The organism is Neisseria mucosa (genome assembly GCF_013267835.1).
Classification (GTDB): Bacteria; Pseudomonadota; Gammaproteobacteria; order Burkholderiales; family Neisseriaceae; genus Neisseria.
The window spans coordinates 1,376,145-1,433,815 of sequence record NZ_CP053939.1; the positions used below are offsets into that span (position 1 = coordinate 1,376,145).

Sequence of the window (57,671 nt, forward strand, 5' to 3'; positions counted from 1 at the left end):
GAACCATCGCATCAATCGCACCTGCGTAAACCGGGTAAGATTTCATCAAACCGGCAGGGATGCTGATATTATTGACGATGTGCAACAGCGCAACGGCCAAGATAAAGCCGCCGTAGAACCAGTTGGCAACGTAAATATGTTTGATTTTACGTTTGGCAATCGTACCGAAGAATACGATGGCGTAGGCAACCCACACCAGCGTAATCAAAATGTCGATAGGCCATTCCAACTCGGCGTATTCTTTACCTTGGGTGTAACCCATAGGCAAGCTGATGGCCGCAGCCACGATAACGGCCTGCCAACCCCAGAAGGTAAATGCAGGCAGCCAACCGCCAAACAGACGGGTATTACATGTACGTTGAACAACGTAGTATGATGTACCGATCAAACCGCAACCGCCGAATGCAAAAATAACCGCATTGGTGTGCAGAGGACGCAGGCGGCCGAAGTGGAACCAAGGTCCGATATTGGATAAATCGAGGGCAGGAGCAAAAAGCTGGGCAGCGACGATAACGCCGACCAACATGCCCACAATACCCCAAACTACAGTCATGATGGCGAACTGGCGCACCACTTTGTAGTTATAAGTTTGTGTGTCCATGGAAGTCTCCATAAATTATGGGTATAAAAAATTTTTATCTCACCCCAACCCCTGCATTTACGAAAAGCGCAATACGGCCAAGGCTCAAATTTTTCTAAATTTAACATAGACACCACAACATGCCAAGCAAAATTACATTCCAAATTGCATAAAATATTTAGCAAGACATAAATTCATTTCTTTTATAATCAATAAATTATTAAAATATACGCATTAAATCGGACAGGGTATTTTTTCAAGCCCCCTTTTTCATACAGTTTTATTGATATAGATTAAGCCTACCCTTTAAAACCCCTTCTTCTTAATAAACTTTAGCAAATTAACCAATAGCTATGATTAATTACAAAATTACTCCCAACTTTCTGTCTCATGAATGGCACATCACCTTATCATTCACTCAAACCAATGATTCAGAAACAGAAATCAGCTTACCCAACTGGGTTCCCGGCAGCTACCTCATCCGTGACTTTGCCCGCCACATCACACACATCAGCGCGCGCTGCAACGGCAAAGCCCAACCGCTGACACAAACCAGCAAAAACCATTGGCAAACCCCTGCCCTCAGTGGAGCGTGGGAAATTTACTACACTGTTTACGCATTCGACTTATCCGTTCGCGGCTCGTTCCTCAGCACCGAGCGCGGCTTTTTCGACGGCGCGTGTCTATTCTTAAAAGTCCACGGACAAGAACACCGGCCACATCAAATCGAATTTTCCACCCTGCCGCACACATGGCAGATAGCCACCACCCTGCCCCAAACCTCGGCGACCACTTTTCAGACGGCCTCATACGCCGAGCTTATCGACCACCCGGTTGAAACAGGCATCATCGAGTTTCTCGAATTTGAAGCACAAGGCATTCCCCACCGTATTGCATTAAGCGGCATCTATCCCGATTTTGACCGCGCCCGTTTCCTCGCCGATATTCAAAAAATCTGCGAAACCGAGTTGGCGATGTTCCCCTCCCCTGCCCCGTTTTCCGAATACCTTTTCCTACTGCATCTAGGCGACAACCTCTACGGCGGACTGGAACACATCAGCAGCACCGCCCTACTCGCCGACCGCCACAGTCTGCCATCTTACGATATGGGTGAAGCCGACAAAGCCTATACCGAATTGCTCGGCCTCTTTTCCCATGAATACTTCCACGCATGGAACGTCAAATCCATCAAACCGGCCGTCTTCGCACCCTACAACCTCGACCAAGAAAACTACACCGAACAACTTTGGGCATTTGAAGGCATTACCTCCTACTACGACGACCTCTTTCTAGCCCGAAGCCAAACCATCAGCCCCGAAGCCTACCTCACCCTGCTTGCACAAGGCATAACACGCGTCCAGCAGACACAAGGCCGTCTGAAACAAACACTTGCCCAATCCAGTTTCAGCGCATGGGACAAGTTCTACAAACAAGACGAAAACAGCCCCAACGCCATCGTCAGCTATTATCAAAAAGGCGCACTGGCCGCACTTTGCCTCGACCTCATCATCCGTGAAAAAAGCCAAGGCAAATACACCCTCGACAACGTAATGCAGCAACACTATCGCGACTGGTGCAATACTCATCAAGGCATACCCGAAAAACACTGGCAATCCCGTTGCCAAGAAATGACCGGTTTAAATTTAGAAACCTTCTTTCAGACGGCCTTATACAGCACCGAAGACCTTCCGCTCGCAGAATGCCTGCAAAGCGTAGGTGTCAAACTCGACTTTATCCCCCTACCCCGCCAACACGGAGGAGCATTTGCAAGCGAACCCCAATCGGTTGCTCCAGCCAACGATTTGGGTGCACGTTTTAAACAAAACAGCGACCATGCCGTCCTGACTCATGTATTCAATGGCGGCAGCGCAGAAAATGCCGGACTCTGCCCGCAAGACAAAATCATCGCCTTAGGCGGCTACGCCTGCAACGACCTTGCAGCACAGTGGAGCAAACTGCCTATCGGCACACGCACCACCATCCATTTCTTCCGCCAAGGCTTATTGCGCGAGACCAGCATCACAGTCCAAGCAGCAGAAGCCAATACCGCCCTGCTGCACATTACCGATCGCCAAAAACTCGAAAACTGGTTGTACAATCATTAAATAAAACTTCAAACGGCCTGCCACTTCCTAGGCCGTCTGAAATCAACATATCCATTTAATATAAAGAAAGGAAAAACGATGCCCATCCGTAAACTGACCGACTCCCTCTATATCGCCCCCCAACTAACCGAAGCTGATGTCCAAGAAGCCGTACGTCTCGGCATCCAAACCGTCATCTGCAACCGCCCGGACGGCGAAGAAGAAAACCAACCGGCTTTTGCCGAAGTACAAAACTGGTTTAAAGAGACCGGCATCAACCAATTCTCACACCAGCCCGTTGTCGCGCCTCAAATCAATGCAGCCGATGTTGCAGCCTTCCAAAATCTGTTGCAACAATCTCCAACTCCTATTCTTGCCTTCTGCCGTACCGGCACCCGTTGCTCCCTGCTTTGGGGTTATCATCAAGTGCAACACGGCGCATCCGTAGCCGAAGTAGTTGCCGCAGCCGAACAGGCTGGCGTCAATCTCAGCAACTTTGAAGCCCGCCTGCAAGAAGCCAAAGATAAAGGTTTGGCTTAATACCTAATTTATATAGTAACTAGTAGCCCTTAAGGCCATCAGGCCGTCTGAAACCGATTATTCAGACGGCCTGATTGCCTTAGCTTATTTTTAATTTATTTCCACTATCTTGAAGATATATTTTCTAAATTAAAATAGAATTGACCTGTGTCAATACCCCAATCCTATTTTCATTTATAATGCCTTCCAATGATTCAGGGTCATGCCCGAATCCTCCAGTTTCCTCGATAAGAGCCAGCTCTCTTATTAAATGATTTTTCTTTCCTCTTGATGTGTGTGTGTTTGGGTGTGGCTGAGTGCCACCCCCTTTTTTTATACCTACCCTCTTGAAGGCCGTCTGAAACTTTCAGACGGCCTTTCCTTTCCCCTAGCAAAAATAGTATAAAATCTCCTTATCGTTCAAACCACAAACCCAAAACACCATGGTCAACAAACTCACTCCCCCTCCCAGCCTGCCCGATCCGCAAGACCTCCGCGCCGTTATCGCCTACAATATGCGCCTCTACCGCGTCAACCACGGCTGGTCGCAAGAAGAACTCGCACGCCAATGCGGACTCGACCGCACCTACGTCTCCGCCGTCGAGCGCAAACGCTGGAACATCGCCCTTTCCAACATCGAAAAAATCGCATCCGCACTCAAAATTGCCCCTTACAAACTTCTCCTTCCACCGCAAGAAATGCTCCGCCAAATGACCGAGCCTGCCGATACCCAAGCCTAATTCACAACCAGACACCATCATGACCGCCGCCCAACAAGCCATCCAAACCTACCGGCAGCAAAAAGCCGCAGCAGAAACCGCCTACCGCCAAAACAACCGCCCTACCGTTTACTTCCGCGACCATATCGCCGCTGCCGAAACCATGCTGCAAACCCTCTGGCAAATCCACTTTCCCGACAGCGACGACATCAGCCTCATTGCCATCGGCGGCTTTGGGCGTTGCGAACTCTATCCTCATTCTGACTGGGATTTAGCGATTATTTCCACCACACCATTTTCAGACGGCCTGCAACAGCAAACCGCCCAATTTATCCAAACCCTTTGGGACGCACGCCTCAATCCCGCCATCAAAAGCGGCAGCATAGAAGAAATCCTCCAAAGCACCCAAAACGACATTACCGGCGAAACCGCCTTTCTTGAAGCACGCCATCTCCAAGGCAATCCCAACCTTACCGCCCAACTTCTAAACAAACTCAACACACGCCGCGACACAGCCGCCTTCATCGAAGCCAAACTCCTCGAAATGGAGCAACGCCACACCAAATCCCAAGGCACAGGCGCACAACTCGAACCCAACATCAAAACCTGCCCCGGCGGCCTGCGCGATATCCATACCCTGATTTGGACAGCCAAAGCACAAGGCATAGACAGTAACCCCACCGCCCTCGTTACCGCCGGCTTCCTCACCCGCGCCGAAGCCGGCATGCTGGCCCACGGCTACCGCCGCCTCGCCAACATCCGCATTCACCTCCACCTTACCGCCGACCGTCCCGAAGACAGGCTGCTTTTCGACTACCAGTCCCAAGTCGCCGAAAGCTTAGGCTATACCCAACCCGACATCCGCGGCAGAAGCGAAGCCCTGATGCACACCTTCTACCGCGCCACCAAAGCCATCAAACAACTCAACGGCATCCTCATTCCGATTCTAAAAAACCATCAAACCCCCGGCCGCCTCCAGCACATTCACCCCATCGACAGCCACTACAAACGCATCGGCCACCAAATCGCCACCAACGACCTTGCCCTGTTCGAGCAAAACCCCGAACACATCTTCACCATCATCCAAACCATGCAGGAGCAAAACATCACCACCATCGAGCCGCAAACCCTGCGCGCATGGTGGGCGGCCACACGAAAAATCAACGCCCGTTTCACCCAAAATCCAGAAAACCGCCGCCGCTTCATCCAATTCTTCAAACACGGCACCGGCCTTACCCAAACCCTCCGTTTTCTCAACCTCTACGGCGTACTGGGCCGCTATCTCCCCGCATGGGAAAAAATCACCGGCCTGCTCCAACACGACCTCTTTCATATTTACCCCGTAGACGACCATATCCTGACCGTCGTCCGCAATATGCGCCGTCTCGCCATCGAAACCCACAGCCACGAAATGCCCGAGGCCAGCGCCATCATGCAGGCCTACCCACGACCGCACATCCTCTACACCGCCGCCCTGCTGCACGACATTGCCAAAGGCCGCGGCGGCGATCACGCCAAAGAAGGCATCAAAGACGCCCAACAATTCGCCGCCGACCACTACTACACCGAAGAAGAAAGCCACCTCCTCGCATGGCTGGTTGAAAACCACCTGCTCATGTCCACCGTTGCCCAAAAAGAAGACATCCAAGATCCCCATGTCCTCCAAGCCTTTTGCCGCCGTATTCCCACACGCGAATACCTCGACGCACTCTACCTGCTTACCATTGCCGACATCCGCGGCACCAACCCCAAACTTTGGAACACATGGCGCGCCAGCCTGCTCCAAACCCTCTACCACAGCACCGCCGCCGTTTTAAACAGCAAACACCACGATCCCGAACGCCTCCCCAACCGACGCGAACAAGCCTCGACCGATCAGCTCACGCGCGCGGCCGTTCCCCTCAAAAACCAACAAAAACTCCGCCGCATCCTCGGCAGCGCATACTACGTCCGCCATCAAACACGGGAAATCCTCTGGCACACCGCAAACCTCGCCTACGACACCCAAAGTCCGGCCGTCCGTAGCCGTATCCTTCCCCAAAGCAACAGCCTTCAAGTCATGGTGTTCATGCCCAATGGCGATCGTCTTTTCGCACGCCTCTGCCGCATCTTCAGCAGCCACCGCTTCGACATCCAAGCCGCCCGCGCCTTCATTACCGAACACGACTACATCCTTGACACCTTTATCCTCCAACTTCCCGACAATCTCCCACCCGAAGAATATCCCGACCGCCAAAGCGCACTCGAAGCCGAACTCAACAGCTTCATCCACGGCAACACCACCGTCCAAAAACAAAGCGGCCGCCCACACATCAGCCGCCGCATCCGCCACATCCCCATCCCTCCTACCGTAATCATCACCCCCGAAGAAGATTATCCCGGCTGGCACACCATAGACATCACCGCCGTCAACCGCCCCCACCTTCTCGCCGACATTGCCGAGACCTTCTTCGCACACAACATCAGCCTGCGCTACGCCAAAATCACCACCTTGGATCAGCGCATTGAGGACAGCTTCATCACCTACAGCCCATCCCTACAAGACCCGCAAACCCAAAACACCCTAAAACAAGCATTGATCGAAGTCTTGACCCCATAAAGGCCGTCTGAACATCTTAAAAACATAGGGTGAGCATTTTTTGCTCACCCTAATCACATCCAAATATATAAACATCCTAAATATACCCTTCTCAAACACTCAAGAAATCCAAAGCCTTAAAATTCAAAATCAGACCTTTACTATGACATAAAACTACATTCTAAAATCATAACCCATATGAATATAATTCTAATAACAAATTTTCATTCACCTATTACACCAAACCCTCTTTAAAAATCCTTCCTGCCAAATCTTTTCCCCATTTATATTCAAACAAAATACGTATGCAAAATAAAATCTATAAAAAACAAAATAATAAAATCAAAAAATATTAAACTCACCGATTAATCCAAAAAATCACCGCCCATCCAAACCAATTAACATATTATTAAATTAAACTAAATTCTGACAAAAAACGTCACACACCCAAACTCGCACACATCCCCTGTCACAAAAAACACAAAACTGACAAAAAACGTCAACCGCCCTATTTCCCTAAAATCCTGAAACTTTCAAACAAAACCTCATAAAACTTAAAAATTAAAAAATAAACCCAATAAAAACAATAAACAAAAAATAAAAAATAAAATTTTTAACCAGTTTTGCGCACTTGGCACACAGACTGCTAGTAACAACACGTCCGATAAGGCCCAAGCCTCAAAGCAGCAAGCCCGACGGAAGCTGTATATTCCTTCTTACTTTATGGTTTACTCATAATACATAGTGCCAAGCACATTACGGACTTTTTACTTAAACATAATTATTCACACTTTCAAACTGGAGTTTTAATCAATGAAAACAATCCAAAAAGGTTTTACCCTGATCGAATTGATGATCGTCATCGCCATCTTGGGCATCCTGGCCGTAATCGCTCTGCCTGCGTACCAAGACTACACCATCCGCGCCAAAGTATCTGAAGGTCTGAGCTTGGCTGAACCAGCAAAACTGGCTGTAGCAGAAACTGCTACTGCATTAAATGGTTTGGACTCAGTTAAAGGTATCAATGGCACTGACAAAGGTAATACAGGTTACTCATTCCCTGAAAACGGCAGTGAATATGTAAAAACTATTACTATTGCGGATGGTGGCAAAATTACAGTAGAAACGAGAAATACTGGTGTAGCAAAAAGCGACGATCCAGCAAAAAGCAAAGATCCTAAGTTTACATTAACTCCCGCTCAAAAAGACCCAGAGTCTCCAATTACTTGGACATGTAAATTTTCTGGTGGCGAACCTAAACATGTTCCTGCCAACTGCCGCTAATATTGGTATTGCAGTCTAAAATATAAGCAAATCCCATAACGCGGTTATGGGATTTGCTTTATAAAAATAAAAAACTTGAAAACGATACACTCAAATGAATACCCCACTTCAAGCCCAAAAAGGTTTTACCCTGATTGAGCTGATGATAGTTATTGCCATCCTCGGTATTCTGGTTGTTGTCGCCATACCCACTTACCAAAACTATATCGGTAGGGCGCAAGCCTCCGAAGCACTGTACCTTGCCGATGACCTGAAAACCGAAATCAGCATCGCTTCAGCAGTAAATAACCGCCTGCCCAATGCAGAGGATGTCAGCAAACAAGGCACAATCGGCGTTACCGCTCAACGCATCGGCGGCACATACATCCAAAACGGTGGCGTAACGGTAGAAGCAGATACAGGCAAAATCAGCATTCCTTTCGATAAAGGGCAAAACAAAGGAAAAGTCCTGACCCTGACCCCTTATCGAATTAACAATGACTCGACTTGGTTGTTTAACTGGCAATGCGGCGGAACACTGGATCCGATGATGATTCCCGCCATGTGCCGAGATAACTCACACGGATAAGAACCAAGCATATACCCTAAGAAAAACACACAAATACATTGCAAAGAAAACACCCCAAACAAAGCCAAATACAAACGCGGAAAGCGAACAAACCAAAAGAACAAAACTCTCCAAAACAAGGTCCTTAAGAGCCTGAATCATCACATTACGAGAATAAATGCCGTCTGAAATCCATTTTCAGACGGCCTCTTTATATTTAATCCGCATCCGACAAGAAAGTTTTAACCTGATTGGTTCAGACGGCCCTCGTCTTTTCACTACTACATAAAACAAATTCGCAACACTCCTGATAAGACAATTTGTCGCCCATCTGAACTCAATATATAATTTAACCATACAAGTCTTTATTTTTAAGCATTTTTCATTTTTAAAACATACATTGCCTACATTGGGAGAAACATCATGCCTCATCTGAATTTAGATAAAACAGATTTAAAGATTCTGCAGGTTTTGCAGGAAAATGGGCGATTGAGCAATGTAGAGCTTTCTGAAAAGGTGGCACTCTCCCCTTCTCCCTGCCTGCGCCGTCTCAAGCAGCTTGAAGATGCGGGCATTATTCAAAAATACGCGGCCCAGCTTTCCCCTGTCTCTTTGGGCCTGGGTTTGCAGGCTTTTATCCGTGTTTCAATTAGCAAGGCAAAAGATGCGCGTGAGGATTTTTCCGAATCTGTCCGCGCTTGGCCGGAAGTATTGAGCTGCTTTGCTTTAACGGGTGAAACCGACTATCTGCTCCATGCCTTTTTTACCGATATGAACGCGTTTTCCCATTTTGTTTTGGACACGCTGCTTTCACACCACGGCGTGCAAGATGCGCAATCGAGTTTTGTGTTGAAAGAAATTAAAAACACGACCGCTCTGCCTTTGGTTCATTTGGTTCAGGATTAATGATTTGAAACTGATAAAGGCCGTCTGTTGTTCAGACGGCCTTTTAAATTTCTATGGTTTGCGTTCACATCCATACACTTGTATACTTTTTAAGAATAATTCACATAAGCTTTTACCATGACTGACACCGCCCATCTCGATATCGATACTGTTTCAGAACATACCAAACAATGGCTGGAAAAAGCCGTTATCGGGCTGAATCTCTGCCCGTTTGCCAAAGCGCCGCACGTTAAAAACCTGGTTCGCATCGTTGTCAGCGAAGCCCGTCATTTGGACGGTTTCCTTGAAGACTTGGATCGTGAATTGCAGCTTCTGGGCAATACGCCCGCTTCGGAATTGGAAACCACTTTGCTGGTTCATCCGACGCTGTTCCCTGATTTTGAAACCTTCAACCAAATGTTGGAAATCGCCGATGATGCGGTTGTAGAAAACGAATTGGAAGGCATTGTCCAAATTGCGCCGTTCCATCCTGATTTTCAATTTGAAGGCACAGAAGCCGACGACATCAGCAACTACACCAACCGCTCGCCCTACCCGACTTTACACCTGATTCGTGAAGACAGTATCGCCAAAGCGGCTGAAGCGTTTCCCGATGCCTCGGCAATTTTTGACCGCAATATCGCGCTGCTGGAAAAAATGGGGCATGAGGGCTGGGATAAGTTGGACATTCCGCGTTGTCCATTTCCGCATCACAAGCCGTCTGAAAACAACTAATTGGTGATGGAAGATGATTCGTCATCTATTGATTTTTTGCGGCGCATTGTCGCTTATCTTGGGCGTTATCGGCATTTTCCTGCCATTTCTGCCGACTACGCCTTTCATTTTATTGACCGCTACTTGCTGGGCACAGGCTTCGCCGCGCTTTCACAATTGGCTCTATCATCACCGCTATTTCGGCCCCATCATACAAAATTGGGAAAACAACGGCGCCGTGCCGCGCAAGGCAAAATTCTTCGCTATCGGCATGATGACCTTTTCTTGCCTGTTGATGTTTTGGCGGTTTCCGGAACGCTGGTGGATCGGTGTCATATCGTCAATCTGTTGCAGCTGCGTGGCCGTGTGGATGTGGCTGCGGCCGGAAGCATAAAATAAAGCAGGTAGGCATTTTCGCCTACCTGTTTTTGTTTTTACACCCGATTTATCCATCAAAACAATCAATAAGGCCTAAAACACCCTATTCAACCCTCATTTTTCAGACGGCCTCCATTTATTCAATCAAATGTAAATTTTAGCTAAAATTAATCTAAATTGTTTTTCTGATAGGATTATTATTAAAAATTCAAACCCCTGTTTCAAAAACACTTTTCTACTACTTTCGACTACTTCTATCTCTTTTATTTCTTTATTTGTATCAACATTTCTTTTGATTCCAATATTCTAAACCGTCCCTTAACACTTGCTTTGCGTTATACTTTCCCCTGACACAACCGCGCAGTTCGTCTGGATATTTCAGACGGCCTGAATATTTCACCGCCGTACTTTCTCAACAAAGTTCCTAACGGCGCAACAGAATAAAAAGGAAATACTATGCGCTACCTCTCGTTTTTACTGCTGCTTGCCGCCTTCCCGGCAGCGGCATCCGATTTTGACGGCTCGTCCGCCAGCCTGCTTTGGGGTCTGCCGTTTGCACTGATTCTCTTATCTATTGCACTCGGGCCTCTGTTTTTCTCCCGTATTTGGCACCACCATTTCGGCAAAATTACCGCGTTTTGGACGCTGCTGTTTCTGACGCCGTTTATCGTAACCTTTGGTTTCGGAGCAGGCGTACATACCGTTGCCCATGCGTTGGTTGAAGAATACATTCCGTTTATCCTGCTGCTTTTGGCGCTCTATACCATTTCGGGCGGTATTTTTGTCAGCGGCGACTTGCACGGCTCGCCTAAATTGAACACAACCCTGTTGGCAGTCGGCACGGCTTTATCTTCCATCATGGGGACGACAGGCGCGGCGATGTTGATGATTCGTCCGCTTTTGAAAGCCAACCATAAACGCCATTACCGCGTTCACATCGTGATTTTCTTCATTTTCTTGGTGGCCAATATCGGCGGCGGTCTGACTCCTTTAGGCGATCCTCCTCTGTTCTTAGGATTCCTGAAAGGCGTAGATTTCATGTGGACTGTCAAACACATGCTGATGCCTGTATTGATCAGTTCTGTGGTTTTGCTGGCCGTTTTCTACATCATCGACAGCCGACACTTCAACCGTGAACAAAGCGAGCACCTTGCTCCTACTCCTTCCGATAAAGAAGAAAAAGTCAAAATTTACGGCAAATGGAATTTCCTGTTACTGGCCGGTGTAGTCGGCGCTGTTTTGCTGTCCGGTTTGTGGAAACCAAATCATCCGGGCTTTGAAATCTTGGGCAGCCATTACGCCTTGCAAAACCTGATGCGCGATGGCATTTTGCTGGCTTTGACCGCCGTATCTTGGATTATCACGCCCAAACAGGTACGCGCAGGCAATGAGTTCAACTTCGAGCCGATTGCCGAAGTGGGCAAACTGTTTTTGGGTATTTTCATTACCATTTCGCCCGTCTTGGCGATTTTGAAAGCCGGTGAAGCAGGCGCACTGGGCGCTGTCGTTTCTCTGGTTCACGACGCGGCAGGCAATCCGATTAATGTGATGTATTTCTGGATGAGCGGCATTTTGTCGGCATTCTTGGATAACGCGCCGACTTATTTGGTGTTCTTCAATATGGCAGGGGGCGATGCCCAAGCCTTGATGACAGGCCATCTGTTCCATTCGCTGCTGGCCGTATCCATGGGCTCCGTATTTATGGGCGCGCTCACTTATATCGGTAATGCGCCGAACTTCATGGTAAAAGCCATTGCCGAACAACGCGGCGTACCGATGCCTTCTTTCTTCGGCTACATGGCATGGTCGGTGATTGTATTGGTACCGCTGTTTGCCCTGCATACGATGATTTTCTTCGTTTGGCAGCTCTTTTAAACTTAAGGCCGTCTGAAATTCAGACGGCCTTTTATTTTCTAACAAACCAGCAAACATAATTCTTAAATATCAATCAGTTAAAATTTTTTCGCTTTAACATTTCATTACATATCCCTACTTTTTTCCCACTTTTCCCGTAAAAATAAGCGTAAAACTGACATAAAACGGCCCATACCTGATAGAATCTAAAGCTTTGTTGTTTGCGTTTATTCGTTGTTTTTATAGCAAACCTCTGCTTTTTTCAGACGGCCCGTCCTTTGTTTCAAAGCATTACATGCCGTCTGAAAAAATAATCCGACATCCGAATATCAACCCACCAAAAAGTAACGCATCCTTATGATTAAGATAAAAAAAGGCTTAGACCTGCCCATCGCGGGCAGACCGGAGCAAGTCATTTATGACGGTCCGGCCATCACCGAAGTCGCGTTGCTTGGCGAAGAATATGTCGGCATGCGCCCCTCGATGAAAATCAAGGAAGGCGAAGCCGTCAAAAAAGGCCAAGTGCTGTTTGAAGACAAAAAGAATCCGGGCGTAGTATTTACTGCTCCGGCTTCAGGCAAAATCGCCGCGATTCACCGTGGCGAAAAGCGCGTACTTCAGTCAGTCGTGATTGCCGTTGAAGGCAACGACGAAATCGAGTTCGAACGCTACGCACCTGAAGCGTTGGCAAAATTGAGCAACGAAGAAGTGCGCCGCAATCTGATTCAATCCGGTTTGTGGACTGCGCTGCGTACCCGTCCGTTCAGCAAAATTCCTGCTGTCGATGCCGAGCCGTTCGCCATCTTCGTCAATGCGATGGACACCAATCCGCTGGCCGCCGATCCTACGGTCATCATCAAAGAAGCCGCCGAAGACTTCAAACACGGCCTGTTGGTATTGAGCCGCCTGACTGAGTGTAAAATCCATGTGTGCAAAGCTGCCGGTGCGGATGTGCCGTCTGCAAACGCTGCCAACATCGAAACACATGAATTCGGCGGCCCTCATCCTGCCGGTTTGAGCGGTACGCACATTCATTTCATCGAGCCAGTCGGAGCGAATAAAACCGTTTGGACCATCAATTATCAAGACGTGATTGCCATCGGACGTTTGTTTACTACAGGCCGTCTGAACACCGAGCGCGTGATTGCCTTAGGTGGCTCTCAAGTCAACAAACCGCGCCTTTTGCGTACCGTTTTGGGTGCAAAAGTATCGCAAATTACCGCCGGCGAATTGGTTGACGCAGACAACCGCGTGATTTCCGGCTCGGTATTGAATGGCGCGATTGCGCAAGGCGCGCACGATTACCTCGGCCGCTACCACAATCAGATTTCCGTTATCGAAGAAGGCCGCAACAAAGAGCTGTTCGGCTGGGTTGCGCCGCAGCCGGACAAATACTCCATCACGCGCACAACCCTCGGTCATTTCCTGAAAAACAAACTCTTCAAGTTCAACACAGCCGTCAATGGCGGCGACCGCGCTATGGTACCGATCGGCACTTACGAGCGCGTGATGCCGCTGGATATCCTGCCCACCTTGCTTTTGCGCGATTTAATCGTCGGCGATACCGACAGCGCACAGGCTTTGGGTTGTTTGGAATTGGACGAAGAAGACCTCGCTTTGTGCAGCTTCGTCTGCCCGGGCAAATACGAATACGGCCCGCTGTTGCGCAAGGTGCTGGAAACCATTGAGAAGGAAGGCTGATTATGGGCTTGAAACATTTTCTGGAAAAAATCGAACCGCACTTCCTGCCGGGCGGCAAACATGAAAAATGGTATGCCCTCTACGAAGCTGCGGCGACGATTTTCTATACATCCGGCGCGGTAACGCGCAAAGCGGCACACGTCCGCGACGCGCTCGACTCCAAGCGCATGATGATTTTGGTGTGGCTGTCTTTGTTCCCTGCCATGTTTTACGGCATGTACAACGTCGGCGTACAGGCATTCGGTGCGTTAACGCCCGATTTGTTGCAACAAAACATCGCCAACGACTGGCATTACGCCCTTGCCAACGCTTTGGGCATCAATATGTCGTCTGAAGCGGGCGTGTTGGGCAAAATGCTGTTCGGCGCGATCTACTTCCTGCCGATTTACGCAACCGTATTTATCGTCGGCGGTTTTTGGGAAGTTTTGTTCGCCACCGTGCGCAAACACGAAATCAACGAGGGTTTCTTCGTGACTTCGATTCTGTTTGCTTTGATCGTTCCGCCTACGCTGCCGCTGTGGCAGGCTGCCTTGGGTATTACCTTCGGCGTGGTGGTTGCGAAAGAGGTGTTTGGCGGTACGGGTAAAAACTTTATGAACCCTGCACTGGCAGGCCGTGCCTTCTTGTTCTTCGCCTATCCTGCCAATATTACCGGCGACACCGTTTGGACGGCGGTTGACGGCTATTCCGGCGCAACCGCGCTGGCTCAATGGGCGGCACACGGTGCAGACGGCCTGCAAAATACCGTTACCGGTAAATCCATCACTTGGATGGATGCGTTTATCGGTAATCTGCCCGGCTCTATCGGCGAAGTATCCACTTTGGCACTTTTAATCGGCGGCGCGTTTATCGTGTTTGCCCGCATCGCTTCTTGGCGCATTATTGCCGGCGTGATGATCGGTATGATTGCCATGTCTTCGTTGTTTAACTTCATCGGTTCGGACACCAACCCAATGTTCAGCATGCCTTGGTATTGGCATCTGGTTGTCGGCGGCTTTGCCATCGGTATGCTGTTTATGGCGACCGACCCTGTTTCCGCTTCCTTTACCAATGTCGGCAAATGGTGGTACGGCGCGTTAATCGGCGTGATGTGCGTATTGATCCGCGTGGTCAACCCTGCTTACCCCGAAGGCATGATGTTGGCGATTCTGTTTGCCAACCTGTTTGCCCCGATTTTCGACTATTTCGTCGCACAAGCGAACATCAAACGCAGAAAGGCGCGCAGCAATGGCTAAGAAATTCGATAAAGACAGCTTCAGTGGCACGCTGATTGTGGTATTGGTTGTCAGCCTGATTTGTTCCATCATCGTTGCCGGTGCGGTCGTCGGCTTGAAACCCATCCAAGAGAAACAAAAACTCCAAGACAAACAAGGCTATATCTTGAGCGTAGCCGGTTTGATGGATAAAAACACCGACATCAGCAAAACCTTTGCCGAGCGTATCGAGCAACGCGTTGTCGATTTGGCAACCGGCGAATACGTGAAAGATGCGCCGAAAGACTTCAGCGCGCGCATCGCAGGCAAAGACCCTGCCCAAAGCATCCAAATCAAACCCGAAGACGATTTGGCCGGCATCAAAAGCCGTGCCAAATACACCGAGGTTTACTTGGTAAAAGGCGATGACGGCAAAGTCAGTCAAATCATCCTGCCTATGCACGGTAACGGTTTGTGGTCTGTTATGTACGGTTTTGTCGCCATCCAACCCGACGGCAACACCATCAACGGCATCACCTACTACGACCAAGGCGAAACCCCGGGCTTGGGCGGCGAAATCGGCAATCCGTTGTGGCAACAAAAATTCGTCGGCAAAAAACTGTTTGACGAACAAGGCAAACTCGCCCTGCATGTCGGCAAAGGCGCAAGTTCGGACAAAGAACACGGCGTAGATGCCCTCTCCGGCGCATCGCTGACATCTAAAGGCGTGCAAGGTTCGTTCGCCTACTGGTTCGGCGAAAACGGCTATATCCCCTACCTGAACAAATTGAAATCAGCAGGAGCACAATAATGGCTGACATGAAACGCTTGAAATATTTGATGTTTTCACCCTTTATCGACAACAACCCGATTGCCTTGCAGGTTTTGGGTATTTGTTCGGCTTTGGCGGTTACCACCAAGCTTCAGACGGCCATCGTGATGGGTATTTCCGTAGCTTTGGTAACCGGTTTTTCCAGCTTCTTCATTTCTTTGGTGCGCAACTACATCCCCAACAGCATCCGTATTATTGTGCAAATGGCGATTGTTGCTTCCTTGGTAACGCTGGTTGACCAACTGCTCCAAGCCTTTGCTTATGAGCTGTCCAAACAGCTCTCCGTATTTGTCGGTCTGATTATTACCAACTGTATCGTGATGGGCCGTGCCGAAGCATTCGCCATGAAAGAGCCGCCGCTGGAAAGCTTGGTTGACGGTATCGGCAACGGCGCAGGTTACGGCATGATGTTGATCATCATCGCAACCATCCGCGAACTGATCGGCTCAGGCAAGCTCTTTGGCTACACCATTTTCCAAACCGTACAAGATGGCGGCTGGTATCAAACCAACGGCTTGTTCCTGCTCGCTCCCAGCGCGTTCTTCATCATCGGTTTCTTGGTATGGGGTCTGCGCACTTGGAAACCTGAACAGGCGGAGAAATAACACATGGAACATTACTTAAGCCTCTTTGTAAAATCCGTCTTTCTGGAAAACATGGCACTGTCCTTCTTCTTGGGGATGTGTACGTTTTTGGCGGTATCTAAAAAAGTATCCACCGCATTCGGTTTGGGCGTTGCCGTTACTTTCGTACTCGGCCTATCCGTCCCTGCCAACCAACTCGTTTATTCGCTGCTGAAAGACGGTGCGCTGGTTGAAGGCGTGGATTTGACCTTCCTGAAATTCATCACCTTCATCGGCGTGATTGCTGCTTTGGTGCAGATTTTGGAAATGTTCTTGGACAAATTCGTCCCTGCCCTCTACAACGCATTGGGTATCTACCTGCCTCTGATTACCGTAAACTGCGCGATTTTCGGTGCCGTATCGTTTATGGCGCAACGCGAATACAACTTCGGCGAGTCCGTTGTATACGGTTTCGGCGCAGGCTTGGGCTGGCTTTTGGCTATTGTCGCTTTGGCGGGCATTACCGAAAAAATGAAATATTCGGATGTCCCTAAAGGCCTCAAAGGCTTAGGCATTACCTTTATCGCCGCCGGCCTGATGGCAATGGCGTTTATGTCGTTCTCCGGCATCCAGTTATAAGAAAGGAATCGGCATGGAGATTATTTTAGGTATCGTGATGTTTACCGTCATCGTCTTGGTTTTGGCACTGATGATTCTGTTTGCCAAATCCAAGTTGGTGAGCGAAGGCGACATCACCATCAAAGTCAATAACGAAAAAGAGCTGACGATGCCTGCCGGCGGCAAACTGCTGGGTGCGCTTGCCAGCCAAGGTATTTTCGTTCCTTCCGCCTGCGGTGGCGGCGGCTCATGCGGTCAGTGCCGCGTTGTCGTGAAAAGCGGCGGCGGCGACATTCTGCCGACCGAGCTGTCCCACATCAGCAAACGCGAAGCGCGCGAAGGCTGCCGTCTGTCTTGTCAGGTCAACGTCAAAACCGACATGGACATCGAAGTACCGGAAGAAGTGTTCGGCGTGAAAAAATGGGAATGTACTGTCATCTCCAATGACAACAAAGCCACGTTCATTAAAGAACTCAAACTTGCCATTCCCGAAGGCGAAGAAGTTCCTTTCCGCGCCGGCGGCTATATTCAAATTGAAGCCCCTCCTCACACTGTTGCCTACAAAGACTTCGATATTCCTAAGGAATACCACGAAGACTGGGACAAATACAATCTGTGGCAATACGTTTCCAAAGTGGACGAACCGATTTTGCGCGCTTACTCCATGGCTTCATATCCAGAAGAAAAAGGCATCATCATGCTGAACGTGCGTATCGCCACACCGCCTCCACGCGTACCCGATGCGCCTCCGGGACAAATGTCTTCTTACATCTGGTCGCTCAAACCCGGCGACAAAGTAACCATCTCCGGTCCGTTTGGCGAATTCTTTGCCAAGGATACCGATGCCGAAATGGTATTTATCGGCGGTGGTGCAGGTATGGCGCCGATGCGCTCCCACATTTTCGACCAGCTGAAACGTTTGAACTCCAAACGCAAAATCACCTTCTGGTACGGCGCACGCTCCAAACGCGAAATGTTCTATGTCGAAGACTTCGACCAACTCGCGGCAGAGTACCCGAACTTCACATGGCACGTTGCCCTGTCCGACCCATTGCCTGAAGACAACTGGGACGGTTACACAGGATTCATCCACAACGTGGTTTACGAAAACCACCTGAAAAACCACGAAGCACCGGAAGACTGCGAATTCTACATGTGCGGCCCTCCAATCATGAACCAGTCCGTGATCAAAATGCTCAAAGACTTGGGCGTGGAAGACGAAAACATCCTCTTGGACGATTTCGGCGGCTAACCAACAAAAAGGAAGAAACTTCGGTTTCTTCCTTTTTTATTGCCAGGCCGTCTGAAAATCATACTTTCAGACGGCCTGAACCTTTCTTTTACGATACAATAAAGGCTTCAAAAAATAATCCGCAAATCCCTTATGCCGTTTCTTTCCAATTCGTTTTACCGTCCGATAATCGGTTGCACCGTTGCCATCTTTTCCGCATTCACACTCTCTGCCTGTCAACCTGAAAAACAACAACAAACCATCACCCTGCAAGGCGAGACCATGGGCACGACCTATACCGTCAAATACCTTTCAGACGGCCAAGACAAACTCCCCTCCCCTGCCGAAATACAAAAACGCATTGATGACGCGCTTAAAGAAGTCAACCGGCAAATGTCTACCTACCAGACCGATTCCGAAATCAGCCAATTCAACCAGCTGCGTACCGTCAATCAGGCCATGCCCATTTCCCAAGACTTTGCCTATGTGACCGGCGAAGCCTTGCGTTTAAACAAACTAACGCACGGCGCACTGGACGTAACCGTCGGCCCTTTGGTCAACCTTTGGGGATTCGGCCCGCAAAAAGAAATCACGCACGAACCGACTGCACAAGAAATCCAACATGCTTCAGAAATGGTCGGTACGGACAAACTCAAACTTTCCCAAGATGGACAGCATCCCACACTTGCCAAAACCCATCCCGAAGTTTATTTAGACCTATCCTCCATCGCCAAAGGCTTTGGTGTAGATAAAACCGCCGCCGAACTTGAAAAACTCAATATCGGCAATTATTTGGTTGAAATCGGCGGCGAGTTGCATGGCAAAGGCCGCAATGCGCAAGGCAATCCTTGGCGTATCGGCATCGAGCAACCCAATATCGTTCAAGGCGGCGCCACTCAAATTACCATTCCATTGGACAATAAATCACTGGCCACGTCCGGCGACTACCGCATTTTCCATGTCGATAAGTCAGGCCGTCGCCTTTCCCATATCATCAACCCTAAAACCAAACAACCCATCAGCCACAACCTTGCTTCCATCAGCGTAGTAGCAGAAAACGCCACACTTGCAGACGGCCTTTCCACCGGATTGTTCGTTCTCGGAGAAACCGAAGCGCTTAAACTTGCCGAGCAAGAAAATCTCGCCGTTTTCCTTATCATCCGAACCCCGCAAGGCGGCTACCATACTAAAATGTCCAGCGCATTCAAAAAATTATTAAACTAACCTTCAGGAATACACACATGAAAACCCTCCTTCTGACTTTCGGCATCTTTATCATTGTCATCCTCGGCATGGCAGTCGGCTATATTTTCTCCAAACGCACCATCAAAGGCAGCTGCGGCGGCATTTCCTCTCTCGGTATGAAGAAAATGTGCGATTGCGACACACCATGCGATACCTTGCAAAAAGAGCTGGATAAAAAACAACATTCCGACAATCAAGGCATCAAGGTCGATCATTAAGTCTTTGTTGAATGTTTATTCATAACTCAAGGCTGTTTATCCCCCATCAGGCCGTCTGAAAAATAAAAGAGCGTAATCCCAATGGATACACGCTCTTTGTATTTTGTCTATTCCAAAGCAATCCAAAAATATCTTGCATACACATTTGAAACAAGCCCCCAAAAACCAATCAGAAAATAAAAAGAAAAGCTCCTGCAAAACAGGAGCTTTTCTTGGAAGAAACCGGATTATTTCAATTTAGTTTCTTTGTAAATAACGTGTTTACGAGCTACTGGGTCAAATTTTTTGATTTCCAGTTTGCCAGGCATAGTACGTTTGTTTTTAGTAGTTGTGTAGAAGTGACCAGTACCAGCGCTGGACTCCAGTTTGATTTTATCGCGCATTGCAGTAATCCTTAATTAATGGTGTTTAAATTAAGCTTCGCCGCGAGCACGCAAATCAGCCAATACGACATCAATGCCTACTTTATCGATGGTGCGCAATGCAGCGTTAGAAACGCGCAGGCGAACCCAGCGGTTTTCACTTTCTACCCAGAAACGACGTGATTGCAAGTTAGGCAAAAAACGACGTTTGGTTTTGTTGTTGGCGTGTGATACGTTATTGCCAGACATCGGGCGCTTACCGGTCACTTTGCAAACTCGTGCCATGGTTAGTCTCCAAACTTCTAAAATAGTAAAACGCGATTTATACCACGAAATCCGCCTTCAGTTCAAGTCGTTTACTGAAAAAACGGGATTTGTGGAAATAAATCTTCTCAATATGTTGCATCTGCGAAACGGTATCTCGCAAAGCCTTAACTTTTCAATTATAACGGATTTCTTCAAAAAAATCATCTGTCGTTTGCTTGGTCGGCGAAATAAATAGGCCGTCTGAACATTTCAGACGGCCTATTTATCATCATGCTTTTTTCTTCAACGCCGCATTCAAAATGCAGCCGAGTATAAAACAGGCTAAAGAAGGAACAACCCACCCTAAACCGATATTATAAAACGGCAATGCGCGCTCGATGGCGGCAGCGGTATCGGCATCCAATCCAAACGCAGCTTTATAGGCATCGAGCAAACCGACCATAAGGGCCGCCATCATGGTGCAGAAATAGACAATACGGCCGCCGCCGAACAGTTTATCCGTCAAAGCCAGCAGAATGATGACGATGGTCAGCGGATACAACAGCATCAGCATTGGGATGGAAAAATGCAAAATCGCTGACAGGCCTTTATTGGCCAACAGGATAGACACCACCGTATTCAGTATTACAAAGACTTTATAAGAAATACCCGGGCAAAGACGGTTGAAATATTCGGCGCATGAAGTAATTAAGCCAACCGCCGTACTCAGACAGGCAAGCAGCACCATGACGCCAAGCAACACAATACCGGCCGTACCGAAATAATGCTGTGCGGTTTTAGATAAAACCGACGCGCCGTTTTCCTGCAAGCCGATACCGGCCACGCCTGTCGCGCCCATATAACCGATAAACAGGTAAACCACTGCCAGGCAGGAAGCCGCCAACACACCGGAAATCGTCGTGGTCTTCAGCAAATCCGCACGGTTGTCCACGCCCATGGCGCGAACGGCATCAATGACGATAATGGCAAACACCAGCGAAGCCAGCGCGTCCATGGTGCCGTAGCCTTCCAAAATACCTTTAACCAACGGATGAGCGGCAAAATCGCCTTGTGCAGTCTGCGGCATACCCATCGGGTTAATAGCGGCATAGCCGACCAATATTGCAATTGCCAGCAATAAAACGGGCGTAAGGATTTTACCGATACGATCAACCAGTTTCCCCGGAGAAATCGACAGCCAATAAGTCATGCCGAAAAACACCAGACTGAATACGGCCAATGCGATGCTTTTCCAAGATTCATCAATGAAAGGAGAGATGGCGGTTTCAAAAGATACCGTTGCCGTACGCGGCATGGCAAACAAGGGGCCGATTGCCAGATAAAGCGCGGCGGCAAAAGTCACGCCGTACCAAGGCGCAACACGGGAAGCCAGCGCTTCCACATCGCGCGAGCCGGAATAGCCGACGGCAATCACGCCCAGCAATGGCAACCCCGCCCCGGTCAACAAAAAGCCGAACATTGCCGAAAGCCAGTTTTCGCCTGCCTGCTGTCCCAAATAAGCCGGGTAAATTAAGTTACCCGCGCCGAAAAACAGCGCAAACAGCATCAAACCCACCGCCCATAAAGAGGCCTTGCTGCGACTTGTCGTCGAATTCATTTTAGTTCTCTTTTTTCAAATACCCGTTATCGGCTTCATCGATTTCAAGGCCGTCTGAAAGCATTTCGGCTTCGTTTGTTTCCAAACCGTCTTTCAGGCTGATTTCGATTTCGCCATAATTTTCCGGCTGTACGATACGTACCAAGCCTTCTTTGGCCAATTCCAGCAATGCAATAAAATTGACCACCACATACGTCGCGCCCTGCTCCGGCTTAAACAAATCGCTGAATTTGCTGATGCCGCTTTCGTTCAAACGGCGCAAAATCGCCGTCATCTGCGCGCGCACGGAAATGGTTTCCCGCACCACTTCATGACTGCGCGTATGCTTGGCACGCGATAAAATACCCAACCAAGCCTGCGTCAAATCGGCAACGTACACTTCCGGCAACTTCGCTTCGACCGCAATTTCCAGCGGCAAATACGCCCAAGCAAAATCACGTCCGGCACGCGGCAACGCGTCCAAGCCTTGAGCCGCCAGTTTCATTTGTTCGTAAGCCAACAGACGGCGCACCAACTCGGCACGCGGATCCGCCTCTTCATCCTCAACTTCTTCAGGACGCGGCAACAGCAGGCGCGATTTAATTTCAATCAGCATCGCCGCCATCAGCAGGTATTCCGCCGCCAAATCAAACTGATACGCCTCCATTTGGGCAATATAGTGCAGATATTGCTCGGTAATCTTCACCATCGGAATATCGAGGACATCGATATTTTGCTTGCGGATAAGGTACAGCAGCAAATCCAACGGCCCTTGGAAGCTGCTCAATACCACCTTCAACGCATCGGGCGGAATAAACAAATCCTGCGGCACATCGGTAACAGGTTGACCGAACACCCACGCAACGGTATGTTCAGACGACGTTGCAGCAGTGGAAGAAATAAGGTGTTCTGAAGGCATGGTTAAAGGGTCTTTTTCTTTTTAAGTTTAGTAAGAAGTTTCATCAACAAAAGGCCGTCTGAAACGAGGACGACCTGTTTTTAATATAAAAATCAGCGTTTTTTACGATTGATTTGCAAAGAAACAATGGCAATGGCAAAGGTCTGCGCCAAGGCCATGCCCAACAACGGCAGGCTGGCGAAAACTGTACCCGTCAGTACCGAACCAATATCTCGGGACAACACAAAACCATCCCTCGCCAGCATCGCCACCATCAAAGCCGACAACAGCAAACTTTCGCAGCCGACCAAAAACCAAATCATTTTAACCGAACGGCGTTTGCGCCATTTCATGATACCGGCGTGCACAAGGCTGAAGATCACGATAGACAGAAACGGATAAAGAAAAGTGGTGAACGGGCGGGTATAACCGCTTTGCACACACAAATAATCGCCGGGCAGCGTATTGCATTCCATCACATCGAGAAACATCGGATCGACAGCATACATCAACACGCCGAACCATACCGCATAAATCAGGCTGGCGATAAAGTAGGCTTTAAAAAATCGGCTCTTCACCATCTTCCCCTACCCCTCACTTCCGCCCTGCGATATGCTCCACCGCAGCCTGCGCGCAATACAGCCCAAACGAAGCCGTCACCAGCATACTCGCCCCATAGCCCGCGCAGGACAAACCTTGCGGCGCGGCATCGGTCGAACACGCTTCGCCGGATTGCGGCGGCGTAATATTCTCGGTTGAATAAACGCAAGGCACGCGCATTTTTTCTTTGGTATCGCGGCTGAAGCCGTAGCGTTTGCGCAAGGTGTAGCGCAGGTTGGAAAGCAGCGGATCATGGGTAACGCGGCTCAAATCGGCGGTTTGAATCAACGCCGGATTTTTCTGTCCGCCCGCGCCGCCGCTGATAATAAACGGTTGTTTATGTTGCACGAAATACGCCGCCATCGCCGCTTTGACACGGATTTGGTCGATGGCGTCGATGACGAAGTCGAAAGGCCGTCTGAAAAGCTCGTCCAGATTGTCTTCGGTCACAAAATCTTCAATTTCCGTCACTTCGCATTGTGGATTGATTTGGGCAATGCGTTCGCGCAAAGCGGTAACTTTTGCCTTACCGAAATCATCGGTCAAAGCGTGCAATTGGCGATTGACATTAGACTCGGCAACATTGTCCAAATCAATCAGCGTTAAACGACCGATACCGCTCCTCGCCAACGCCTCCACCGCCCACGAGCCGACGCCGCCGACGCCGACCACGCACACATGCGCGCGCGAAAAGCGCGCCAGCGCTTCGTCTCCGTAAAGTCTGGCAATGCCGCCAAAGCGGCGCGAAGAAAGAAAAGCGGCGTCCTGCATAAGCAACCTTGTGATATATCAATAAATTAATGAAAAACGCGACAGGCGATTCGGACAGACATTATACTTGAAAGCAGATGGGCTGTTGTACCTGCCCGAAAGAGTTTATAATCGTTTCACATTCAGACAAGTTCTGATTTCATATTAAACGAAAGTGCCGCTACTCGGCGCAAAAGGAGAATGAATATGTACAAACATCTGGTTGTAGCCGTTGACGGTAGCGAGACCTCCCTCAATGCATTGAAACATGCCGCCGAACTGGCAAGCCTCAACAAAGCCCAACTGACTTTGGTTCACGTTGCCAACCCTGCCGAATACATGGCTTTGGCGCCTGAATTCCTGCAACACGAAAGCTACGAAGCCGCCGCCGTTGCCCAAGGTAACGAAGTTTTGGATTTTGCAGAAAAAACAGCGCGTGAAAACGGTGTTGAAAACATCGTGAAACACCTGTTGGTCGCCAACAAAGGCGCGCGCGAAATGGCGCAAGACTTGGTTGACTACGCCGACGAAAACGGCGCCGACCTATTGGTACTCGGCACACACGGCCGCACCGGCCTGATGCACCTGCTGATGGGCAGCTTCGCAGAAACCGTAATGCGCCAAAGCCACCTGCCTCTGCTGATTATCCGCAGCAAAGCCGAAGAAGCATAATCAAGCATTGATTTAAAATAGCGAAAGGCCGTCTGAATATTTTTCAGACGGCCTTTTTTCACATGACAGCTTCAGCTTTTATTTCGCCATTTCTTTGAACACTTCGTGTGCCGCAGCAATGGTTTCGTCAATCAGCTCGGGCGTATGCGCGGCGGAAACAAAGCCGGCTTCATAAGCGGACGGGCCGAAGGCGACATTGCGGTCGAGCATACCGTGGAAGAAATGTTTGAAACCTTCAATATTGGAACGCGCCATATCGGCGTAGTTTTGCGGTGCATGGTTGGCAAAATACAAGCCGAACATGCCGCCCACGCTGTCGGCCGTAAATTCAACACCATGTGCTTTAGCCGCGTCGGCCATACCGTTGGCAAGGCGTTGGGTCAGGGCAGTCAGGTTTTCATAGAAGCCTTCGCGCTGAATGATTTCCAACGTTTTCAAACCGGCGGCAACCGCAATCGGATTGCCGGACAAGGTGCCTGCCTGATACACGCCGCCCAACGGGGAAATACATTCCATAATGTCTTTATGGCCGCCGAACGCCGCCAAAGGCATGCCGCCGCCGATTACTTTGCCCATGGTGGTCAAATCGGGTTTGATACCGTGCAAAGATTGCGCACCGCCCAGCGCCACGCGGAAGCCGGTCATCACTTCGTCGTAAATCAACACGGCACCGTGTTTTTCAGTCAATTCGCGCAAGGCTTTAACAAAGGCTTCAGACGGCCTAACCAGATTCATATTGCCGACAAAAGGCTCCAAAATCACACAGGCGATGTCATTGCCGCTTTGGGCAAAGGCTTCTTCCAGTTGGGCGATATTGTTGTACTCGAGTACCAAAGTGTGTTTGGTAAAGTCGGCAGGCACACCGGCGGAAGAAGGATTGCCAAACGTCAGCAGACCGCTGCCTGCCTTCACCAACAGGCTGTCGGAATGGCCGTGGTAGCAGCCTTCAAACTTGATGATTTTGTCGCGGCCGGTAAAACCGCGTGCCAGACGGATGGCAGTCATCGTTGCTTCCGTGCCGGAGCTGACAAGGCGCAGCTGCTCGACCGACGGCATGATTTTGGCGATTTCTTCGGCAATGACAATTTCGCCTTCAGTCGGCGCACCAAACGACAAACCGCCCAATGCCGCTTCGCGCACAGCTTCAATGACTTCGGGATGGGCATGGCCGACAATCGCAGGGCCCCAAGAGCCGACATAGTCGGTATAACGCGTGCCGTTTTCGTCCCAAACATACGCGCCTTCTGCCTTTTTGATAAAGCGCGGTACGCCGCCGACGCTGCCGAATGCGCGCACTGGAGAGTTCACGCCGCCGGGAATAATGGCTTTGGCGCGGTTGAACAAGCTTTCATTACGGTTCATGGTCAATTCTTTCGTAAGAGGTCGTCTGAAAATCAAATCGGTGCCATTTTAACACCAAATCCTTTTCAGACGGCCCAAGCTTCAAAATAAGAATCGGGCGCAAAATCAAAATTATTCTTTAAAAACAAACACTCTATCCACATTTTTCCTGCTTGTGCTATAATCCGCGACCTATTGAAACAATAAAAGAAAAGCATCATGTTACGCGGATTCATACTCAGCCTCGCCCTTTTGGCGTCCTCCTTCGTCCATGCACAACGCAGCCTGCCCGACGATATGGACGTGGCCGTTTTAAAAACTGTCGATCTGCCTTATCTGAAAGTCAGCAAAGGCGGTTTTTCTTGGACGCGCCTGCTGACCTTGGGCATTGTGGACGGCAATGCGGCCAAACTGCAAATCACGCGCTTTACCAAAATCCACGATGAAAACGATCGTTTCATTCCTATGGGCCGCCTGCTGAATCAAACCGGCAAAGCCGTCGCGTTCAAATACAACGAAGAAAGCCGCCTCGTCCGCGAAATCTGGATTCTGACCGACGCCGAGGCCGACAGGTTTGCCGCACACGCCAAAGCGCAAAAACAGGCGGAAGAATAACTTTCAGACGGCCCGGGTATTCACAGGCCGTCTGAACCCTTTTACAACAAGCAAGTCAATCAAAACAAACCATGAAAAAAGTATTTATCCGCACCTTCGGGTGCCAAATGAACGAGTACGACAGCGAAAAAATGCTGTCCGTCCTCGCCGAAGAACACGGCGGCATCGAACAGGTTACCCAACCTGACGACGCCGACATCATCTTGTTCAACACCTGCTCCGTGCGTGAAAAAGCGCAAGAAAAAATCTTCTCCGACTTAGGCCGCGTACGTCCGCTCAAAGAAAAAAATCCCGACCTCATCATCGGCGTTGCCGGCTGCGTTGCCTCGCAAGAAGGCGAAAACATCGTCAAACGCGCTCCGTATGTGGACGTGGTTTTCGGCCCGCAAACGCTGCACCGCCTGCCCAAACTCATCGTCGATAAAGAAACCACCGGCCTGTCTCAAATCGACATTTCCTTCCCCGAAATCGAGAAATTCGACCACCTGCCGCCTGCGCGCGTAGAAGGTGGTTCGGCATTCATTTCCATTATGGAAGGCTGTTCCAAATACTGCTCTTACTGCGTCGTCCCTTACACCCGCGGCGAAGAATTCTCCCGCCCGCTCAACGACGTATTGACTGAAATTGCCGGTTTGGCACAACAAGGTGTTAAAGAAATCAACCTCTTAGGCCAAAACGTTAATGCCTATCGCGGCGAAATGGAAAACGGTGAAATCTGCGACTTTGCCACCTTGTTGCGCATCGTCCACGAAATCCCGGGCATCGAACGCCTGCGCTTTACCACCAGCCATCCGCGCGAATTTACCGACGCGATTATCGAGTGCTACCGCGACCTGCCCAAGCTGGTTTCCCACCTGCACCTGCCGATTCAAAGCGGTTCCGACCGCGTATTGAGCGCGATGAAACGTGGCTACACCGCCTTGGAATACAAATCCATTATCCGCAAGCTGCGCGCCATCCGTCCTGATTTGTGCCTCAGCTCCGACTTTATCGTCGGCTTCCCGGGCGAGACCGAGCGCGAGTTCGAGCAAACCTTGAAACTGGTCAAAGACATCGCCTTCGACTTGAGCTTCGTCTTTATTTACAGTCCGCGTCCGGGCACGCCTGCCGCCAACCTGCACGACGACACGCCGCATGAAGAAAAAGTGCGCCGCCTCGAAGCTTTGAACGAAGTCATCGAAGCCGAAACCGCGCGCATCAACCAAACCATGGTCGGCACGGTTCAACGTTGCTTGGTCGAAGGTATCTCCAAAAAAGACCCCGACCAACTGCAAGCCCGTACCGCCAACAACCGCGTAGTCAACTTTACCGGCACACCCGACATGATCAACCAAATGATCGATTTGGAAATCACCGAAGCCTACACCTTCTCCCTGAAAGGCAAACCGGTATAAGCACACACAAACAAAGGCCGTCTGAAACTGTTCAGACGGCCTTTATCTTGGTTCGGCACAGCATTATCTGATTCATGTATTTTTATTACCCGAACAAAAGGCTTTTCAGTATAATACCGCCCGAAAATTCCCTTATCTGTTGAGAAGTTAAGGCCAAAAACCAAACTTTTTGCAGACCAATCCGACGATGCCGTCCCGCAGGCGGCTTTCCCAAAAGGAATATTTTTAAATGAGTTCTTCAAATCAAAGCGTTTTGGAACGATTGTTCAACCTGAGTGCCAATCAGACCAACGTCCGCACTGAAATCATGGCCGGTTTGACCACCTTCCTCGCCATGTGCTACATCATCATCGTCAACCCCCTGATTTTGGGCGAAACCGGCATGGATATGGGCGCAGTATTTGTGGCCACCTGTATCGCCTCCGCCATCGGCTGTTTCGTGATGGGCTTTGTCGGCAACTACCCGATCGCCCTCGCGCCGGGCATGGGCTTGAACGCCTACTTTACCTTTGCCGTCGTCAAAGGCATGGGCGTGGACTGGCGTGTGGCTTTGGGTGCCGTTTTCATTTCCGGCATCATTTTCATCCTGTTCAGTTTCTTTAAAGTGCGTGAAATGCTGGTCAACGCCCTGCCTATGGGCTTGAAAATGTCGATTGCCGCAGGTATCGGCCTCTTCTTGGCATTGATTGCACTCAAAGGCGCGGGCGTGATTGTGGCCAATCCTGCCACATTGGTCGGCTTGGGCGACATCCACCAGCCTACCGCCCTGCTGGCGATGGCAGGCTTTGTCATGGTGGTTGCACTCGGCCACTTCCGCGTCAAAGGCTCCATCATTATTACCATTCTGACGCTGACCGCCGTCTCCACCGTCTTGGGCTTGAGCGAGTTCAAAGGCGTGGTCGGCGAAGTTCCGAGCATTGCACCGACTTTCATGCAGATGGACTTCAAAGGCTTGTTCACCGTCAGCATGGTCAGCGTGATTTTTGTATTCTTCCTGGTTGACCTGTTTGACTCTACCGGCACCTTGGTCGGCGTTTCCCACCGCGCAGGCCTGTTGCAAGACGGCAAACTGCCGCGTTTGAAACGCGCCCTGCTTGCCGACTCAACCGCCATCGTCGCCGGTGCCGCCTTGGGTACGTCTTCTACCACTCCTTACGTTGAAAGCGCGGCAGGTGTTTCTGCCGGCGGCCGTACTGGTCTGACTGCCGTTACCGTCGGCATCCTGATGCTGGCCTGCCTGATTTTCTCGCCGCTGGTTCAAAGCATTCCTGCATTCGCTACCGCTCCCGCCCTGCTCTATGTTGGCGCGCAAATGTTGCGCAGCGCGCGCGAAATCGATTGGGACGACATGACCGAAGCCGCACCGGCATTCCTGACCATCGTCTTCATGCCGTTTACCTACTCGATTGCCGACGGTATTGCGTTTGGCTTTATCAGCTACGCACTCATCAAGCTCTTGTGCAACCGCACTCAAGACGTACCGCCTATGGTATGGATTGTCGCCGTATTGTGGGCACTGAAATTCTGGTTCTTGGGTTAAATCACTCAAAAGAACAGGCCGTCTGAAAAGTTTTCAGACGGCCTGTTTTATTTTACCCAGCGTTTAAAGCTGTCGATAAAAAATTATTTTTTCACTTTTTTAGCGGCTGGTTTAGCGGCAGCTTTCGCGCCTTTGTCCAATACGCAGAAACGGGTAGCGATTTGGTCAACCACTTCTTGTTTGCCGTTTACTTCGGTAGTACCGCGGATAGTCAGCATGTTGCCGTCCACTTTGTCCACGTTGGCTGCAGTGGCTGCTTCAGCAATCCAAGCAACGTTGCCGCCCCAGAATGCGTTTACATCTTTGCTGCTGTCGGTGATACGGAACAGGTTTTCAGTTACTTGACCTTTGTATTTTACTTGAGCGGCAACAACTTCGTTGCCTTTGAAGCCGTACATGACGCTCAGAGGCTCTTTGCCGTCTTTACCGCATTTGTAGTGAACTTCTTTAGTACCGTCGATAGAGTCCACTTTCAAAGTATTAGGTACTGGAGCTTGAGCTTGTTGAGCCTGAGCTTGAGTTTGTTGTTGCGCAGTAGGCGCAGCTTTGGCTTCAGGTTTGGCTTTAGAACCGCTGCTGCATGCAGTCAGGGCAACAGCCGCCAAAACGGCAGGAACGATTAATTTAACATTCATATTCATAATTGACTCCCAAATGGTTTCAATAAAAAACCGGCAAACGCCGGCTGACATTTACACATTAACAGAGATATTCCGTCTTGTCTTTACCTCAGACGGCATTTTTTAAGAAAAGTTCAAATAAATATTTTTATTTTCTAAAATCAAGAAATTATAAATATGAAATCATGTAAATTCAGGTTTGGAAATTTTTAAGATGAATACTATTGTCAATAAATCGGGTTTTGACAAGGGTAAAATAAGATTGAAAAACACATAGAACGACAAAAAGTCTGGGCAATTGATTTGACACACTTCTGTCTCTTGAGTTGCCGTGAGTTTCAGACGGCCTTAGAACACAAACAAGAAATGCAATAAAAAAACGCAATCTAAAACAGATTGCGTTTTTTTGAAAACTGGCACGCCCACGGGGAATCGAACCCCGGTTACCGCCGTGAAAGGGCGATGTCCTAACCGCTAGACGATGGGCGCAGATAAATCTTGTGGCGCACCCGGAGCGATTCGAACGCCCGACCCTCTGGTTCGTAGCCAGATACTCTATCCAACTGAGCTACGGGTGCATCCTCATCACTTCGCTAGTGCGTTGTGAATCAAGAAGACCGAATGATATAGGCTTTCCTAAAACCTGTCTACCCTTTTCACGGATATTTTTTATATTTTTATTTAACTATTTGAAATTAAATAATATAAAATTAACGTAAAATCCCTACTCCTGACAAATCCTGCGCCATTTTGGCGGCGGAATTATCGGTCATGCCGCCGACAAAATCCAAAATCTTCATATAGGCCTGATACAGACTGTCTTCAGGAAGAATCGGATTGTGCTTTTTCAATAATTCCAATGCCAGAGACTGACGCGTTGCCAACTGTTTTTCAGCAATCAGGGCATAAGCGGCAGGGACAAGCAAATCCAAGATGGAGCCTAAGCATGGGAACGTGGCGATTTCGGTCAAGAGTTTGGTGTGATGGCGGAAAATCCGTGTTTGCGCCAATTCTTTTGCTTTTGCCAAAGTGTTTTGCACTTGCGGGCTGCACAGAGCCAGCAAATCTTTGCCTTTGAATGTTCCGTCCAACAAGTCGGACTGATGCAGCATAAAGGTTTGTGCGACATCATCAATCGCCTTGCCGATCGCAATGCCGCGCAACATGGCGCAACGCTGACGGCTGGAGCTGGCGTGCCACGCGCTTTCGGCAAAGGTCAGCTCGGACAAAATACTTTCTACTTCCGTATCCGTGAGCAAATCCAATTCGACGGCATCTTCCAAGTCCAGCAAGGCATAGCAGATATCGTCGGCGGCCTCCATCAAATAAGACAAAGGATGGCGCGCCCAGCTGTCTGCTCCTGCGGAAACCAGCCCCAATTCGTCGGCAACTTGACGGATAAACGGCAACTCGGTTTGATAAATATTGAATTTTTTTCTGCCGTTCGGATGTTGCGTTGTCCACGGATACTTCAACAATGCGCCGATGGCTGCCGCAGTCAGACGCATTCCACCAGCCTCGGGATACATTTCAAGGCTGGCGACGATACGCAGGCTATGCGCATTGCCTTCATAGGTTTGAATATCGTTGCGTTCCGCTTCGTTCAATGTGTTCAGATAAATTTGATGTTCTGGCCGTCTAAACCAATCGCGCAAAGCATCTTCGCCGGTATGGCCAAACGGCGGATTGCCCAAATCATGCGCCAAACAGGCAACCTGCACCACGGCACCAATATTGCTGGGCGTATTGCCCTGCGGCAGAAAACCGCCGTTGTGCAACATCACGCCCACGCGGTTGCCCAAGCTCCTGCCCACGCTGGCAACTTCAACGCTGTGCGTCAGGCGGTTGTGCGTCAAATCGTGTTGCGCCAGCGGATGCACTTGCGTTTTTCGGCCAAGGCGGCGGAAGGCTCCGGAAAAAACAACCCGGTCGTAATCGATGTGAAAATCCGTACGCAAAGCATCGGCACCTTCCTGAGTCGAAGGGGTAACGGTCGGCACGATTTCGCCGTTTTTGGGACGGAAGCGTTGGGTGGACAATAAGTTTTGCCAATTCATTCGGGTATTCATAAGCGTTTCCTAAAATGAAGCAAAGGCCGTCTGAAACATATTCAGACGGCCTTATGTTTATTTACCGCGCATCAATTCAAAGAAATCGTCATTGTTTTTGGAGTCTTTGAGTTTGCCCACCAAAAACTCGGTCGCTTCGATTTCGTCCATCGGATGGAGGAATTTACGCAAGAGCCACATGCGCTGCAACTGATCGTTCGGCACCAGCAATTCTTCGCGGCGCGTACCGGATTTATTGATGCTGATGGCCGGGAACAGGCGTTTTTCTGCCATACGGCGGTCAAGGTGCAATTCCATATTGCCCGTACCTTTGAACTCTTCGTAAATCACGTCGTCCATGCGGCTGCCGGTTTCAACAAGCGCTGTCGCAATAATGGTAAGCGAACCGCCTTCTTCCACATTACGCGCGGCACCGAAGAAGCGTTTCGGACGGTGCAAAGCGTTGGCATCGACACCGCCGGTCAAGATTTTGCCCGAAGTCGGCACAACGGTATTGTAGGCACGCGCCAAACGGGTAATCGAATCCAGCAGGATGACCACGTCTTTTTTATGTTCGACCATGCGTTTGGCTTTTTCAATCACCATCTCGGCCACTTGTACATGGCGTTGTGCAGGCTCGTCAAACGTAGAGGAAACGACTTCGCCGCGTACAGAACGGCTCATTTCGGTCACTTCTTCCGGACGCTCGTCAATCAACAGGACAATCAGCTCGACATCAGGATAATTGGCGGTAATGGCGTGGGCGATGTTTTGCAACATCACGGTTTTACCGGTTTTAGGCGGCGCCACCAACAATGCACGTTGGCCTTTACCGATTGGGGAAACCAAGTCGATGGCGCGGCCGGTCAGATTCTCTTCGGCTTTAATGTCGCGCTCGAGTTTGAATTGTTCGGTTGGGAATAAAGGCGTGAGGTTTTCAAAAAGGATTTTGTGTTTGCAGACTTCGGGCGGATCGCCGTTGATGGTATCGAGGCGGACAAGCGCGAAATAGCGCTCATTGTCTTTCGGCACGCGCACGCTGCCTTCGATGGTGTCGCCGGTGTGCAGATTGAAGCGGCGGATTTGCGTGGGCGAAACATAAATATCGTCAGGACCGGCAAGATAAGAAGTATCTGCGCTGCGCAGGAAACCGAAGCCGTCGGGCAGGATTTCCAGTGTACCCGAACAGGTAAAGCTGACATTCTGCTTCATCATCTGGCGGACGATGGCAAAAACGAGGTCTTGTTTGCGGAAACGGTTGGCGTTTTCAATGCCATGTTCTTCTGCCATTTCCAAGAGTTTGGAAATGTGGAGGGTTTGGAGTTCTGAAACGTGCATAGTATTGATATATTTTGGATGGTATCAGAGAGATGGCACACAGGCCGTCTGAAAGTATGAAATCGTGCCGCAGGATACGGTAGATTTTTGAGAAAGTTGAATTTTAGGCAGTTGGAGGCAGGGTGTCAAATTTTTAAATCGAACGCTGAGCCGAGACCATAATCTTACCCTACAATAAGATTATGGCCGGCAACAGCTTGGCAATCGCAACCCCATCGCCCAAAATCCGAGTATTTACCCAACTTCAGACGGCCCTCTGCCCGTACCGCATCAGCGTCATGCCGCCGACTGCCGCCGCGCAGCCCGCAACCAGCGAAATATGCAGCGGTTCGCCCAAAAACCACGCCGAAGACAGCACACCGAAAATCGGCACAAGCGTAATATACGCCGCCGCGCTGCCTGCACCCAAAGTCTTCACGCCTTCGAAATACCACGCATAGGCCAATACCGTCGCACCAATGACCAGCCACGCCAAGGCTGTCCAACCGCGCCCATCCATTGCCGCTATCGCCTCAAACGGCACTCCGTCTGTCCACAACGCCACCACCGACAACATCAACGCACCAATGAACGACGTTGCCGTCGTTACCGTCAGCGCATCTATCCCACGCAAAACCGCGCGACCGATTAAGGTATAAGCCGCCCAACAGACCACGCAGCCGAAAATCAGCCACTCCCCCGCCTTGATGCCGCCCGACAATACCGTCAACGGCTGCCCTTGCGTTACCACCATAATGGCACCGCCGACCGCCAGCAGCATACCCGCCAAAATCTTCACATTTAAACGCTCGCCGAAAAACCAAGTTGCCAACAGCAGCGTCAACACGGGATTCACCGCCACAACCACCGCCGCCTTGCCTGCCGGCATAGTCTGCAAACCCAGCATAAAAAACACCGCATAGCCGCACACGCCGACGGAAGCGGCTGCCGTCAGACCCAGCCATTGCCGCACCGACAAAGCCGCCAAAGTCGTGAATCTGCTGCGCGCAAACAACCAGCCCAGCAACAAAACCGAAGCCAAAACAAACCGAACCGCCCCGCCCGTCAGCGGCGGCAGCGACTGCCCCAACATCCGCCCCATCGGCCAGGACGCGCCCCACAACACCGCCATTCCCAGCAGTTTCAAATGTACAGAATAACGTTCCATCTCATCCCTTTTATCGACAAAGGCCGTCTGAAAATGTTTCAGCCGGCCTTTATCCACTTAGGATTTTACAATACGACCATTAGGGTAAATACTGCGGTAAGCAATATAAGGGGACAGCAATAAAATCGTAACAACAGGTAAGAATAGTATGATTATGACGATCCAATGCTTAAATATACTAAGCAACATATTACCCAAATTAATCCACATAGAAGAAAAGAGAGCAACGCTTCCAATATAAACTATCATTGAAGGAATATTGCACATAGTCGATTTTACATTAGCCTTAATAGCCTCCCATGGATTCAGGCCATCTAAAACAATCAAAGCAGGTGTCAATAAAAACACAAATAAAGTGATCGAAGTAAATAATACTGTACTGAGTATCACTGCCCAATGACCTAAAAAATATAGCGAAATAATAAAAAAATCACCAACAATCGCAAATAGCGTTTGAACTAAAAATAAAATGAAAAAACTTATTTTTTTATCTTGAAAGACAACAAAAAAACATTCAACATCAAAGGCTTTTCCATTATCAGCATTCTTAGCAGCATACATGGTTCCGCCCAATAAGCATAAGCCCACCCAGCCGAATACAATGTTTTTTAAACTAGAAAGTACATTAATTTCTAGAAAATCCACGATAGAAACCACAAGACCTACAATCAGATAAATCGATAATACGCCCATCCATTTCCACGGATGAAGTTTGAAAATACCGAAAGCGTCGGTAATCCACTTGATGCCTGCAGAAGCAGGAAGACGTTCAGGCTCGTGATATCGAACTTCCAGTGAAGTGTGTATTTGGTTTTCCATAAAATTATCTACTATAAAATTAATAAGTTAAATATAAAAAAGCAGCCGATACATAACGACTGCCTTCTTACCAATTATTTTGCCTGCCAAGAATCTTTCAACGTTACCGTGCGGTTAAACACCGGCGTGTCTTTGCTGTGGTCTTTGCGGTCGGTGACGAAATAGCCGATACGCTCGAACTGCCAACGGCTCTCCGCCGGCAAATCTTTTGCGACAGGTTCGGCGTAGGCGGTGATTTCCTTGATGGATTCTGGATTGAGGAAATCGGTAAACGGCAGGTATTCGCCGTCTTCACCGCGCACGGCATCGGGACGCTCGACGGTAAAGAGGCGGTCGTACAGGCGGACTTTGATTTCTGCTACGTGTTCGGCAGACACCCAGTGAATCACGCCTTTGACTTTTCTGCCTTCGGGATTTTTGCCCAAGGTGTCGTGGTCGATGCTGCATTTAAGTTCGACCACATTGCCTGCTTCGTCTTTTACTACTTCGTCGCACTTGATCACATAGCCGTGGCGCAAGCGCACTTCGCCGCCGGGAATCAAGCGTTTGAAGCCTTTAGGCGGATTTTCGGCAAAGTCATCGGCTTCGATATAGATGGTTTGTGAAACAGGTACTTCGCGATCGCCCATTTCTTCGTGGTTCGGATGGAACGCGGCACGGCGGCTTTGGGTTTTACCGGCTTCAAAGTTGGTCAGGGTGACTTTGAGCGGATTCAAAACCGCCATCAGGCGCGGGGCGGAGTTTTCCAGCTCTTCGCGAATCGCGCCTTCCAACACGCTCATATCGACCACGTTTTCAGATTTGGAAATACCGGCGCGTTTGGCAAACAGGCGCAGGCCTTCGGGCGTGTAGCCGCGGCGGCGCATACCGGAAATCGTTGGCATACGCGGGTCGTCCCAGCCGGCAACGTGGCCGTCTGAAACCAGCTGGTTCAGCTTGCGTTTGGAGGTGATGGAATACAAAAGCTCCAAACGGGAAAACTCGTATTGGCGCGGACGTGTGGCGTGCGGCGCAGGAATGTTGTCCAACACCCAGTCGTACAACGGACGGTGGGCTTCAAATTCGAGTGTACACAAGGAATGCGTGATGCCTTCAATGGCATCGGAAATGCAATGCGTGTAGTCGTACATCGGGTAGATGCACCATTTGTCGCCTGTGTTGTGGTGATGGGCGCGGCGGATGCGGTAGATGACAGGATCGCGCATATTGATGTTGCCCGAAGCCATGTCGATTTTCAGGCGCAGGGTTTTGCTGCCGTCGGGAAATTCGCCGTTTTTCATGCGCGTGAACAGGTCAAGGTTTTCTTCGACGCTGCGGTCGCGATAAGGGCTGTTTTTACCCGCTTCAGTCAGCGTACCGCGGTATTCGCGCATTTCTTCAGGCGTCAAATCATCGACATACGCTTTGCCGTCTTTGATTAAACCGACGGCGTAATCGTAAAGCTGGTCGAAATAATTGGAAGCGAAACGCGGCTCGCCCGCCCAATGGAAACCGAGCCACTCGACATCTTCTTTGATGGCGTTGACGTATTCGTCATTTTCTTTTTCGGGGTTGGTATCGTCAAAACGCAGGTTGCACAAGCCGTCGTAAATATACGCCAAACCGAAGTTCAGGCAGATGGATTTGGCGTGGCCGATGTGCAGGTAGCCGTTCGGCTCGGGCGGGAAGCGGGTTTGGATGGCTGTATGTTTGCCGCTTTTGAGGTCTTCTTCGATGATGGTGCGGATAAAGTGGTTGTCCGCGAATTGGTCTTTATTGAGCATGGTCGGGAGCTATCTGAAAATATTATGTCGTACCGATTTTACCTGAAAACAGGACGGCTTTACAGTAAATACAAGTCACAGAGGTCGTCCGAAAACCATTTCAGACGACCTCTGCATGGGTAATTATGAATCTGATGGAAGATTGGAATGGTTGGAAGTATTGTCTTCCATACGTTTGGGTGCCATTGATGAATCGATCAACTTGACCAGCAGATTAATCAACAGAACGATACCCAAAATAATCAAAAGTGCGATTGGGTAAAAAATCCAAAGCAAACCGGCATTGCCGATAAAAGACCAGCTCATAGACGCCCAAAATGCTTGAAGCGAGGATTTTTCCAAAGAGAGCAGCTTGGTGCGGGCTGCGGTGGCGATAATGGAAGCAATCAGCGAGATGCCATAGAATAAAGGCAACACAAACCACAAATCACCTGAACCGTGCCGAATGTAAGCGAGCTCATCGAGCACCTCTATCATATACCAAACCCAAACGATGGCTGTCGCCCACAAGCTGCCCGCCAACGTAGCGGGACGCAAACGCCGGTAAAACAGAGCATAAACCAGATTCGCCGAGACAAGCATCAACATACCGGCAATCAATGTGCCGTCAAAACCTTCAGGACCTACCAGATAGAACCATATCGAAGTAGTGATGATAATAACGATACTGCCTGCCAATGAAAGGCCGGCAAATTTTTTTTCGCTAATACGGGGGAAATTCATCTTTACTGTTTTTCAAAACTGTTCTCCTGAATCAAAGAACATTTATGGACGGATGATTGGTTTTCAGACGGCCTACTCATCCAATAACAGCCATCTGAAACTCCTCCCCATTGTACCCGAATTTCATTAACTTTTTATAACAACCGAACTCAAAGCGGCATAAATTCGGCAACCTGCCACGCCACGCCGCGCTCGTTTAGGGTTTTCTGCATGGCGGCGGATGGTATGCGGTCGGTAAACAGTTTATCGAATGCGCCGATATCGCCCAGTCGGACCAAGGCATTGCTGTTAAACTTGCTGTGGTCGACGCCGAGATAGCGCACGCGGGCATTGTTTACCATCGCCTGCATGACGCTAACTTCCTTGTAATCGTCATCCAAAAGCGAGCCGTCGTTTTCTATGCCGTGGGTACTCATGATGGCATAGTCGACTTTGAATTGATTGATGAAATCGACAGTCGCCACGCCGGTAATACCGCCATCCAACGGACGGACCACGCCGGAAGCGATGATGACCGTGTAGTCGGTACGCGCCGCAGTGATGGAGGCGGCGTAGATGTTGTTGGTGATAATCCGCAGGTTTTTACGCTGTCTGACCAACTCGGCGGCGACGGCTTCCATGGTGGTGCCGATGCTGATAAAGAGCGAGGCATTGTCGGGAATGGTGGAAGCAATCAGCCGGGCAATGGCGTTTTTTTCCTGCTGCTGATGGTTGCGCCGCTCCTGCCCTGCCGTTACGACTGAAACGTCGCCCAAAGACGCGCCGCCGTGATAGCGTTTGAGCTGTCCGGTTTCGCTCAATTCCTGCACATCGCGGCGTATGGTTTGCGGCGTCACATCCAAATTCGCCGCCAGCTCTTCCACCGTCATGAAGTTATGTTCGCGGATAAGGGTGAGGATATGTTCGTGTCTTTGGATTTTGGGTTTCATGGCATTTTGCTTTACAGGGATAAACCAATGGCCGTCTGAATATTTCAGACGGCCTTTTTATTGTCAAACCGATTACATTTCGAGTTTCTGTTCCAAGCGTTCGATGCACGCGCTCAAGTGGCGGCGCATGACTTTGGTCACACGGTTGCGCTTGCCGGCCACCAATAAATCGAGAATTTCGCGGTGTTCATGGTGGGAATTGGAATTGATGGTGCGCTTTTCTTTGCGAAGCGGATCGGAAACGGCCACAATCAGTGAAGAACGCGCGCACAAGGTATTCATAATTTCAAACAGAACATCGTTGTCCAGCAGCCGCGCCAATTCGACATGGAAGGCATTGGACAGGCGGTTCCAACCCACGCGGTCGCCGCTTTCGGAGGCTGCACCCTCTTGCTCAATCATGGCGTAAAGCGGTTGCAGGCGCGTTTCCAAATCAGGCATATCGATAAGGACGCTCAGAATCATGCTTTCCATTTCGATACGCGTGTTGAACACGTCTTTCATTTCTTTCAAGTCCGGCACATGGACAAATGCGCCGCGGTTGGGCTGCAAATCGACGATTTTATCGTGCGCCAAAAGCGATAATGCGCCACGCACGGTATTGCGCGAGCAAACCATTTGCCGACACAGCTCGGACTCGGTCAGTTTTTTGCCCGGCAGCAGCAGATGGTCGGTAATGCCGTCCAAAATCAATGCGTACACGCGGAAAAGCTCGGAATCGTGACGCTCTTCCAAAATAAGCGATGAAGTTGCAGGCGCAACGTTGGTATTATTTTCGTAATCCATAATGTTTCCCCAGTATTTGTGTTGAGGCGCAATGGCTTGCAGACCTGCATATTTCAGGGTTGGTTAAAATATAATTAAAAATTGTTGACAATGTTAAACGAAACTTGCACAATGAGGTCAACAAGCCAAGTTATAAAGGCTGATAGAGAGAGAGAAAAAGGAATAAAAAGCAAGCAGATATATTCATGTTAATGCGTGAATATATCTGCTTTTTTGTGGGCAGCCGTTTCACGCTCCGGCTTTTTCCTTGAAAACCGCCCTATTCTGCTTCGACGATTTCGAAGCTGTGACTCATTTTTGCCGCTTTGCCCAGCATAATCGATGCGGAGCAATATTTTTCGGCGGACATCTGTACGGCGCGTTCAATCGCGCTTTCTTGCAAACCCCGGCCATACACTTTGAAGTGGATATGGATTTCGGTAAACACGCGCGGCGCGGTGTCGGCGCGTTTGGCAGTCACTTCGGCACGGCAGTCGGTGATTTTTTGGCGTTGTTTCTCGGCAATCATCACCACATCGATGCTGGAACAGCCTGCCACACCCAACAACAGCATTTCCATCGGGCTGGGGCCGCGCTTGACTTCGCCTTCAGCCGCCGCGCCTTCCATCACAACGCTGTGTCCGTTTGCCGTTGTACCGACGAAGCACATTCCGTCTATCCATTTTGAGGTAACTTGCATGGTGTCTTTTTTTATCCGTAAAAGCATTAATCTGATATTGTAAACAATTTCAAGTGATAAACCTAGTCAGACCGTCTGAAAAATACAATCAATTACAATTGGCCTAAACGCATTATTCGTCCCGATACGCCCAATGATTGACCGGCCCGTGCCCTGCCCCGATGCCCAAAGGATGGGAAATGGCGGCGGCGATATAGTTTTTTGCCGTCTGAACCGCTTCGGGAACGCCAAACCCTTTTGCCAGCTCGGCAGCAATACAGGCTGAAAACGTGCAGCCTGTGCCATGCGTATGCGGCGTTGGGAAACGTTTGCTGTTCAGCTCGATGGTTTCGTTTGGCGTAAACAGCCAGTCGGTGCAATATTCGCTTTGGCTGTCGGCAAGATGGCCGCCTTTAATTACCACATTTTTCACACCCCAATCCTGAAGAATTTTGGCGGCGCGTTCCGCATCTTGGCGGTTTTCAATATTGATGCCCGTCAATGCCTGCGCTTCGGGCAGATTGGGGGTCAATACGTCCGTATGCGGCAACAGCAGGCGTTTCATGGCTTCGACGGCCGAATTTTCCAACAACGGCGCGCCGCCTTTGGCAATCATGACCGGATCCAACACGCGTTTGCCGAAGTCGCATTCGGCGGTTTGTTCCGCCACGCATTCGATGATTTCCGCCGTACCCAGCATGCCGATTTTATAGGCGCGGATTTGGAAATCCTCCTGAATCGCGGCAATCTGCGCGGCAATCATGTCGGTCGGTATCGGATGCACTGCCGATACGCCCAAAGTATTTTGTGCGGTAACCGCGGTCAGTACGCTGGTGCCGAACACGCCGCGCATCTGAAACGTCTTCAAATCCGCCTGTATGCCTGCGCCGCCGCCGGAATCGGAGCCGGCAATCGTCAGCGTTTGAATAAAAAGTTCATCCATCGTGTCCTCCTGTTTTTCAGACGGCCTTTTGTTTATCGTTGTTGAAAGCCGTTTGGTTTTATCCGCAAACAAAGGCATGCGCCGTTTATCTTTCCGAAAGCCTTATTTGTTGTTTTACCTAAAACAAACGTACATTCTCGGGCGGAATATCTTAACAAACAAAAGGCCGTCTGAAAACTATTTTCATTTTCAGACGGCCTGTTCAATGTTAAACCTATTCAGGCTTATTCTTCGTATGCGTCAATCGGCAAGCAGGAGCAAACCAGATTGCGGTCGCCATAGACCTCATCCAAACGTTTCACGCTCGGCCAGAATTTGTGTTCGCGGACAAACGGCAACGGGAAGACGGCTTCTTCGCGGGAATACGGGTGCGCCCATTCGCCGGTTACGTCGGCGGCGGTGTGCGGGGCGTTGACCAGCGGGTTGTCGTCTTTCGGCCATTCGCCACGCTCGACTTTCAGCACTTCCTGTTTGATTTGTTTCAGGGCGGCGATGAAGCGGTCGAGTTCGGCTTTGCTTTCGCTCTCGGTCGGCTCAATCATCAGCGTGCCGGCAACGGGGAAGGAAACCGTCGGGGCGTGGAAACCGTAGTCCATCAGGCGTTTGGCAATGTCGGTTTCTGTGATGCCGCTTTCGGCTTTGAGCGGACGCAAATCAACGATACATTCGTGCGCGACGCGGCCGTTTTTGCCTGCATACAGAATCGGATAGTCTTCGCTCAGGCGTTTGGCGACATAGTTGGCGTTGAGCAATGCCCAGCACGTTGCCTGTTCCATGCCTTGTTTGCCCATCATGGTCAGGTACATCCAAGTAATCGGCAGGATGGACGCAGAACCGAAGGCCGCAGCAGCAACGGCGGTTTGGTCGGCACTGGCGCTGTGGGTGTCGGTCAAAGCGTGTCCCGGTGCAAACGGGGCGAGGTGGGCTTTCAGGCCGATGGGGCCGACGCCCGGGCCGCCGCCGCCGTGAGGGATACAGAAGGTTTTGTGCAGGTTCATGTGCAACACGTCCGCGCCGACCTCCGCAGGCTGCATGATGCCGATTTGGGCGTTGAGGTTGGCGCCGTCCATGTAAACCTGTCCGCCGTTTTCATGGATGATGCGGCAGATGTCGCGGATGCCTTCTTCGTACACGCCGTGGGTGGACGGATAGGTAATCATGATGGCGGACAAAGCGTCGCGGTGTTGCTCGGCTTTGGCTTTCAAATCGTCGATGTTGACGTTGCCGTGTTCGTCGGTATCGACAACGACGACTTTCAAACCCAGCATGGCGGCGGTGGCGGGGTTGGTGCCGTGGGCGGATTTGGGAATCAGGCAGATGTTGCGGTGTCCCTCGCCGTTGGCTTCTTGATAGCGGCGGATGGACAGCATGCCGCTGTATTCGCCCTGTGCGCCGGAGTTGGGCTGGAAGGAAATCGCGTCAAAGCCGGTAATGGCTTTCAGGCTGTTTTCCATGTCGGTCAAGAGTTCGCGGTAGCCTGCGGCTTGGTCTTTGGGGGCGTAGGGGTGGATGTCGGTGAACTCTGCCCAAGTAATCGGCAACATTTCCGCAGTCGCATTGAGCTTCATGGTGCAGCTACCGAGCGAAATCATGCTGCGGTTCATCGCCAAATCGCGGTCTTCGAGTTTTTTCAGGTAGCGCAGCATTTCGTGTTCAGTGTGGTAACGGTTGAACACGGGATGTTGCAGAATATCGTCCTGACGCAGCAACTCGGCGTTCAGACGGCCTTTGACGTCATCGGCAAATGTAGCCGTATCTTTGCCGGTAAACGCGCAGTACAAATCAGTTAAATCTTCGCGTGTCGAAGTTTCATGGAAGGCTGCCGCAACTTGAGTATCGTTGACGCGGCGCAGGTTGTAGCCCGATTCCAAAGCAGCGGCGAACACTTGGTCTGCTTTCTCTTTGCTGCCGAAATCAACGGTAACGGTATCGAAGAAGACCTTGTGAACCACATTCAGGCCGTCTGAAACCAGCGCATCGGCAAAGGCAGAAGCCAGCGCGTGAATGCGGTTGGCAATGCGTTTTACGCCTTCGGGGCCGTGGTAAACGGCGTACATACCGGCCAAGTTCGCCAGCAATGCCTGCGCGGTACAAATATTGGATGTCGCTTTTTCGCGGCGGATGTGTTGCTCACGAGTGGACAAAGCCATGCGCAAGGCAGGTTTGCCCGATGCGTCTTTGGATACGCCGATGATGCGGCCCGGGGCAGAGCGTTTGAACTCGTCTTTAAACGCGAAATAAGCAGCGTGCGGACCGCCGAAGCCCATCGGTACGCCGAAGCGTTGCGTGTTGCCCAACGCGATGTCCGCGCCCAACTCGGCAGGCGATTTCAGCAAAACCAAGCTCATGATGTCGGCGGCAACGGCGACAATCGTGCCTTTGGTTTTCAGACGGCCGATAACATCCTGCAAGTCTTGCACGTCGCCGTCTTTGCCGACGTATTGGAACAGCGCGCCGAAGTATTCGCCTTCATCCGCTTTGGCAAAATCGCCGACCACCAGCTCGAAGCCGAAATATTTGGCGCGGGTTTTCATCACGTCCAAAGTCTGCGGATAGACGCGCTCGTCCACAAAGAAACGCTCGGATTTCACCTTGCCCACGCGGTGCGCCATCGCCATCGCTTCGGCGGCAGCGGTCGCCTCGTCCAGCAAAGACGCACCCGCCACGGGGAAACCGGTCAAATCGATACACACTTGTTGGAAGTTCAGCAACGCTTCCAAACGACCCTGCGCGATTTCCGCCTGATACGGGGTGTAGGCGGTATACCAACCCGGATTTTCCAATACGTTGCGCAAAATCACGTTCGGCACACGAGTCGGGTAATAACCCAAACCGATATAGGATTTGTTGATCACGTTCTTCGACGCAATGCCTTTCAATTTCGCCAAAGCGTCCGCCTCGGTCAAGGCTTCGGGCAGGTCGAGTTCGGACGGCATACGGATGCTTTGCGGCACGGTGTTGCCGACAAAATCGTCCATACTCTTCTCACCGAGCGCTTCCAAAAGCGCAGCCTCGTCGCCGAAACTCAAATGGCGCGCGGCAAATTCGTTCGGGTTGAACAATTCAGATAGTTTCATTTCTACTCCTTTTTTGTTATCGGTATCAAAACCGCTTTTTCTTTCAGATGTTGTTTCAGACGGCCTCCGCCCACTTCGGACGACATGCCAATATTTCCCTATAAACCGGACAGCTTTCCACATGCGCGCCGGGCAGGTAGCCGGTACTCATCAGAAATTCGCCGACGATTTCGCCGCCGACAAATTTAAAATGTTTTTTAAACAGCTTCACCCATTCAGCCTTGTCGAGCGGATGGTGTGCATCCAGCCAGTTTTTGAATGAGCCGTATTCTTGCTGTATTTGTTTGATTTGTCGCGCGTTATAAATGGCTGCGTTGATTTTCAGGCGGTTGCGGACGATGCCTGCATTGGCAAGCAGCCGCTCAATATCGGCTTCGTCAAATGCGGCAACCGTATCAATGTCGAAACCTTTGAATGCCGTCTGAAATGCCTGCTGCTTCTTCAGCATCAGCGTCCAGCTCAATCCTGCCTGATTGATTTCCAACACCAGCCGCTCAAACAATTCATTGTCGTCCTCAATCGGAAAACCGTATTGCGTGTCGTGATAATGTTGGTTGGGGTTGTCCGTATCGTCGGGCAGCGTGGCGACAAATTCGCAGTAATTCATGTTTACTGAGGAAAAATTGAAACAAAGGCCGTCTGAAAGCATTTTTCAGACGACCTAAGACCTGCAATATCAAACAGGCATAAAACCTGTTTGGATGTTTGCAAAAATCAAGCTACTTCGCCTGCGTATTGTTCGGCAGTCAGCAGACCGTCGTAATCGGCAGGGTTGGCAGGTTTGATTTTGAAGAACCAGCCTGCGCCGTAAGGGTCGCTGTTGGCAGTTTCCGGCGCGCTTGGCAAATCTTCGTTGACGGCAACGACTTCGCCTGCAATCGGCGCGTACACGTCGGACGCGGCTTTCACAGACTCAACCACACCGGCTTGCTCTTCGGCAGCCAGGTTCGCACCGACTTCGGGCAGCTCGACGAACACGATGTCGCCCAACAGCTCTTGCGCGTGATGGGTAATGCCGACAGTGATGGTACCGTCTTCTTCAAGGCGCAGCCATTCGTGGCTGGCAACGTATTTCAGTTCGGCTGGGATGTTGCTCATGGTTTGATTCTCCATTGATAGGGGTTATTTTCAGACGGCCTCTGCGTGAATCAATATCCACAGATGCCTTGTTCAATGCTTTCTATAAACGTCCGTATCGGACGACAATTAAAACCTGCTTTCAGACGGCCCTTAACAAATAAAGGCCGTCTGAATCGATATTAATCAAACTGTTTTTGACCGTTGCGCACAAACGGCAGCTTCAGTACGCGCACATCGACTTCTTTGCCGCGAATCAGCACTTTGGCGGTATCGCCGTCAAATTCTTTCGGTACGCGGGCGATGGCGATGGATTGTTTCAGGCTGGGCGAGAATACGCCGCTGGTGGTTTCGCCTTTGCCTTTGTCGGTCAACACTTCCATATGTGCGCGCAGGATGCCGCCTTTATCGAGCAGCAAACCGACTTGTTTGACGGCAACGCCTTTTTCTTTCAATGCCAGCAAGGCGGCTTTGCCGACGAAATCGCGGTTTTCGTCTTTCAAATCAACCGTCCAACCCATACCTGCTTCGAGCGGGCTGGTGTCGTCGTCCATATCGTTGCCGTAGAGGTTCATGCCGGCTTCCATGCGCAGGGTGTCGCGTGCGCCGAGGCCGCAGGGCTGCACGCCGGCTTGTTGCAGGGCTTTGAAGAATGCGACGGCTTCGGTGCCGGGCAGGATGACTTCGACGCCGTCTTCGCCGGTGTAACCGGTGCGGGCGACAAACCAGTCATTGCCCAAATCCGCGCCTTGGAACGGTTTGAGGTTGTTGACGACATCCGCCCATTCTGGTTTGACGGTCAAAAGTTTTTCGATGGCTTTAGGACCTTGCACGGCAAGCATACCGAGGTCGTAGCGCGAGTTGAAGGCAACGCCGAACTCTTGTCCGACTTTGTGGAACTGGGCGGTGTCTTTTTCGCGGGTCGCGCCGTTGGATACGATGCGGTATTGGGTTTCGGCTTCGTTGGTGCGGTAAACGATCAAGTCGTCAATCACGCCGCCGTTGTCATTGAGCAGCGCGGAATAAAGGGCTTTGCCGACGAAGGCGAGTTTGGCAACGTCGTTGGCAATCAGCTTGCGGAAAAAGGCTTTGGCATTTGCGCCTGCTACGTCGGTAACAAGCATGTGTGATACGTCGAACATACCGGCGTCGGTGCGCACGGCTTCGTGTTCGGCGATTTGCGAACCATAATGGATGGGCAGCTCCCAGCCGGCAAAATCGACCAGCTTCGCGCCTGCATCTTGATGGGCTTGATAAAACGGGGTGGTTTTCAGGGCAGTCATTCTCAAGTTTCTCCGGATTTATTGTTCAGATGCCGCCCGCGCACCTGTGCGCGGATGACCCTATCTGTCCTTGAACCTGAGATTTTCGGCCGTATCCGCTGGACGGCAAACCAGTCTGCTCACTGCTTTGCGCGGTTGTCTGAATGGTGGTTCAGACGGCCTTCTCCCCTTCGGTGGACGTTATTCCAACGCCGCTCTCCAGATTGTTTGTTTCAATGTGCAGTCCCTGATACCTGAGCGATTTAAGGGTGTCTGCGCCTTCGGTGGCCACATGTAGTTGGGTGTAGCTCTCTCCTGCACATGCTCCGATTATGGCTTGAATCGGCGGTTTGGGCAAGTGGCCGACGAATATTTATGATGTGAATATTCATCTTTTTATCAAAACGGCCGACCGCAAACCTTTGCGAAATTGCCGGATATGCGGCAAACATTTTTGCAAAAGTCTCAGGCCGTCTGAAGCCCTTACCCATTTTTCCTATATAATTCTGTTTTTTCGATTTATCCGCGCCCACTATGAACCGCCTCAAACGCATCAAAACCATCCTCTGCACGCTCTACCGCTACCGCCTCGCCGAGCTGATTGCCTCGCTGGTCCGTCCGGGTTGGGCGCGGACTTTCCTCAATATGCTGCCGCAGTCGTCCAAGTTCAAACACGAGACGCCTGCCGTGCGCCTGCGTTTGGCGTTGGAAAGCCTGGGGCCGATTTTCATCAAATTCGGACAGGTATTGTCCACGCGCCCCGATTTGATTCCGCATGATTACGCGGTCGAACTGGCAAGACTGCAAGACAAAGTGCCACCGTTTGATGCGCAGCTTTCGCGCTCGCAAATCGAAAAATCTTTAGGCCAATCCATCGACACTTTATACGCGGAATTTGAAACAGAGCCTGTCGCCAGCGCGTCCATCGCCCAGGTACACAAAGCCCGCCTGCATTCGGGCGAACAGGTCGCCGTGAAAGTCTTGCGCCCCAACCTTTTGCCCGTTATCGAACAGGATTTGTCGCTGATGCGCTTTGGTGCAGGCTGGGTAGAACGTTTGTTTTCAGACGGCAAGCGTTTGAAGCCGCGCGAAGTCGTGGCCGAATTTGACAAATACCTGCACGACGAATTGGATTTGATGCGCGAAGCTGCCAATGCCAGCCAGCTTGGTCGCAATTTCCAAAACAGCAATATGCTGATTGTGCCCAAGGTATTTTACGACTACTGCACCAGCGACGTACTGACCATCGAATGGATGGACGGTACACCGGTATCCGATATTGCCAAACTCAAAGCCGACGGCATCGATTTGCACAAACTTGCCGATTACGGCGTGGAAATCTTCTTCACGCAAGTTTTCCGCGACGGCTTTTTCCATGCGGATATGCACCCCGGCAACATTCTGGTCGCCGCCGACAACCGCTACATCGCCCTCGATTTCGGCATCGTCGGCACGCTGACCGATTACGACAAACGCTATCTCGCCATCAACTTCCTTGCCTTTTTCAACCGCGATTACCACCGCGTCGCCACCGCCCACATCGAATCGGGTTGGGTACCTGCCGACACGCGCGCGGAAGAATTGGAAGCCGCCGTCCGCGCCGTGTGCGAGCCGGTGTTCAACAAACCGATTTCGCAAATTTCCTTCGGCTTGGTGCTGATGCGCCTGTTTGAAGTCAGCCGCCGCTTCAATGTCGAAATCCAACCGCAGCTTGTGTTGCTGCAAAAAACGCTGCTCAACATCGAAGGCTTGGGCCGCCAGCTTGATCCCGATTTGGACTTGTGGAAAACCGCCAAACCGTTTTTGGTGAAATGGATGAACGAACAGGTCGGCCCCAAGGCCCTTTGGCGCAACCTCAAAAATGAAGCCCCTGACTGGGCGCAAATCATCCCTTCCCTGCCGCGCAAAATCAATGCGTTGGTTGATGAAAACCGCCAGCAGGAAATGCGCGATGCCTATGTGCACTTGGTCAAAGTACAGCAACGCCAAAGTTTGTGGCTGGGTATGATTGCGGTTGTTTTGTTGCTGATTTTGCTGTTTAAGTAAACCGTAATACAGCTTTAAACGATATATAAAAGTAAAAGGCCGTCTGAACTCTGATTTTCAGACGGCCTTTTATATGCCTATCTATTCTTTTTTCTCATGCGGAACATGTCCGCTTTCGGCTTCGATATGCCGTCTGAAGCGCAAACCTGCGGCATGGTAAAACGGATGCGGCGAGAATTGGCGCGAGACTTGCGAAGCGAAGATGCACGTCAGCAGCATCCAAAACAGCAAATTCTGTCCGCCCGTCATTTCCATTACCACCACGGCGGCGGTCAACGGCGATTGGGTCGCGGCGGCAAGGAATGCGGCCATGCAGAGCAAAACCGCGACATTGGATGCGTCGCCCAGTTGTGCGAAAGAAGCCATGTGTTCGCCTATCATCGCGCCGATGGTTAACGACGGCGTGAAGATGCCGCCGGGAATGCCTGCCCAGTAGCTGAACACGGTTGCCGCCCATTTTGCGGCGGCCAAGCCGAACGGCGCTTCATACGCGCCTTTGAGTGCGGCGGCGGCTTCGTGATAGCCCGTGCCATAGGTTTTGCCTTGATAAAACGTACCGAGCAGCGCCAGCAAAATGCCCATTACAAAGGCGACCACCAACAAATGACGGCGGATGAAACTGCGCCAGCGCACCGGTGCGAATGCCGCCGCGCCGCGATACAAAAAGCTGCCGAACAATCCGCCGGCCACGCCGCAAACGATGCCCGACACCGCGGCCCACATCAGCATGTTTGGCAGCTCGTGTCCTTGAAACCCTGAAAAATACGGGTTGTTGCCCTGTATCGCCACCTGAATGAAACCGGCCGCCAACACGCCCATCAAGATTTGGCGTTCCCAACGCAAAATCACGCCGCGCCCCAATTCTTCGATGGCAAACACCACGCCGGCCAAAGGCGCGTTAAACGCCGCCGCCAAACCGCCGGCCGCGCCTGCGGCAATCAAATCGTTTTCCTGCATGCCCCTAAACGCCAGCCCGTGCTTTTTACACCACGCGCCCCAAGCGTTCATGACCGCCGCACCCACTTGTACAGACGGCCCTTCCCTACCGATCGACGCCCCCAAAATCATGCCCAAAAACGTCAGCGGAATCTTAAAAAAGGTTTCGCCCAGACGAATCAGACGGGTTTTCTGCGCACCATACGGCAAAGACAACGAAGCGATGACCTGCGGAATACCGCTGCCGGAAGTGTACGGCGCAAATTTGCGCGTAAACCACGCCAAAAGCGGCAAGCCCAGCGGCAAGGCCACCCACGCAAACCACGGATATTTGCCCGCCAGCAAAGCATTCCATTCCAAAGCCAAATCCGCCAGACGCGCAAACAGCAAAGCTGTCAGGGCAACCAGTGCCGAGCCTGCCAGCAAAAACAGAAAGGCCATGCTTTTTTTCGACAGGCGTTTGGTTTGGCGGATTTTGTGGGCGAGGCGCGCCGCCCAAGTCTGTGGAAATTTCATAATAGGCATACAGTCAATGTATTCAGACGGCCTTGATGCTTTTCTCAAAGGCCGTCTGAACACAAGGATAAAGGTTTTTAAGAACGATAATCCGCGTTAATCGACACATACTCGTGCGACAAATCGCAGGTATAGACGACCGCCTCCGTATCGCCGCGTTGCAAATCGATGCGGACGGTAATTTCCGGACGGTTCATCACGGCTTGTCCGGCCTCTTCGGTATAGCTTTCCGCGCGGCCGCCGTTTTCGGCTACCAACACGTCATCCAGCCACATTTTCAAAGCATCGACATCCAAGTCTTCAATACCGGCATAGCCGACGGCAGCCAACAGACGGCCCAAGTTCGGGTCGGAGGCAAAGAACGCGGTTTTTACCAAAGGCGAATGGGCGACGGCATAAGCCACTTTACGCGCCTCTTCGCGGGTTTTCGCGTTTTGCACTTCAATCGTGATGAACTTGGTCGCGCCCTCGCCATCACGGACAATCGCCTGCGCCAATTCCAATGCCAGCGAACCGAGCAAGGCTTTGAGCTGGGCATAGCGCGGATCGGCAGTATTGTCGATTTCGCTCTGACCGCAACGGCCTGTCGCCATAATCACGAAGCTGTCGTTGGTACTGGTATCGCCGTCCACGGTAATCGTATTGAAACTTTCGTCTGCGATTTCTTGCGTCATCAGCTGCAAAATCGGCTGGGACACTTTGGCATCGGTGGCGATAAACGACAACATGGTCGCCATGTTCGGATGAATCATGCCCGAGCCTTTAGCGATGCCGGTGGCGCGGACTGTGTGTTTCTCGCCGACCAGGCCTGTGCGTGAAGCGGCTTTCGGCACAGTGTCCGTCGTCATGATGGCACGCGCCGCGTCCGACCAGAATGCAGGGCGCACTTGCGGCAAAGCGGCCACGATTTTATCCACAGGCAGCGGCTCCAAAATCACGCCGGTCGAAAACGGCATCACCTGATTGGATTGGCAGCCGACCTGTTCCGCCACGGCCGCACACACTTTAATCGCGTCCAGACGGCCTTGTGCGCCGGTACCCGCATTGGCATTGCCCGTATTAACGACCAAGGCACTCACACCGTCTTGGTCAAACAGATGCGACTTGGCGATATGCACCGGCGCGGCACAGAAACGGTTTTGCGTAAACACCGCGCCCACCGTATGGCCGCCGCCCAACACCATCAGCGTCAAATCGTCGCGGTCTTGTTGCTTGATGCCGGCACGCCCCGTAAACAGACGGATGCCGTCGATTTCCAACAATTCGTCTGCACGTTTTTCAGTCAAATTTACAGCCATATCATTTTCTCCTGTTTACACTATTTTCAGACGGCCTAAACGCTATACGCCCAATAAGGGAATCAAGATAGGCACCAATATCGCCGTCAACACGCCGTTGAGCGTCAAGCCCAAGCCGGCATATGCGGCCATACGGCGGCCGTATTCCAAAGACGCCGCAATCCCCATCGCATGGGAAGCCGTCCCTAAAGACATCCCCACTGAAGAAGGCATGTACAACGCCCCTTTCAACACTTTATATCCGGCCATCTGTCCAAAAAGTCCGGCGATAATCACCGTTGCCGCCGTAATCGCCGGAATACCGCCGACCGATGCCGTGATTTCAATTGCAATCGGGTTGGTCACCGATTTGGAAGCCAACGACAAAACCACATCGCGCGACGCGCCCAGCCATTTGGCGAAATACACGCCCGTAACAATGCCCGTCACGCTGCCCGCCAATTGCGACAACACCACAGGCAACCACTGGCTGCGGATACGGTCCCAATTTCGATAAAGCGGCACGGCCAGCAATACGACCGCCGGTTTCAACCAAAAATCGATAAACTGCGCCGCATCGTGATACAGCTCGTAATCGATGGCAAATACCTTCAAATACCCCATCAACACCAGCGTGCTGATCAATACCGGATTGCACAAAACGTTTCCCGTGCGCACCCGAATCTGCACCGCCAAAGCATACACGGCCAAAGTCAGAAACAGCATAAGCACGGGCATACGCAACAAATTGTCGATATCGCCCATCACATCAGCCTCCTGACCCACTCATGCACTTTGCCCGTGACCAACAACACGCACACCGTACTGACGATGGTGGCCGTCAAAATCGAAAACCAGTCGTTTGCAATCACATCCAAATAGCTGATGACGGCTACGCAAGGCGGCACCAAAAACAAAGTCAGGTTCGCCATCAAAATGTCCGCCAGCTCTTCCACCCAAGACAATTTGACCCAGCCGGCCTGAAGCGCGGCAAACAGCAAACCCATGCCGACAATGCTGCCCGGCAGCTTCAACCCCAAAATCCAAACGGCCGCCTCGCCCAAAGTCAGGCAACCCAATACCACCAATAAGGCACGAATAATATTCATTAAGCCGGTTTCTCCCTATCTTTTTCAGACGGCCTCAAAAAATTTATTAATCATTGAATCATATCGTGCCACAGGCCGTCTGAAAAGGGAAGAAACGCCTTCTTTCAAGTTTAATGAAAGATAAGCATGATTGCTCCGGCGGATTGGCTTCGGAGTAGTGAAACCTTTGCCCTGCTTTTGTCTTTAACGGCCGCTGCAAACCGGACATTCGGGATTGCGCCTCACCCCGTATTGCCGCCATTGTCCGCTCAATGCGTTGTAGGTGGAAAGTTTGCCGTGCGACGGCGTGCCGATACCGAGCAGCACTTTGAGCGCTTCGGCGGCTTGGGTCGTTCCGACAACACCGACCAAGGGCGAAAAAACGCCGAACAATGCACAAGCGCCGTCGTCGGCTTGTTCGCCGTCAAACAGGCAGGCATAACAAGGCGTATCGGGAAGGTCGGGGCGGTACACGGCGATTTGTCCATCAAAGCGGACGGCCGCGGCGGAAACCAAAGGCGTGCACGCGTCAACGGCGGCGCGGTTGACCGCCTGGCGTGTGGGATAGTTGTCGGAACAATCAAGGATGATGTCGGCGGCGTTTGCCAATTCGACCAGCTTGGCCTCATCGAGAAATTCGGCCATGGCGGTAATGTGTGTTTGGCTGTTGATCTGTTTCAGACGGCCTTGCATGACCAAAGCCTTGTTTTTGCCGATGTCGGCTTCGGTAAACGTGATTTGGCGTTGAAGGTTGGTCTCGTCGACGGTATCGGCATCGGCAATCGTCAGGCGGCCGATACCGGCGGCGGCAAGATACGGCAAGGCCGCCGCACCCAGCCCGCCGCAACCGACAACGAGCGCATGGGCGGCCAAGAGTTTTTCTTGGCCTTCGATACCGATTTCATCCAACAGGATATGGCGGCTGAACCGCAAAAGTTGTTGATCGTTCATCATAACAATAAGGCCGTCTGAAACCGAATATTCAGACGGCCTGAGTGGTTTAGAAATTAATATTTTCGTAGGCGTTGTCAAACAGGAAAGGGCGGCCTTCGCTGCTGGTTTCGGATTCGAGGCGGATACCGCTGAGCATCATATTGCGGTCAACGTCTTTCATCATGTCGTAAACGCTCAAGAGTGCCAGATTGAGGCCGGTCAGGGCTTCGGTGGCAATGCTGCCGTTGCTGTGCGCTTGGACGGTCAATGTGGCTTTCAGGCAGGCCAGCTCGACGTTAATATCGAAATCAACCTGCACGCCGATGATGCGGCCGGGCAGGTGCAGCGGAATCAGGTTGCCGCTTTGTTTGATGTTTTGAATGGCGGCAACGCGGGCGATGGTCAGGATGCTTGCCTTTTCGGCGGCATTCTCTATCAACACCCGTATCGCCTGCTGGCTCATGTTGATGGTGCCGACGGCGACGGCGGTGTGTTGCTCAGGAAAATCGGGCTGGTTGGGGAATTCGATCATGGGGTTCTCGCCTCTGTTTTGACAGCCAATATTTTACGGCATTTTACAGACACCGGCCACGCGGCGGATACGGACGGCCGTTTTCCGGTTTGAAATGTATCGGACGGCAGCATTGGCGGTTTACAAAAATTTGCTATACAATGGGTTCGGGACAAACCCAAATTAACATTTAAATAAGAGAAAAATCATGCAACTGCATATCTTAAACAATCCCAAAGATGCCGCTTTGGCAGCGGATGCGGAATTTTTAAAACAGTCTCTGTTCAATCTGCTGCATGAGGAAGCATCGCCTTTGGTGGTCGAAACCGTTAAGTTGTTATCGACTTCAGACGACAGCGCCGCCTTGATTGAGAAGGTGTTGCCGCAACTGGACGAACAGCAAACCCACGATTTAACCCTGGCCTGCGGCCTGTTCGCACAAATTCTGAACATCGCCGAAGACGTGCACCACGAACGCCGCCGCCAAATCCACGAAGAAGCCGGCCACAGCGGCGCCGAAGGCAGCCTGACGGAAACCGTGCGCAAGCTTAAAGCCGGAAAAGTCAACGGCAAATCGGTGCAGCAACAACTGGACAACACGGTCGTTACCGCCGTTTTGACCGCGCACCCGACCGAAGTGCAACGCCAAACCGTCTTGAGCTTTAACCGCCGCATCCGTGCGCTGCTGCCGCAACGCGAACGCTGCACTAATCCTGATGCGCTGGCTCAGTTGCGCCGCGAAATCGACACAGTCCTTTTGGGCTTGTGGCAGACCAGCGAAACGCGCCGCCACAAACTCAGCGTCAACGACGAGATCAACAACGGTGTATCCATCTTCCCAATGAGCTTCTTTGAAGCCCTGCCTAAACTCTACCGCACAATGGAACGCGACTTTCAGACGGCCTATCCCGGCGTCCGCGTTCCGAATATCCTTAAAATCGGCGGCTGGATCGGCGGCGACCGCGACGGCAACCCGTTCGTTTCTGCCGAAACCTTGCGTTTTGCGTTCAGACGGCATGCCGACGCAGTGTTCCGTTTCTATCGTGGCGAACTCGACAAACTTTACCGCGAATTGCCACTCTCCATCCGCCGCGTCAAAGTCAACGACGATGTGATGGCATTGGCCGCCCTCTCGCCTGACGAAGAAATCGCCCGTACCGAAGAACCCTACCGCCGCGCCATCGCCTACATCATGGCACGCGCCATGGGCAAAGCGCGCTCACTCGGTTTGGGGATGGGCTGCAAATTCGGCTTCCTCGAGCCTTATGCCACGGTTGAAGAGTTCCTCAACGACCTGAAAAAACTGCAACGCTCGCTCCACGAAAACGGCAGCCAACTGCTGGCGGAAGGCCGTCTGGCCGACATTATCCGCAGCGTGTCCGTGTTCGGCTTCCACATGATGCCGCTCGACCTGCGCCAACACGCAGGCAAACACGCCGATGTGGTTGCCGAGCTTTTCCAACACGCAGGCTTGGAAGACTACAACAGCCTGAACGAAGAGCAAAAACAAACTGCCCTGTTGCGCGAATTGAGCCATCAACGTCCTCTGTACAGCCCGTTTATCACATACAGCGACCATACCCGCCACGAGCTGGCGATTTTCAACGAAGCGCGCAAAATCAAAGACGAATTCGGCGAAGATGCCGTGACGCAAAGCATTATTTCCAACTGCGAACAACCCAGCGACCTGCTCGCCTTGGCATTGCTGCTGAAAGAAAGCGGCCTGTTGACAGTGGAAAACGGCAAACCACGCAGCCGCATCAACATCGTGCCTCTGTTTGAAACCATCGAAGCGCTCGAAAACGCCTGCCCGGTCATGGAAACCATGTTCCGCCTCGACTGGTATGACGCCCTGCTCGAAAGTCGCGGCAACATCCAAGAAATCATGCTCGGCTACTCCGACTCCAACAAAGACGGCGGCTACGTTACCAGCTCATGGTGTCTGTATCAGGCTGAATTGGGCTTGGTCGAACTCTTCAAAAAATACGATGTCCGCATGCGCCTGTTCCACGGCCGCGGCGGCAGCGTAGGCCGCGGCGGCGGCCCGTCTTACCAAGCCATTTTGGCGCAACCCGCGGGCAGCGTTGCCGGACAAATCCGCATTACTGAGCAAGGCGAAGTCATTACCGCCAAATACGCCGATCCGGGCAATGCCCAACGCAACTTGGAAACCTTGGTCGCCGCGACTTTGGAAGCCAGCATCCTGCCGGACAAAAAAGACCCTGATGCCAAGCTGATGCAGGATTTGTCGGACGTATCGTTCAAATACTACCGCGAACTGATTACCCACCCCGACTTCATCGACTACTTCCTGCAAACCAGCCCGATTCAGGAAATCGCCACCCTCAACCTCGGCAGCCGTCCCGCCAGCCGCAAAACCCTGGCGCGGATTCAGGACTTGCGCGCGATTCCGTGGGTATTCTCCTGGATGCAAAACCGCCTCATGCTGCCGGCTTGGTACGGTTTCGGCAGCGCAGTGGAAACCTTGTGCGAAGGCAAACCCGAAACCCTCGCCGCCCTGCGCGAACACGCCCAAAGCAACCCGTTCTTCCAAGCCATGCTCTCCAATATGGAACAAGTCATGGCGAAAACCGACATCACTTTGGCGGAAAACTATGCCGGCTTGAGCGAATCGCCCGATAAAGCAAAAATCATCTTCGGCATGATCAAGGAAGAATACCAACGCAGCCGCAAAGCACTGCTCGACCTGCTGCAAACCGAAGAGCTTCTGCGCGACAACCGCAGCCTCGCCCGTTCGCTTGCCTTGAGGATTCCATACCTGAACGCCCTCAACGGCCTGCAAGTTGCCATGCTCAAACGCCTGCGCAAAGAGCCCGACAATCCGCACGCCCTGCTGATGGTTCACTTGACCATCAACGGCGTAGCGCAAGGTTTGCGTAATACCGGTTAAAGCAGTACGGAAAAAAAGGCCGTCTGAAACAGTTTTCAGACGGCCTTTTTATGATGAACATACACCAGCATTGCGGCTGTTTTGAGTACCTCCACAATATGCTATAATCCGCCGTTAAACTTTTATCTTTTCAGGAAAAACCATGAGCTTGAAATGCGGCATCGTTGGTTTGCCCAACGTCGGCAAATCTACCCTATTTAACGCGCTGACCCAATCGGGTATCGAAGCGGCAAACTATCCTTTCTGTACCATCGAACCCAACGTCGGCATCGTTGAAGTCCCTGATCCGCGTATGGCTGAATTGGCAAAAATCGTCAATCCGCAAAAAATGCAGCCTGCCATCGTCGAATTCGTCGACATTGCCGGTTTGGTTGCAGGCGCGAGCAAAGGCGAAGGTTTGGGCAACCAGTTCCTCGCCAACATCCGCGAGACTGACGCCATCGTCAACGTCGTACGCTGCTTTGACGACGACAACATCGTTCACGTTGCAGGCAAAGTCGATCCG

The 57,671-nt window shown here is 51.1% G+C and carries 54 protein-coding genes, 2 tRNA genes and 1 riboswitch (2 of these 57 cut by a window edge); of the genes, 25 read left to right on the forward strand and 31 right to left on the reverse strand.

Annotation, left to right across the window (positions count from 1 at the left end; translation table 11 throughout):
* Positions 1–601, reverse strand: the beginning of a protein-coding gene (gene ccoN / locus FOC66_RS06465) for a cytochrome-c oxidase, cbb3-type subunit I (protein WP_003748780.1). It extends 833 nt beyond the left edge of the window; the window shows 601 of its 1,434 coding nt (coding positions 1–601); it begins with the start codon at positions 599–601; the stop codon falls past the left edge of the window.
* A gap of 332 nt (positions 602–933) precedes the next feature.
* On the opposite strand from ccoN, the gene FOC66_RS06470 reads away from it, so the two are divergent.
* The 18 genes from FOC66_RS06470 (at position 934) to nqrM (ending at position 19,743) form a co-directional block, all read left to right on the forward strand.
* Positions 934–2,685, forward strand: coding sequence for a M61 family metallopeptidase (locus FOC66_RS06470; protein ID WP_003748783.1), 1,752 nt, complete (start codon positions 934–936; stop codon positions 2,683–2,685).
* A 78-nt stretch (positions 2,686–2,763) separates the two neighbouring features.
* Positions 2,764–3,204, forward strand: coding sequence for a TIGR01244 family sulfur transferase (locus FOC66_RS06475; protein ID WP_003748784.1), 441 nt, complete (start codon positions 2,764–2,766; stop codon positions 3,202–3,204).
* 422 nt (positions 3,205–3,626) lie between these two features.
* Positions 3,627–3,923 carry a helix-turn-helix domain-containing protein gene (locus FOC66_RS06480; protein ID WP_003680870.1) on the forward strand — a complete coding sequence of 99 codons (297 nt, stop codon included), beginning with the start codon at positions 3,627–3,629 and terminating at the stop codon, positions 3,921–3,923.
* Positions 3,924–3,942: 19 nt separating this feature from the next.
* Positions 3,943–6,501 carry a [protein-PII] uridylyltransferase gene (gene glnD, locus FOC66_RS06485; RefSeq protein WP_003748787.1) on the forward strand — a complete coding sequence of 853 codons (2,559 nt, stop codon included), beginning with the start codon at positions 3,943–3,945 and terminating at the stop codon, positions 6,499–6,501.
* Positions 6,502–7,293: 792 nt separating this feature from the next.
* Complete coding sequence (locus FOC66_RS06490; RefSeq protein ID WP_003748788.1) at positions 7,294–7,764, forward strand: pilin; 471 nt, start codon at positions 7,294–7,296, stop codon at positions 7,762–7,764.
* A gap of 94 nt (positions 7,765–7,858) precedes the next feature.
* Positions 7,859–8,332 (forward strand): pilin, encoded by a 474-nt coding sequence (locus FOC66_RS10815; protein ID WP_003748790.1) that lies wholly within the window; start codon positions 7,859–7,861, stop codon positions 8,330–8,332.
* A 402-nt stretch (positions 8,333–8,734) separates the two neighbouring features.
* Positions 8,735–9,217, forward strand: coding sequence for an Lrp/AsnC family transcriptional regulator (locus FOC66_RS06500; RefSeq protein ID WP_003684427.1), 483 nt, complete (start codon positions 8,735–8,737; stop codon positions 9,215–9,217).
* A 117-nt stretch (positions 9,218–9,334) separates the two neighbouring features.
* On the forward strand, positions 9,335–9,931 hold the full coding sequence (locus FOC66_RS06505; protein WP_003748792.1) for a DUF1415 domain-containing protein: 597 nt from the start codon (positions 9,335–9,337) through the stop codon (positions 9,929–9,931).
* A 13-nt stretch (positions 9,932–9,944) separates the two neighbouring features.
* The gene (locus FOC66_RS06510) at positions 9,945–10,304 is read left to right on the forward strand and encodes a YbaN family protein (protein WP_003748795.1); all 360 of its coding nucleotides are present in this window, start codon (positions 9,945–9,947) and stop codon (positions 10,302–10,304) included.
* 440 nt (positions 10,305–10,744) lie between these two features.
* Positions 10,745–12,163, forward strand: coding sequence for a sodium:proton antiporter (locus FOC66_RS06515; protein WP_003748799.1), 1,419 nt, complete (start codon positions 10,745–10,747; stop codon positions 12,161–12,163).
* Positions 12,164–12,499: 336 nt separating this feature from the next.
* Positions 12,500–13,843, forward strand: coding sequence for a Na(+)-translocating NADH-quinone reductase subunit A (locus FOC66_RS06520; protein ID WP_003748800.1), 1,344 nt, complete (start codon positions 12,500–12,502; stop codon positions 13,841–13,843).
* Positions 13,844–13,845: 2 nt separating this feature from the next.
* Positions 13,846–15,078 carry an NADH:ubiquinone reductase (Na(+)-transporting) subunit B gene (locus FOC66_RS06525; protein WP_003748802.1) on the forward strand — a complete coding sequence of 411 codons (1,233 nt, stop codon included), beginning with the start codon at positions 13,846–13,848 and terminating at the stop codon, positions 15,076–15,078.
* On the forward strand, positions 15,071–15,847 hold the full coding sequence (locus FOC66_RS06530; protein ID WP_003748805.1) for a Na(+)-translocating NADH-quinone reductase subunit C: 777 nt from the start codon (positions 15,071–15,073) through the stop codon (positions 15,845–15,847). Before FOC66_RS06525 ends, FOC66_RS06530 begins: the two co-directional genes overlap by 8 nt.
* A complete protein-coding gene (locus tag FOC66_RS06535; RefSeq protein WP_003684313.1) occupies positions 15,847–16,473 on the forward strand; it encodes an NADH:ubiquinone reductase (Na(+)-transporting) subunit D in 627 nt (208 codons plus the stop codon). Before FOC66_RS06530 ends, FOC66_RS06535 begins: the two co-directional genes overlap by 1 nt.
* Positions 16,474–16,476: 3 nt before the next feature.
* On the forward strand, positions 16,477–17,070 hold the full coding sequence (nqrE, locus tag FOC66_RS06540; protein WP_003684365.1) for an NADH:ubiquinone reductase (Na(+)-transporting) subunit E: 594 nt from the start codon (positions 16,477–16,479) through the stop codon (positions 17,068–17,070).
* A gap of 13 nt (positions 17,071–17,083) precedes the next feature.
* Positions 17,084–18,301: an NADH:ubiquinone reductase (Na(+)-transporting) subunit F gene (gene nqrF / locus FOC66_RS06545; protein ID WP_003748808.1), complete on the forward strand. Its 1,218-nt coding sequence runs from the start codon at positions 17,084–17,086 to the stop codon at positions 18,299–18,301.
* A gap of 132 nt (positions 18,302–18,433) precedes the next feature.
* A complete protein-coding gene (locus FOC66_RS06550; protein WP_003748810.1) occupies positions 18,434–19,504 on the forward strand; it encodes an FAD:protein FMN transferase in 1,071 nt (356 codons plus the stop codon).
* A 17-nt stretch (positions 19,505–19,521) separates the two neighbouring features.
* Positions 19,522–19,743 carry a (Na+)-NQR maturation NqrM gene (gene nqrM, locus FOC66_RS06555; protein ID WP_003680888.1) on the forward strand — a complete coding sequence of 74 codons (222 nt, stop codon included), beginning with the start codon at positions 19,522–19,524 and terminating at the stop codon, positions 19,741–19,743.
* 227 nt (positions 19,744–19,970) lie between these two features.
* On the opposite strand, the gene rpmG is transcribed toward nqrM, so the two are convergent.
* From rpmG to FOC66_RS06585, 6 genes are all read right to left on the reverse strand, one after another.
* Positions 19,971–20,126 (reverse strand): 50S ribosomal protein L33, encoded by a 156-nt coding sequence (gene rpmG / locus FOC66_RS06560; RefSeq protein WP_003684373.1) that lies wholly within the window; start codon positions 20,124–20,126, stop codon positions 19,971–19,973.
* A 30-nt stretch (positions 20,127–20,156) separates the two neighbouring features.
* Positions 20,157–20,390 carry a 50S ribosomal protein L28 gene (rpmB, locus tag FOC66_RS06565; RefSeq protein ID WP_002216391.1) on the reverse strand — a complete coding sequence of 78 codons (234 nt, stop codon included), beginning with the start codon at positions 20,388–20,390 and terminating at the stop codon, positions 20,157–20,159.
* Positions 20,391–20,640: 250 nt separating this feature from the next.
* A complete protein-coding gene (gene brnQ / locus FOC66_RS06570; RefSeq protein ID WP_003748813.1) occupies positions 20,641–21,969 on the reverse strand; it encodes a branched-chain amino acid transport system II carrier protein in 1,329 nt (442 codons plus the stop codon).
* 1 nt (position 21,970) lies between these two features.
* Positions 21,971–22,867 carry a segregation and condensation protein A gene (locus FOC66_RS06575; RefSeq protein WP_003748815.1) on the reverse strand — a complete coding sequence of 299 codons (897 nt, stop codon included), beginning with the start codon at positions 22,865–22,867 and terminating at the stop codon, positions 21,971–21,973.
* Positions 22,868–22,959: 92 nt separating this feature from the next.
* Positions 22,960–23,427: a hypothetical protein gene (locus tag FOC66_RS06580; RefSeq protein WP_003748817.1), complete on the reverse strand. Its 468-nt coding sequence runs from the start codon at positions 23,425–23,427 to the stop codon at positions 22,960–22,962.
* 13 nt (positions 23,428–23,440) lie between these two features.
* Positions 23,441–24,217 (reverse strand): tRNA threonylcarbamoyladenosine dehydratase, encoded by a 777-nt coding sequence (locus FOC66_RS06585; RefSeq protein ID WP_003748819.1) that lies wholly within the window; start codon positions 24,215–24,217, stop codon positions 23,441–23,443.
* A gap of 186 nt (positions 24,218–24,403) precedes the next feature.
* On the opposite strand from FOC66_RS06585, the gene FOC66_RS06590 reads away from it, so the two are divergent.
* Positions 24,404–24,868: a universal stress protein gene (locus FOC66_RS06590; RefSeq protein ID WP_003748822.1), complete on the forward strand. Its 465-nt coding sequence runs from the start codon at positions 24,404–24,406 to the stop codon at positions 24,866–24,868.
* Between the two features lie 78 nt (positions 24,869–24,946).
* On the opposite strand, the gene hemL is transcribed toward FOC66_RS06590, so the two are convergent.
* Complete coding sequence (gene hemL, locus FOC66_RS06595) at positions 24,947–26,230, reverse strand: glutamate-1-semialdehyde 2,1-aminomutase (protein WP_003748823.1); 1,284 nt, start codon at positions 26,228–26,230, stop codon at positions 24,947–24,949.
* A 198-nt stretch (positions 26,231–26,428) separates the two neighbouring features.
* Here hemL and FOC66_RS06600 point away from each other — a divergent pair, with 198 nt between their 5' ends.
* The 3 genes from FOC66_RS06600 (at position 26,429) to FOC66_RS06610 (ending at position 29,758) form a co-directional block, all read left to right on the forward strand.
* Positions 26,429–26,824: a hypothetical protein gene (locus FOC66_RS06600; RefSeq protein WP_003748826.1), complete on the forward strand. Its 396-nt coding sequence runs from the start codon at positions 26,429–26,431 to the stop codon at positions 26,822–26,824.
* A 71-nt stretch (positions 26,825–26,895) separates the two neighbouring features.
* Positions 26,896–28,218: a tRNA (N6-isopentenyl adenosine(37)-C2)-methylthiotransferase MiaB gene (miaB, locus tag FOC66_RS06605; RefSeq protein WP_003748828.1), complete on the forward strand. Its 1,323-nt coding sequence runs from the start codon at positions 26,896–26,898 to the stop codon at positions 28,216–28,218.
* Between the two features lie 229 nt (positions 28,219–28,447).
* Positions 28,448–29,758, forward strand: a complete 1,311-nt coding sequence (locus tag FOC66_RS06610; protein WP_003748830.1) for an NCS2 family permease — start codon at positions 28,448–28,450, stop codon at positions 29,756–29,758.
* An 83-nt stretch (positions 29,759–29,841) separates the two neighbouring features.
* Here the strand turns inward: FOC66_RS06610 and FOC66_RS06615 are convergent, their stop codons facing one another.
* The 17 genes from FOC66_RS06615 to gcvT form a co-directional block, all read right to left on the reverse strand.
* On the reverse strand, positions 29,842–30,399 hold the full coding sequence (locus FOC66_RS06615; protein ID WP_003748832.1) for a hypothetical protein: 558 nt from the start codon (positions 30,397–30,399) through the stop codon (positions 29,842–29,844).
* Between the two features lie 393 nt (positions 30,400–30,792).
* Positions 30,793–30,867: transfer RNA gene (locus FOC66_RS06620), tRNA-Glu, on the reverse strand.
* 12 nt (positions 30,868–30,879) lie between these two features.
* A tRNA-Arg gene (locus FOC66_RS06625) sits at positions 30,880–30,956 on the reverse strand.
* Between the two features lie 132 nt (positions 30,957–31,088).
* Positions 31,089–32,447 carry a deoxyguanosinetriphosphate triphosphohydrolase gene (locus FOC66_RS06630; protein WP_003748834.1) on the reverse strand — a complete coding sequence of 453 codons (1,359 nt, stop codon included), beginning with the start codon at positions 32,445–32,447 and terminating at the stop codon, positions 31,089–31,091.
* A gap of 57 nt (positions 32,448–32,504) precedes the next feature.
* Positions 32,505–33,764, reverse strand: a complete 1,260-nt coding sequence (gene rho / locus FOC66_RS06635; protein ID WP_003748836.1) for a transcription termination factor Rho — start codon at positions 33,762–33,764, stop codon at positions 32,505–32,507.
* A 244-nt stretch (positions 33,765–34,008) separates the two neighbouring features.
* Positions 34,009–34,911 carry a DMT family transporter gene (locus FOC66_RS06640; RefSeq protein ID WP_036494007.1) on the reverse strand — a complete coding sequence of 301 codons (903 nt, stop codon included), beginning with the start codon at positions 34,909–34,911 and terminating at the stop codon, positions 34,009–34,011.
* 57 nt (positions 34,912–34,968) lie between these two features.
* Entirely contained in the window at positions 34,969–35,730 is a 762-nt protein-coding gene (locus tag FOC66_RS06645) for a hypothetical protein (RefSeq protein WP_003748840.1), read from the reverse strand.
* Positions 35,731–35,804: 74 nt separating this feature from the next.
* Positions 35,805–37,493: a glutamine--tRNA ligase/YqeY domain fusion protein gene (locus FOC66_RS06650; protein ID WP_003748842.1), complete on the reverse strand. Its 1,689-nt coding sequence runs from the start codon at positions 37,491–37,493 to the stop codon at positions 35,805–35,807.
* Positions 37,494–37,616: 123 nt separating this feature from the next.
* Positions 37,617–38,216, reverse strand: a complete 600-nt coding sequence (locus FOC66_RS06655; protein ID WP_003748844.1) for a hypothetical protein — start codon at positions 38,214–38,216, stop codon at positions 37,617–37,619.
* A gap of 149 nt (positions 38,217–38,365) precedes the next feature.
* The gene (locus FOC66_RS06660) at positions 38,366–39,145 is read right to left on the reverse strand and encodes a DeoR/GlpR family DNA-binding transcription regulator (protein ID WP_003748845.1); all 780 of its coding nucleotides are present in this window, start codon (positions 39,143–39,145) and stop codon (positions 38,366–38,368) included.
* Positions 39,146–39,217: 72 nt separating this feature from the next.
* Positions 39,218–39,931, reverse strand: a complete 714-nt coding sequence (locus FOC66_RS06665) for a GntR family transcriptional regulator (protein WP_003748847.1) — start codon at positions 39,929–39,931, stop codon at positions 39,218–39,220.
* A 259-nt stretch (positions 39,932–40,190) separates the two neighbouring features.
* Positions 40,191–40,610: an OsmC family protein gene (locus tag FOC66_RS06670; RefSeq protein WP_003748849.1), complete on the reverse strand. Its 420-nt coding sequence runs from the start codon at positions 40,608–40,610 to the stop codon at positions 40,191–40,193.
* Positions 40,611–40,722: 112 nt separating this feature from the next.
* Positions 40,723–41,532, reverse strand: a complete 810-nt coding sequence (thiD, locus tag FOC66_RS06675; protein WP_003748851.1) for a bifunctional hydroxymethylpyrimidine kinase/phosphomethylpyrimidine kinase — start codon at positions 41,530–41,532, stop codon at positions 40,723–40,725.
* 224 nt (positions 41,533–41,756) lie between these two features.
* Positions 41,757–44,609 carry an aminomethyl-transferring glycine dehydrogenase gene (gcvP, locus tag FOC66_RS06680; RefSeq protein WP_003748853.1) on the reverse strand — a complete coding sequence of 951 codons (2,853 nt, stop codon included), beginning with the start codon at positions 44,607–44,609 and terminating at the stop codon, positions 41,757–41,759.
* A 55-nt stretch (positions 44,610–44,664) separates the two neighbouring features.
* Positions 44,665–45,216 (reverse strand): DNA-3-methyladenine glycosylase I, encoded by a 552-nt coding sequence (locus tag FOC66_RS06685; RefSeq protein ID WP_036494008.1) that lies wholly within the window; start codon positions 45,214–45,216, stop codon positions 44,665–44,667.
* Positions 45,217–45,323: 107 nt separating this feature from the next.
* Positions 45,324–45,722: a glycine cleavage system protein GcvH gene (gene gcvH / locus FOC66_RS06690; RefSeq protein ID WP_036494010.1), complete on the reverse strand. Its 399-nt coding sequence runs from the start codon at positions 45,720–45,722 to the stop codon at positions 45,324–45,326.
* A gap of 146 nt (positions 45,723–45,868) precedes the next feature.
* On the reverse strand, positions 45,869–46,969 hold the full coding sequence (gene gcvT, locus FOC66_RS06695) for a glycine cleavage system aminomethyltransferase GcvT (protein ID WP_003748858.1): 1,101 nt from the start codon (positions 46,967–46,969) through the stop codon (positions 45,869–45,871).
* A 210-nt stretch (positions 46,970–47,179) separates the two neighbouring features.
* A riboswitch (glycine riboswitch) is annotated at positions 47,180–47,276 on the reverse strand.
* A gap of 206 nt (positions 47,277–47,482) precedes the next feature.
* Here gcvT and ubiB point away from each other — a divergent pair.
* The gene (gene ubiB / locus FOC66_RS06700; RefSeq protein ID WP_003748860.1) at positions 47,483–48,994 is read left to right on the forward strand and encodes a ubiquinone biosynthesis regulatory protein kinase UbiB; all 1,512 of its coding nucleotides are present in this window, start codon (positions 47,483–47,485) and stop codon (positions 48,992–48,994) included.
* 81 nt (positions 48,995–49,075) lie between these two features.
* Here ubiB and FOC66_RS06705 read toward each other — a convergent pair whose 3' ends face one another.
* From FOC66_RS06705 to FOC66_RS06730, 6 genes are all read right to left on the reverse strand, one after another.
* Positions 49,076–50,446: a chloride channel protein gene (locus FOC66_RS06705; RefSeq protein WP_036494011.1), complete on the reverse strand. Its 1,371-nt coding sequence runs from the start codon at positions 50,444–50,446 to the stop codon at positions 49,076–49,078.
* A 77-nt stretch (positions 50,447–50,523) separates the two neighbouring features.
* Complete coding sequence (gene argJ / locus FOC66_RS06710; RefSeq protein WP_003748863.1) at positions 50,524–51,744, reverse strand: bifunctional glutamate N-acetyltransferase/amino-acid acetyltransferase ArgJ; 1,221 nt, start codon at positions 51,742–51,744, stop codon at positions 50,524–50,526.
* A 42-nt stretch (positions 51,745–51,786) separates the two neighbouring features.
* The gene (locus FOC66_RS06715) at positions 51,787–52,488 is read right to left on the reverse strand and encodes an LrgB family protein (RefSeq protein ID WP_003748867.1); all 702 of its coding nucleotides are present in this window, start codon (positions 52,486–52,488) and stop codon (positions 51,787–51,789) included.
* Positions 52,488–52,832, reverse strand: a complete 345-nt coding sequence (locus FOC66_RS06720) for a CidA/LrgA family protein (RefSeq protein WP_003748870.1) — start codon at positions 52,830–52,832, stop codon at positions 52,488–52,490. The genes FOC66_RS06715 and FOC66_RS06720 overlap by 1 nt, the downstream gene beginning before the upstream one ends.
* Positions 52,833–53,015: 183 nt before the next feature.
* Positions 53,016–53,762, reverse strand: coding sequence for a HesA/MoeB/ThiF family protein (locus FOC66_RS06725; RefSeq protein WP_172884835.1), 747 nt, complete (start codon positions 53,760–53,762; stop codon positions 53,016–53,018).
* Between the two features lie 49 nt (positions 53,763–53,811).
* Positions 53,812–54,276, reverse strand: a complete 465-nt coding sequence (locus FOC66_RS06730) for a cyclic pyranopterin monophosphate synthase MoaC (RefSeq protein ID WP_003748873.1) — start codon at positions 54,274–54,276, stop codon at positions 53,812–53,814.
* A gap of 187 nt (positions 54,277–54,463) precedes the next feature.
* On the opposite strand from FOC66_RS06730, the gene ppc reads away from it, so the two are divergent.
* Positions 54,464–57,166: a phosphoenolpyruvate carboxylase gene (gene ppc, locus FOC66_RS06735; protein WP_003748875.1), complete on the forward strand. Its 2,703-nt coding sequence runs from the start codon at positions 54,464–54,466 to the stop codon at positions 57,164–57,166.
* 142 nt (positions 57,167–57,308) lie between these two features.
* Positions 57,309–57,671 carry the 5' portion of a redox-regulated ATPase YchF gene (gene ychF, locus FOC66_RS06740; protein WP_003748877.1) on the forward strand. It continues 729 nt past the right edge of the window, so only the first 363 of its 1,092 coding nucleotides appear in the window; its start codon is at positions 57,309–57,311; its stop codon lies off the right edge, out of view.

Excerpts from the sequence above, each read along its gene's own strand:
- FOC66_RS06530 (WP_003748805.1), top strand. The coding sequence starts at position 15,071 with ATGGCTAAGAAATTCGATAAAGACAGCTTCAGTGGCACGCTGATTGTG.
- rpmG (WP_003684373.1), bottom strand. The coding sequence starts at position 20,126 with ATGCGCGATAAAATCAAACTGGAGTCCAGCGCTGGTACTGGTCACTTC.
- FOC66_RS06505 (WP_003748792.1), top strand. The coding sequence starts at position 9,335 with ATGACTGACACCGCCCATCTCGATATCGATACTGTTTCAGAACATACC.
- FOC66_RS06600 (WP_003748826.1), top strand. The coding sequence starts at position 26,429 with ATGTTACGCGGATTCATACTCAGCCTCGCCCTTTTGGCGTCCTCCTTC.
- gcvP (WP_003748853.1), bottom strand. The coding sequence starts at position 44,609 with ATGAAACTATCTGAATTGTTCAACCCGAACGAATTTGCCGCGCGCCAT.
- FOC66_RS06525 (WP_003748802.1), top strand. The coding sequence starts at position 13,846 with ATGGGCTTGAAACATTTTCTGGAAAAAATCGAACCGCACTTCCTGCCG.
- FOC66_RS06630 (WP_003748834.1), bottom strand. The coding sequence starts at position 32,447 with ATGAATACCCGAATGAATTGGCAAAACTTATTGTCCACCCAACGCTTC.
- FOC66_RS06475 (WP_003748784.1), top strand. The coding sequence starts at position 2,764 with ATGCCCATCCGTAAACTGACCGACTCCCTCTATATCGCCCCCCAACTA.
- FOC66_RS06730 (WP_003748873.1), bottom strand. The coding sequence starts at position 54,276 with ATGATCGAATTCCCCAACCAGCCCGATTTTCCTGAGCAACACACCGCC.
- nqrM (WP_003680888.1), top strand. The coding sequence starts at position 19,522 with ATGAAAACCCTCCTTCTGACTTTCGGCATCTTTATCATTGTCATCCTC.
- FOC66_RS06720 (WP_003748870.1), bottom strand. The coding sequence starts at position 52,832 with ATGAATATTATTCGTGCCTTATTGGTGGTATTGGGTTGCCTGACTTTG.
- FOC66_RS06670 (WP_003748849.1), bottom strand. The coding sequence starts at position 40,610 with ATGCAAGTTACCTCAAAATGGATAGACGGAATGTGCTTCGTCGGTACA.
- rho (WP_003748836.1), bottom strand. The coding sequence starts at position 33,764 with ATGCACGTTTCAGAACTCCAAACCCTCCACATTTCCAAACTCTTGGAA.
- FOC66_RS06515 (WP_003748799.1), top strand. The coding sequence starts at position 10,745 with ATGCGCTACCTCTCGTTTTTACTGCTGCTTGCCGCCTTCCCGGCAGCG.
- nqrE (WP_003684365.1), top strand. The coding sequence starts at position 16,477 with ATGGAACATTACTTAAGCCTCTTTGTAAAATCCGTCTTTCTGGAAAAC.
- gcvT (WP_003748858.1), bottom strand. The coding sequence starts at position 46,969 with ATGACTGCCCTGAAAACCACCCCGTTTTATCAAGCCCATCAAGATGCA.
- FOC66_RS06685 (WP_036494008.1), bottom strand. The coding sequence starts at position 45,216 with ATGAATTACTGCGAATTTGTCGCCACGCTGCCCGACGATACGGACAAC.
- FOC66_RS06520 (WP_003748800.1), top strand. The coding sequence starts at position 12,500 with ATGATTAAGATAAAAAAAGGCTTAGACCTGCCCATCGCGGGCAGACCG.
- FOC66_RS06470 (WP_003748783.1), top strand. The coding sequence starts at position 934 with ATGATTAATTACAAAATTACTCCCAACTTTCTGTCTCATGAATGGCAC.
- FOC66_RS06655 (WP_003748844.1), bottom strand. The coding sequence starts at position 38,216 with ATGAATTTCCCCCGTATTAGCGAAAAAAAATTTGCCGGCCTTTCATTG.
- FOC66_RS06500 (WP_003684427.1), top strand. The coding sequence starts at position 8,735 with ATGCCTCATCTGAATTTAGATAAAACAGATTTAAAGATTCTGCAGGTT.
- FOC66_RS06535 (WP_003684313.1), top strand. The coding sequence starts at position 15,847 with ATGGCTGACATGAAACGCTTGAAATATTTGATGTTTTCACCCTTTATC.
- FOC66_RS06665 (WP_003748847.1), bottom strand. The coding sequence starts at position 39,931 with ATGGATTACGAAAATAATACCAACGTTGCGCCTGCAACTTCATCGCTT.
- FOC66_RS06615 (WP_003748832.1), bottom strand. The coding sequence starts at position 30,399 with ATGAATATGAATGTTAAATTAATCGTTCCTGCCGTTTTGGCGGCTGTT.
- FOC66_RS06510 (WP_003748795.1), top strand. The coding sequence starts at position 9,945 with ATGATTCGTCATCTATTGATTTTTTGCGGCGCATTGTCGCTTATCTTG.
- FOC66_RS06580 (WP_003748817.1), bottom strand. The coding sequence starts at position 23,427 with ATGGTGAAGAGCCGATTTTTTAAAGCCTACTTTATCGCCAGCCTGATT.
- FOC66_RS06660 (WP_003748845.1), bottom strand. The coding sequence starts at position 39,145 with ATGAAACCCAAAATCCAAAGACACGAACATATCCTCACCCTTATCCGC.
- FOC66_RS06715 (WP_003748867.1), bottom strand. The coding sequence starts at position 52,488 with ATGGGCGATATCGACAATTTGTTGCGTATGCCCGTGCTTATGCTGTTT.
- argJ (WP_003748863.1), bottom strand. The coding sequence starts at position 51,744 with ATGGCTGTAAATTTGACTGAAAAACGTGCAGACGAATTGTTGGAAATC.
- FOC66_RS06590 (WP_003748822.1), top strand. The coding sequence starts at position 24,404 with ATGTACAAACATCTGGTTGTAGCCGTTGACGGTAGCGAGACCTCCCTC.
- hemL (WP_003748823.1), bottom strand. The coding sequence starts at position 26,230 with ATGAACCGTAATGAAAGCTTGTTCAACCGCGCCAAAGCCATTATTCCC.
- gcvH (WP_036494010.1), bottom strand. The coding sequence starts at position 45,722 with ATGGAGAATCAAACCATGAGCAACATCCCAGCCGAACTGAAATACGTT.
- FOC66_RS10815 (WP_003748790.1), top strand. The coding sequence starts at position 7,859 with ATGAATACCCCACTTCAAGCCCAAAAAGGTTTTACCCTGATTGAGCTG.
- FOC66_RS06645 (WP_003748840.1), bottom strand. The coding sequence starts at position 35,730 with ATGGAAAACCAAATACACACTTCACTGGAAGTTCGATATCACGAGCCT.
- FOC66_RS06610 (WP_003748830.1), top strand. The coding sequence starts at position 28,448 with ATGAGTTCTTCAAATCAAAGCGTTTTGGAACGATTGTTCAACCTGAGT.
- FOC66_RS06550 (WP_003748810.1), top strand. The coding sequence starts at position 18,434 with ATGCCGTTTCTTTCCAATTCGTTTTACCGTCCGATAATCGGTTGCACC.
- ubiB (WP_003748860.1), top strand. The coding sequence starts at position 47,483 with ATGAACCGCCTCAAACGCATCAAAACCATCCTCTGCACGCTCTACCGC.
- FOC66_RS06585 (WP_003748819.1), bottom strand. The coding sequence starts at position 24,217 with ATGCAGGACGCCGCTTTTCTTTCTTCGCGCCGCTTTGGCGGCATTGCC.
- FOC66_RS06480 (WP_003680870.1), top strand. The coding sequence starts at position 3,627 with ATGGTCAACAAACTCACTCCCCCTCCCAGCCTGCCCGATCCGCAAGAC.
- FOC66_RS06650 (WP_003748842.1), bottom strand. The coding sequence starts at position 37,493 with ATGCTCAATAAAGACCAATTCGCGGACAACCACTTTATCCGCACCATC.
- rpmB (WP_002216391.1), bottom strand. The coding sequence starts at position 20,390 with ATGGCACGAGTTTGCAAAGTGACCGGTAAGCGCCCGATGTCTGGCAAT.
- nqrF (WP_003748808.1), top strand. The coding sequence starts at position 17,084 with ATGGAGATTATTTTAGGTATCGTGATGTTTACCGTCATCGTCTTGGTT.
- glnD (WP_003748787.1), top strand. The coding sequence starts at position 3,943 with ATGACCGCCGCCCAACAAGCCATCCAAACCTACCGGCAGCAAAAAGCC.
- miaB (WP_003748828.1), top strand. The coding sequence starts at position 26,896 with ATGAAAAAAGTATTTATCCGCACCTTCGGGTGCCAAATGAACGAGTAC.
- thiD (WP_003748851.1), bottom strand. The coding sequence starts at position 41,532 with ATGGATGAACTTTTTATTCAAACGCTGACGATTGCCGGCTCCGATTCC.
- FOC66_RS06490 (WP_003748788.1), top strand. The coding sequence starts at position 7,294 with ATGAAAACAATCCAAAAAGGTTTTACCCTGATCGAATTGATGATCGTC.
- ppc (WP_003748875.1), top strand. The coding sequence starts at position 54,464 with ATGCAACTGCATATCTTAAACAATCCCAAAGATGCCGCTTTGGCAGCG.
- brnQ (WP_003748813.1), bottom strand. The coding sequence starts at position 21,969 with ATGAATTCGACGACAAGTCGCAGCAAGGCCTCTTTATGGGCGGTGGGT.
- FOC66_RS06705 (WP_036494011.1), bottom strand. The coding sequence starts at position 50,446 with ATGAAATTTCCACAGACTTGGGCGGCGCGCCTCGCCCACAAAATCCGC.
- FOC66_RS06725 (WP_172884835.1), bottom strand. The coding sequence starts at position 53,762 with ATGAACGATCAACAACTTTTGCGGTTCAGCCGCCATATCCTGTTGGAT.
- FOC66_RS06575 (WP_003748815.1), bottom strand. The coding sequence starts at position 22,867 with ATGCCTTCAGAACACCTTATTTCTTCCACTGCTGCAACGTCGTCTGAA.
- FOC66_RS06640 (WP_036494007.1), bottom strand. The coding sequence starts at position 34,911 with ATGGAACGTTATTCTGTACATTTGAAACTGCTGGGAATGGCGGTGTTG.